The 56397-nt window shown below is 58.9% G+C and carries 54 protein-coding genes (2 of these 54 running past the window's edge); 39 read left to right on the top strand and 15 right to left on the bottom strand.

Annotation, left to right across the window (positions count from 1 at the left end):
* The 8 genes from fliD to JJQ76_RS05695 all read right to left on the bottom strand — a co-directional run.
* Positions 1-116: the 5' end (the start) of a flagellar filament capping protein FliD gene (gene fliD, locus JJQ76_RS05730; protein ID WP_210395760.1), read on the bottom strand. Its footprint begins 1321 nt before the window's first position; 116 of the gene's 1437 nt are visible here — the first part of the coding sequence; the start codon lies at positions 114-116; the stop codon falls past the left edge of the window.
* A gap of 37 nt (positions 117-153) precedes the next feature.
* Complete coding sequence (locus JJQ76_RS05725) at positions 154-537, bottom strand: flagellar protein FlaG (protein WP_210395759.1); 384 nt, start codon at positions 535-537, stop codon at positions 154-156.
* Positions 538-606: 69 nt separating this feature from the next.
* Positions 607-2046 (bottom strand): flagellin, encoded by a 1440-nt coding sequence (locus JJQ76_RS05720; protein WP_210395758.1) that lies wholly within the window; start codon positions 2044-2046, stop codon positions 607-609.
* A gap of 163 nt (positions 2047-2209) precedes the next feature.
* Positions 2210-4261 carry a motility associated factor glycosyltransferase family protein gene (locus JJQ76_RS05715; RefSeq protein ID WP_210395757.1) on the bottom strand — a complete coding sequence of 684 codons (2052 nt, stop codon included), beginning with the start codon at positions 4259-4261 and terminating at the stop codon, positions 2210-2212.
* Between the two features lie 3 nt (positions 4262-4264).
* Positions 4265-5011 carry an acylneuraminate cytidylyltransferase family protein gene (locus JJQ76_RS05710; RefSeq protein WP_343232485.1) on the bottom strand — a complete coding sequence of 249 codons (747 nt, stop codon included), beginning with the start codon at positions 5009-5011 and terminating at the stop codon, positions 4265-4267.
* Positions 4974-5459, bottom strand: coding sequence for a KdsC family phosphatase (locus tag JJQ76_RS05705; protein ID WP_210395756.1), 486 nt, complete (start codon positions 5457-5459; stop codon positions 4974-4976). The genes JJQ76_RS05710 and JJQ76_RS05705 overlap by 38 nt, the downstream gene beginning before the upstream one ends.
* Positions 5456-6595, bottom strand: a complete 1140-nt coding sequence (locus tag JJQ76_RS05700; protein WP_210395755.1) for a polysaccharide pyruvyl transferase family protein — start codon at positions 6593-6595, stop codon at positions 5456-5458. The genes JJQ76_RS05705 and JJQ76_RS05700 overlap by 4 nt, the downstream gene beginning before the upstream one ends.
* A gap of 26 nt (positions 6596-6621) precedes the next feature.
* Positions 6622-7476, bottom strand: a complete 855-nt coding sequence (locus JJQ76_RS05695) for an N-acetylneuraminate synthase family protein (protein WP_210395754.1) — start codon at positions 7474-7476, stop codon at positions 6622-6624.
* A gap of 242 nt (positions 7477-7718) precedes the next feature.
* Between JJQ76_RS05695 and JJQ76_RS05690 the strand changes: the two genes are divergently transcribed.
* The 4 genes from JJQ76_RS05690 to JJQ76_RS05675 all read left to right on the top strand — a co-directional run bounded on the left by JJQ76_RS05690 (position 7719) and on the right by JJQ76_RS05675 (position 12750).
* Entirely contained in the window at positions 7719-8597 is an 879-nt protein-coding gene (locus JJQ76_RS05690; protein WP_210395753.1) for a class I SAM-dependent methyltransferase, read from the top strand.
* A gap of 92 nt (positions 8598-8689) precedes the next feature.
* Positions 8690-10150 carry a sigma-54 dependent transcriptional regulator gene (locus JJQ76_RS05685; protein WP_210395752.1) on the top strand — a complete coding sequence of 487 codons (1461 nt, stop codon included), beginning with the start codon at positions 8690-8692 and terminating at the stop codon, positions 10148-10150.
* A 1-nt stretch (position 10151) separates the two neighbouring features.
* Positions 10152-11360, top strand: a complete 1209-nt coding sequence (locus tag JJQ76_RS05680; RefSeq protein ID WP_210395751.1) for a sensor histidine kinase — start codon at positions 10152-10154, stop codon at positions 11358-11360.
* Positions 11350-12750, top strand: a complete 1401-nt coding sequence (locus tag JJQ76_RS05675) for a sigma-54-dependent transcriptional regulator (RefSeq protein WP_210395750.1) — start codon at positions 11350-11352, stop codon at positions 12748-12750. The genes JJQ76_RS05680 and JJQ76_RS05675 overlap by 11 nt, the downstream gene beginning before the upstream one ends.
* A gap of 23 nt (positions 12751-12773) precedes the next feature.
* On the opposite strand, the gene JJQ76_RS05670 is transcribed toward JJQ76_RS05675, so the two are convergent.
* The gene (locus JJQ76_RS05670) at positions 12774-13247 is read right to left on the bottom strand and encodes a hypothetical protein (protein WP_210395749.1); all 474 of its coding nucleotides are present in this window, start codon (positions 13245-13247) and stop codon (positions 12774-12776) included.
* Between the two features lie 235 nt (positions 13248-13482).
* Here JJQ76_RS05670 and acs point away from each other — a divergent pair, with 235 nt between their 5' ends.
* Positions 13483-15435, top strand: a complete 1953-nt coding sequence (gene acs, locus JJQ76_RS05665) for an acetate--CoA ligase (RefSeq protein WP_210395748.1) — start codon at positions 13483-13485, stop codon at positions 15433-15435.
* A 116-nt stretch (positions 15436-15551) separates the two neighbouring features.
* Positions 15552-16217 (top strand): response regulator transcription factor, encoded by a 666-nt coding sequence (locus JJQ76_RS05660; protein ID WP_210395747.1) that lies wholly within the window; start codon positions 15552-15554, stop codon positions 16215-16217.
* Between the two features lie 67 nt (positions 16218-16284).
* Here JJQ76_RS05660 and JJQ76_RS05655 read toward each other — a convergent pair whose 3' ends face one another.
* From JJQ76_RS05655 to JJQ76_RS05640, 4 genes are all read right to left on the bottom strand, one after another.
* Complete coding sequence (locus JJQ76_RS05655) at positions 16285-20214, bottom strand: hybrid sensor histidine kinase/response regulator (RefSeq protein WP_210395746.1); 3930 nt, start codon at positions 20212-20214, stop codon at positions 16285-16287.
* Between the two features lie 241 nt (positions 20215-20455).
* A complete protein-coding gene (locus tag JJQ76_RS05650; protein ID WP_210395745.1) occupies positions 20456-20968 on the bottom strand; it encodes a hypothetical protein in 513 nt (170 codons plus the stop codon).
* Between the two features lie 100 nt (positions 20969-21068).
* Entirely contained in the window at positions 21069-22838 is a 1770-nt protein-coding gene (locus JJQ76_RS05645) for a sodium:solute symporter family protein (RefSeq protein ID WP_210395744.1), read from the bottom strand.
* Between the two features lie 6 nt (positions 22839-22844).
* On the bottom strand, positions 22845-23105 hold the full coding sequence (locus tag JJQ76_RS05640) for a DUF4212 domain-containing protein (RefSeq protein WP_210395743.1): 261 nt from the start codon (positions 23103-23105) through the stop codon (positions 22845-22847).
* Between the two features lie 322 nt (positions 23106-23427).
* Between JJQ76_RS05640 and JJQ76_RS05635 the strand changes: the two genes are divergently transcribed.
* The 33 genes from JJQ76_RS05635 (at position 23428) to JJQ76_RS05475 (ending at position 55227) form a co-directional block, all read left to right on the top strand.
* Positions 23428-23688 carry a DUF4212 domain-containing protein gene (locus JJQ76_RS05635; protein ID WP_210395742.1) on the top strand — a complete coding sequence of 87 codons (261 nt, stop codon included), beginning with the start codon at positions 23428-23430 and terminating at the stop codon, positions 23686-23688.
* Between the two features lie 27 nt (positions 23689-23715).
* Entirely contained in the window at positions 23716-25518 is a 1803-nt protein-coding gene (locus JJQ76_RS05630; protein ID WP_210395741.1) for a sodium:solute symporter family protein, read from the top strand.
* A gap of 122 nt (positions 25519-25640) precedes the next feature.
* Positions 25641-27464, top strand: coding sequence for a putative nucleotidyltransferase substrate binding domain-containing protein (locus JJQ76_RS05625; RefSeq protein WP_210395740.1), 1824 nt, complete (start codon positions 25641-25643; stop codon positions 27462-27464).
* 3 nt (positions 27465-27467) lie between these two features.
* Entirely contained in the window at positions 27468-28085 is a 618-nt protein-coding gene (locus JJQ76_RS05620; protein WP_210395739.1) for a 3'-5' exonuclease, read from the top strand.
* A 167-nt stretch (positions 28086-28252) separates the two neighbouring features.
* A complete protein-coding gene (gene fliE, locus JJQ76_RS05615) occupies positions 28253-28591 on the top strand; it encodes a flagellar hook-basal body complex protein FliE (RefSeq protein ID WP_210395738.1) in 339 nt (112 codons plus the stop codon).
* Between the two features lie 16 nt (positions 28592-28607).
* On the top strand, positions 28608-30281 hold the full coding sequence (fliF, locus tag JJQ76_RS05610; RefSeq protein WP_210395737.1) for a flagellar basal-body MS-ring/collar protein FliF: 1674 nt from the start codon (positions 28608-28610) through the stop codon (positions 30279-30281).
* Positions 30271-31281 carry a flagellar motor switch protein FliG gene (fliG, locus tag JJQ76_RS05605; RefSeq protein ID WP_210395736.1) on the top strand — a complete coding sequence of 337 codons (1011 nt, stop codon included), beginning with the start codon at positions 30271-30273 and terminating at the stop codon, positions 31279-31281. Before fliF ends, fliG begins: the two co-directional genes overlap by 11 nt.
* Positions 31282-31290: 9 nt before the next feature.
* Positions 31291-32061: a flagellar assembly protein FliH gene (locus JJQ76_RS17885; RefSeq protein WP_210395735.1), complete on the top strand. Its 771-nt coding sequence runs from the start codon at positions 31291-31293 to the stop codon at positions 32059-32061.
* Positions 32042-33418: a flagellar protein export ATPase FliI gene (gene fliI / locus JJQ76_RS05595; RefSeq protein ID WP_210395734.1), complete on the top strand. Its 1377-nt coding sequence runs from the start codon at positions 32042-32044 to the stop codon at positions 33416-33418. The genes JJQ76_RS17885 and fliI overlap by 20 nt, the downstream gene beginning before the upstream one ends.
* Positions 33415-33855, top strand: coding sequence for a flagellar export protein FliJ (gene fliJ, locus JJQ76_RS05590; RefSeq protein WP_210395733.1), 441 nt, complete (start codon positions 33415-33417; stop codon positions 33853-33855). The genes fliI and fliJ overlap by 4 nt, the downstream gene beginning before the upstream one ends.
* A 63-nt stretch (positions 33856-33918) precedes the next feature.
* Positions 33919-35673: a flagellar hook-length control protein FliK gene (locus JJQ76_RS05585; protein WP_210395732.1), complete on the top strand. Its 1755-nt coding sequence runs from the start codon at positions 33919-33921 to the stop codon at positions 35671-35673.
* A 103-nt stretch (positions 35674-35776) separates the two neighbouring features.
* Positions 35777-36298, top strand: a complete 522-nt coding sequence (locus tag JJQ76_RS05580) for a flagellar basal body-associated FliL family protein (protein WP_210395731.1) — start codon at positions 35777-35779, stop codon at positions 36296-36298.
* A gap of 16 nt (positions 36299-36314) precedes the next feature.
* The gene (gene fliM, locus JJQ76_RS05575) at positions 36315-37292 is read left to right on the top strand and encodes a flagellar motor switch protein FliM (RefSeq protein WP_210395730.1); all 978 of its coding nucleotides are present in this window, start codon (positions 36315-36317) and stop codon (positions 37290-37292) included.
* Between the two features lie 27 nt (positions 37293-37319).
* Positions 37320-37781: a flagellar motor switch protein FliN gene (gene fliN / locus JJQ76_RS05570; RefSeq protein ID WP_210395729.1), complete on the top strand. Its 462-nt coding sequence runs from the start codon at positions 37320-37322 to the stop codon at positions 37779-37781.
* 1 nt (position 37782) lies between these two features.
* On the top strand, positions 37783-38205 hold the full coding sequence (fliO, locus tag JJQ76_RS05565) for a flagellar biosynthetic protein FliO (protein ID WP_210395728.1): 423 nt from the start codon (positions 37783-37785) through the stop codon (positions 38203-38205).
* Positions 38202-38942: a flagellar type III secretion system pore protein FliP gene (gene fliP, locus JJQ76_RS05560; protein ID WP_425515223.1), complete on the top strand. Its 741-nt coding sequence runs from the start codon at positions 38202-38204 to the stop codon at positions 38940-38942. Before fliO ends, fliP begins: the two co-directional genes overlap by 4 nt.
* Positions 38943-38961: 19 nt before the next feature.
* Positions 38962-39231 carry a flagellar biosynthesis protein FliQ gene (gene fliQ / locus JJQ76_RS05555; protein WP_210395979.1) on the top strand — a complete coding sequence of 90 codons (270 nt, stop codon included), beginning with the start codon at positions 38962-38964 and terminating at the stop codon, positions 39229-39231.
* Between the two features lie 7 nt (positions 39232-39238).
* Complete coding sequence (gene fliR, locus JJQ76_RS05550; RefSeq protein ID WP_210395727.1) at positions 39239-40018, top strand: flagellar biosynthetic protein FliR; 780 nt, start codon at positions 39239-39241, stop codon at positions 40016-40018.
* Between the two features lie 4 nt (positions 40019-40022).
* Positions 40023-41159 (top strand): flagellar biosynthesis protein FlhB, encoded by a 1137-nt coding sequence (gene flhB, locus JJQ76_RS05545; RefSeq protein ID WP_210395726.1) that lies wholly within the window; start codon positions 40023-40025, stop codon positions 41157-41159.
* Between the two features lie 144 nt (positions 41160-41303).
* Positions 41304-43373 (top strand): flagellar biosynthesis protein FlhA, encoded by a 2070-nt coding sequence (flhA, locus tag JJQ76_RS05540; protein WP_210395725.1) that lies wholly within the window; start codon positions 41304-41306, stop codon positions 43371-43373.
* 40 nt (positions 43374-43413) lie between these two features.
* Entirely contained in the window at positions 43414-44874 is a 1461-nt protein-coding gene (gene flhF, locus JJQ76_RS05535; RefSeq protein ID WP_210395724.1) for a flagellar biosynthesis GTPase FlhF, read from the top strand.
* Positions 44875-44883: 9 nt separating this feature from the next.
* A complete protein-coding gene (locus tag JJQ76_RS05530) occupies positions 44884-45708 on the top strand; it encodes a MinD/ParA family protein (protein WP_210395723.1) in 825 nt (274 codons plus the stop codon).
* An 18-nt stretch (positions 45709-45726) separates the two neighbouring features.
* Complete coding sequence (locus tag JJQ76_RS05525; RefSeq protein ID WP_210395722.1) at positions 45727-46446, top strand: RNA polymerase sigma factor FliA; 720 nt, start codon at positions 45727-45729, stop codon at positions 46444-46446.
* 87 nt (positions 46447-46533) lie between these two features.
* Positions 46534-46905 carry a chemotaxis response regulator CheY gene (gene cheY, locus JJQ76_RS05520; protein ID WP_210395721.1) on the top strand — a complete coding sequence of 124 codons (372 nt, stop codon included), beginning with the start codon at positions 46534-46536 and terminating at the stop codon, positions 46903-46905.
* Positions 46906-46915: 10 nt separating this feature from the next.
* Positions 46916-47743, top strand: a complete 828-nt coding sequence (locus JJQ76_RS05515; RefSeq protein ID WP_210395720.1) for a protein phosphatase CheZ — start codon at positions 46916-46918, stop codon at positions 47741-47743.
* Positions 47744-47755: 12 nt separating this feature from the next.
* Positions 47756-49849 (top strand): chemotaxis protein CheA, encoded by a 2094-nt coding sequence (locus tag JJQ76_RS05510; protein ID WP_210395719.1) that lies wholly within the window; start codon positions 47756-47758, stop codon positions 49847-49849.
* A 28-nt stretch (positions 49850-49877) separates the two neighbouring features.
* Positions 49878-51014, top strand: a complete 1137-nt coding sequence (locus JJQ76_RS05505) for a protein-glutamate methylesterase/protein-glutamine glutaminase (protein ID WP_210395718.1) — start codon at positions 49878-49880, stop codon at positions 51012-51014.
* Positions 51014-51754, top strand: coding sequence for a flagellar motor protein (locus tag JJQ76_RS05500; protein WP_210395717.1), 741 nt, complete (start codon positions 51014-51016; stop codon positions 51752-51754). Before JJQ76_RS05505 ends, JJQ76_RS05500 begins: the two co-directional genes overlap by 1 nt.
* Before the next feature lie 12 nt (positions 51755-51766).
* Positions 51767-52672 (top strand): flagellar motor protein MotD, encoded by a 906-nt coding sequence (gene motD / locus JJQ76_RS05495; RefSeq protein WP_210395716.1) that lies wholly within the window; start codon positions 51767-51769, stop codon positions 52670-52672.
* An 18-nt stretch (positions 52673-52690) separates the two neighbouring features.
* Entirely contained in the window at positions 52691-53494 is an 804-nt protein-coding gene (locus JJQ76_RS05490; protein WP_210395715.1) for a ParA family protein, read from the top strand.
* 10 nt (positions 53495-53504) lie between these two features.
* Positions 53505-54260, top strand: a complete 756-nt coding sequence (locus JJQ76_RS05485; protein WP_210395714.1) for a chemotaxis protein CheW — start codon at positions 53505-53507, stop codon at positions 54258-54260.
* Positions 54261-54316: 56 nt separating this feature from the next.
* A complete protein-coding gene (locus JJQ76_RS05480) occupies positions 54317-54796 on the top strand; it encodes a chemotaxis protein CheW (protein WP_210395713.1) in 480 nt (159 codons plus the stop codon).
* Between the two features lie 11 nt (positions 54797-54807).
* A complete protein-coding gene (locus tag JJQ76_RS05475; RefSeq protein ID WP_210395712.1) occupies positions 54808-55227 on the top strand; it encodes a DUF2802 domain-containing protein in 420 nt (139 codons plus the stop codon).
* Here the strand turns inward: JJQ76_RS05475 and JJQ76_RS05470 are convergent.
* Both JJQ76_RS05470 and fliK read right to left on the bottom strand, forming a co-directional pair.
* Positions 55198-55482: an EscU/YscU/HrcU family type III secretion system export apparatus switch protein gene (locus JJQ76_RS05470; RefSeq protein ID WP_210395711.1), complete on the bottom strand. Its 285-nt coding sequence runs from the start codon at positions 55480-55482 to the stop codon at positions 55198-55200. The genes JJQ76_RS05475 and JJQ76_RS05470 overlap by 30 nt on opposite strands.
* A protein-coding gene (gene fliK, locus JJQ76_RS05465; protein ID WP_210395710.1) for a flagellar hook-length control protein FliK crosses the window boundary here: on the bottom strand, positions 55482-56397 show its end. It continues 1046 nt past the right edge of the window; 916 of the gene's 1962 nt are visible here — the last part of the coding sequence; the start codon falls outside the window, past its right edge; its stop codon occupies positions 55482-55484. Before fliK ends, JJQ76_RS05470 begins: the two co-directional genes overlap by 1 nt.

The following is a 56397-nucleotide window of genomic DNA, read 5'->3' as shown; positions in this document are numbered from 1 at the left end:
TCGCGGCGGTCGATGTTGGCCGTTCTGGGCGCGCCCTCGGCATTGACGATGGCGGATACGATGGAGCCGATATCCAACCCTGAACCGATGCCTGGAGTGGAAATTCCGCCAGCCATATCAACCTCCTAGAAAATCTGAGCCGATTGTATCGGGTTAGACCTTCTCTTTAAATAACAGGTTGTTCATATCCTGTATGTGTCGGCTGAGTGCAAGAAACTCCTCCGACGGGATTTTACGTACCAGTTCGCCGGAGCCTTTTTCGGTCACGGTGATTACGGTATGTCCGGTTGGGTCGTCGACGCTGAAATTAAGGTTGCGGCTCATCTGAGCGGCAAACTCGTTGATCTGGTCGACCAGGCGTTCCATGCGCTCTTGGGAAATCTCCTGTGTCTCCTGGGTCTGTTCGACCCGGCGCTGGATATCAGCACGTGTTGACGGAGCAGAGCTGCTGCCTTGCACTTCCGGTGTGGCAGCGGGGGTGGAACGTGGTGAAGGCGTCGACCCAGAGTTTGAAGGGATTGTGATATCAGAACTCATGGCAAACCTCCGAGGGCTTAAGCTGCGAAAGGCCGGCGATTGCCGGCCTCCCGCGTCAGCCGGTTAGGCTTATTGTAGCAGTGACAGTACTGACTGCGGCAGCTGGTTGGCTTGCGCCAGCATCGCAGTACCCGCCTGCTGCAGAATCTGGTTCCGAGTCAGCTCGGCAGTTTCTGCGGCGAAGTCCGCATCCTGGATCCGAGACCGCGCAGCGGACACGTTCTCAGAGATGTTGGACAGGTTGGCGATGGTGGAGTCCAGACGGTTCTGGATCGCACCCAGGTTACCCCGCTCACTGTCTACCTTGGTCAGTGCCGCATCGATGATGGACAGTGCGTTAGTCGCGCCCGCAGCGGTGCTGATGTCGATAGACGACACGCCGGAGTTGGCGGTGACTGTGGCCGGAGTGTTGCCAGCGCTGAGGCCGGCAGCAGTCAGGCCTGCCGCGGTACCGGAGATGGTGATGCCGCCAGAGCTGGTTGAACTCAGATCCACGCTGGAGCGGGTGGTTGCGGTGCTGTCGCCGAGACCCAGCTGAGTGGCTGCAGTAATGTCGATGTTGCGGCCATCTGCAGCGGTTAGAGTGTAAGCACCGGTTGATGCAGTAGTGACTGTGGCAACAACGCCTGTGAGATCACTTACTGCGTTGACCGCTGCAGCATAGGCGTTACCGTTTTCCGCTGCCGAAGTGGAGTTTACAGTGACATTGATCGCAACGCCGTTGATGGTGGTGCTGATCTGCACAGCTGCGGTTGTTGCGGTAACGGCCGTGCCGGTAACAGTGGTGGCATTAACAGTAGCAGTTACGCCTGTGTCGCCGGAGATCGCATTTATCGCATTAGCGATGGCGATACCGCTCGCGTTACCTCCAGCAGATGATACCCCGTCAGATACCGGTGCCGCGACGGCGAAGCCGTTGATCTGCAAACCACCAGCTAGCAAAGCAGTACCACCTACAGCACTGCCGGTCACAGAGGACTGGAAGCTGGACGATGAGCCAACACCCAGAGCAGCAGCTTTCATGCTGGAGATGGAGAAGGCGATGGTTTCACCCGCGTTGGCACCGATCTGGAACGCCTGGCTATTGAAGGTGCCGTCCAGCACGTTAACACCGTTAAAGGTGGTTGAAGTGGCTGACCGGTCGATCTCGGCTACCAGCTGGGTTACCTCTGCGTTCAGAGCGGCACGATCGCTGGCCGAGTTCGAAGAGTTAGCCGCCTGAACCGCCAGCTCACGAATACGCTGCAGGTTATTGGTGGTTTCCTGCATCGCGCCTTCTGCTACCTGTGCAACAGAGATACCGTCGTTGGCGTTACGCACTGCCTGGTTCAGGCCGCGAATCTGGGTGGTCATCCGGTTGGAGATCGCCAGACCAGCCGCGTCATCCTTTGCGCTGTTGATTCGCAGACCAGAGGACAGGCGCTGCAGAGAGGTCTGCAGGGCGCTTTGGGACTTGCCCAGGTTGCGCTGCGCGTTAAGGGAAGCAACGTTTGTGTTGATAACAGCCATTTTAAGCTCCTTTGCCGCCTGGTTAGTACTGCACGCGGCGTCTTTCTAATGATTCGGCTAACTCGAATGAGCGTTGCTGCTCACTCCTGTTGATCTGTTTAACGGCGGCTCTGATCGGAGCTTTAGGCTTTTTTGAAGATTTTTTGTGGCGTCTGCTATTGCCTCAGGAGTCGGCACCAGGGGCCAGTTCTATGCCGCGAATACGATCATCCGGTTCCAGCAGATCGAGGGATATATTGGCCAAGCTGTGTTCCAGAAAGGGCCGATAGAGAGATACGCCAGCGCGATAGTTCTCTAGCCCCTGCACTTCAGTCTCTGAGTGTTGCAGCAACATCATCAGCAGCAACGAAAAGTACTCCACGCTGCCGTGAAGCATCAGGTAGTTGATGTCCTGTTGATCGAGACTGTTGAGCAGTGCTTGCTGGTCGGCCAGTTGGTCCAGTGCCCCGGTGTAGCTGGCGGGCTCTTTGCTGAACAATCCAATCAGACCTTCAAGCAGTATCCGACTATCGTTAAGCTGCGCGAGCAGGGTCTCTGGCTTGGGGGTTCTCCCGGGCGGTAGCGGCGAAAAGTTTTGAAGCAGCTTCTTGACCAGCGTGTCTTTATCCAGCTTCTTCTTCAGCTTGGCCTCGCTAAATCGGGTCGTTTTTGCACCCTCGATGCGAACCCCATCACTAAGGTTGTAGTAACGGTGGTTGGGCGATGCAGCGATCAGGCGTTCGGCGTAGATCTTACTGGTTATCCAAGCACTGGTGGTTCTGACCTGAGGCCGGAAGTTGCCATCGACAACAATAGCGTTGTCGTCCGCCGCTTGAGTCAGCTGTGAAAAGTGCTGCTGAAAATTGGCCCCTTGAGGATCAAACAGTTTACCCGCGCCGGCGTGGTGTGCGTCATCTTCGCCAAAGCCGAGGTCCAATCCGACCAGATAGATATTTTGAAAACCCATCAGGGTAGTAAATGAGATGCCGGCATTACCCACCGTTGGGTTTGAGTAGTTAGGCAGGTACATAATTTCGTCAGCGTCTCTCAGGTGGTGCAAATAGTAGCTGCTGCCCATATCCTGGGGTTTGAAGAACATGCCTTTACGGGGGAACTTGGCAAAGGTTTCGCTATGGACCGTGTTCAGCGCCAAGATCGCAACACCACGGCGTTGTGACTCGGTGGTGAGCTTTTCAAGCCATTCCGAGGTGCTTTTCAGACGCTCGCTCTCAAAATGTAGATCGGGCTTGACCCCCATGCTGACTAGACTTTCAAAGGCGGTGCCGCAGGAGCAGATCAGCGCCTTGTCTTGATTGGCGAGCAGAAACTCGCGCGCACTGTCGAGCGAGGGGCCGTTGGCGGCGACGATAACGGGGACTTTCTGGAGTTTGCGCAGGATCTCAGGCTTTGGATGGAAGATTGGCACCCCATCTTTAAGGTTGTTGTAAGTGTGTGCGAGGCTGATGCCCTCATCTTCAAAGAAGCCCAGCCGGCCAAGGTTGATGCGCATATCTTCCGCGATGCGCGCCATCCGCTCACGAATCTGTTCACTGTCTAGATGAGGGAATACCAGCGGGCTGGCGGTATTGTAAAAGCCGATTCCCTGGCAGAACTGCTTGACGTGGCGCAGGGTTTCTTCCGTTGATTCGCCTACGATCAGGCACAGGTCGCGACCTTGCTCGCCGAAATACTGGTAGATCGCCCTCCAATCGATCGCCGCAAAGGAAGCGTAGAAATGGTCCTCTGAGGGCTCGATGATGCACAGGTACTGGATCTCCAGCTTCTCTAGTAGAGCCGGAACCTGGTAGCCCAACCCCAGGCCCTGCATCAGCACGAAGGGCTCGCGTGTGCGCAGAGGGCGACGCTGTTGTTGTTGGGCCTGGTGTACCAGGTCGATTATCCGATTAGTCTGGTAGATGTGGGTGTTCTCACCCCACAGTGTCTCTGAAATCCGGTCAACGTTAACCGTCATCAGCTGCGGTGAGGCGAGAAAGTCGTCCACTGACTGCCTACAGAATGCCTCCGGAGGTGAGGGGTAGATCCTCCCCTGACTCGCAATATCGACCAGATGCAGTGCGTCTTCTTCTGGCACGTATTGCAGCTGCGTTTGGGTCGGGTGATAGTTGGCGTACCGCTCATAAATGGCTGGCGCGAATTCCTTAAAAAAAGCCAGATTTTGATTGAAACGCTGGTTGATCTCTTGGACGCGTTGTTGAGCGGTCTGGGGTTCTGCCATGGCTTACAGGTCCTGCAGTTTGTCGGTGTTGGCCGCGAGGATGCGTGCCAGAGCTAAGTCGGCCGGGGTGTTGATATCGAGGGATGAGGCCCAACTCATCAGCAGCGGTCGTGCGCCGGGGGTGTGAAACGACTGCTGTTCGAGAAGTTTGGCTGACGATGCGGCGTAAAATGCCCCGTTGACCCGGTAAAGGGGTTTGCCATCCTGGCGTTGCAGTTGCAAGTCGGGGAAGTCGTCGATGGGACGCAGACGGTTCGCTTCGATCCAGCGCAGGCTGATGATGGGTACCTTGGCGTCGGTGACGCCGATCACCGGTGTCGTGGTCTCCTGCTGGTGCAGGGTTAGTCCGGCATCGATATCTGACGCAGTGCGGAACGGGCTGGTCGGCAACAGCATGCAGCAGCGTTCGGGCAAGTTGGTTTCGTTGCTTTTTAGCCAGCGCAGCATGTGCAGAACAGCGTGGATCGAATGAGTATCGTCGTCCGCGAACTTGGCCGGCCGCAGGGTGGGAACCTCGGCGCCGGCGTCGCGTGCAACCGCCGCAATCGCGGGGTCGTCGGTGGAGACGATGACCCGGTCAACCTGCTGGCTGGCCAGTGCGGCCTCGACGGTCCAGCGCAGCAGTGGCTTGCCAGCCAGGTCGGTGATGTTTTTTTGCGGGATGGCCTTGGACCCGCCGCGGGCCGGGATGATGGCTACGCAGGACATGGCTTTAGTCGTGGCCTCGTAGAAGCAGGTCAGCCAGTTCACGAATCGCCCCGTGACCACCGGGCTTGCTTAATATCAGGTCGGCTATGGCGAGTACGTCCGGATGTGAATCGGCCACGCAGACGCCGACTCCTGCTGCTTTCAAGCAGCCGATGTCGTTAACGTCGTTGCCCATGAAAAGCGCATGTTCCGGTGCGATTCCCAGTTCGTTCAGCCAGTTGAGAAAAACCTGCGGTTTGTCGGTAATGCCGCCGTGGTGTGGCAGCTGCAGCTTGGCGCAGCGCGCGCTCACCACGGGGTTGGTTTCCAGCGAGATCACCGTCATCGGCATTCCCGCATGGCGCAGGTTGGCGATGCCAAGGCCATCACCCCGGTGGCACCAGACCGCTTCGACGCCGTTCTGGTCCACCAGTACGCGGTTGTCGGTAAAAACGCCGTCAAAGTCGAACGCGATCGCGTGGATAGGATGGTTCAGCAGCGTCAGGGTCATGCGTCGATCAGGCCGAGAGCGCGTTTGATAAAGTCGTCGGTGATGTCGCTGAACTGACCCTTGCGCTCGCGGATATGAGTCTGGATCTCGGTTCGGTTGGCCAAACAGCGGCTGATGGTGCCATGCATCTGGTCGGCGCTATCGCTCAGGTCGCATTGGGTAGTGTCGATCATGTAGTCGCTTAAGCCGCACTCGTTCAGGAAGAAACGGTTCTTGTTGTGGCTGCCAAACCCGATGATCGGCGTGCCGACCCCGAAGGGGATGATGTTGGCGTGGCCGCGCATACCAATGACGCAGTCCATCTGGCGGTAGATGTCGGCCAGGAATCCGGCCTGTACCGCAGAGGGCGGATAGATCTGGGCGCAGATCTCTTCAATGTTGACGATGCGATCGCCGAGCCGTTCCTTAAACAGGGGGTAGACTTCGGCGTCAATGTTTTCTTGCAGGTGGGGCACGAAGGCGACCAAGCCATCGGGCTGTTCGTCGATCACCCGGTTGAGGGCGTCGCAGAGCGAGTCGATCACGCTCTGGCGGTGCGCTTCCCAGGGCTCAGGGAAACGGTAAAACGGCCGGTCGCCGGCCCAGTTCAGGCCGATCAGGGGGTGTTTGCCGCTGAATTCCGGTACTGTCAGCTTGGCGGGCGTGACGAACATCCCGGGGTCGGGTACCACCTCGATTGCATCCGCGTCCAGACCAAATCCTGCCAGGGCTTCGCGGCTGCCCTGATTGCGTACCGAGAAAATGGCGGCGGCCTGTTGCACGCGGCGCAGGCTCTCGCCCATCTGTGGCTTGAAACCGCGGTCGTCGTAGTAGAACTTATTAAAGCCGATGCCGTACACCACGATCGGGACTTTGATCTTGTCGATGTCCTCGGTGCGGATGTTGAACTGCCAGCCAGAATGGCTGTTGTCTTCAGGGCGGTGGAAAACCATGCCGCCGCCGCCCAGTAGCAGCATGTCGGCGTCGCGGTTGATCAGTTCGATCAGGTCCGGGTGAAACCAGGTTTGCTGGCAGTGAATCGGTACGAATTCGAGGCCGTTCTGGGCGTGTTTCTGAAACTCGGCCATTACTCCGTTCTGGAGCGCCAAGTCGCCGTAATTACGGCTCCAGCCGCCGACATGGAAAATACGTTTCATGCTGTTTGCGCTCGTCCTGATTCGGTTTAGATCGTGTGCTTGCGGCGAAGCTTGTCGGCGATCGGCTTTTCCTGCTCCAGGAAACGGATGGTGCCGTCGCCTTTGGCCACTTCGAAGTCGCGAATATCACGAACCAGGCGGCGTAGGCCTTGCGGCTCCAGCGAGGCCGCGTGGTCCGATCCCCACATAGTCCGTCTCAGGGTGATGTGGCGTTCAACGGATTGGGCACCCAGCGCCACTGACAGCACCGACGGGGCAACCCCCGCCTCGTGGCCGGAGTAGCCGATGGGGATCTGCGGGAAGGCCTCTTTCAAGGTGCGGATTCCCAGCAGGTTCAGCTCGTTCATCTCCGAGGGATAGGTGGAGGTGCAGTGGTAGAGCATGGCTATTTCGCCGCCGGCGGCGTCGATGGTGTTGACGATGCGGTCGATCATTGGCAGGTCGCACATGCCGGTTGAGATCAGCAACGGTTTACCAGCCTGGCAGCAGTGCTGCAGCAGCGCTTTATCGGTAACGCTTGCCGACGCCAGCTTGAGATAGGGGGTGTTGAACTGGGATAGAAAGTCGACCGACTGCTCATCCCAGGGTGAGGCAAACCAGTCGATGCCCTGGTCGCTGCAGTAGCGGTCGATCTCGGCGTACTCCTCGTAGCCGAATTCCAGTGCTCTTTTAAGGTCGCCGTTGGTGGTGCCGAAGGGCGACTCCCGTTCTTTACTCAGTTCCTGCGCGGTGTACACCACGTCAACGGTACGCTTTTGGAATTTTACCGCATCGCAGCCTGCGCTCTTGGCGAGATCAATCAGTTGTTTCGCTATATCAATATCGCCGTTATGGTTTATGCCGATCTCTGCGACAATGTAACAAGCGCGGGGGTCTATCATCATCAATTCCTTTAAATTGTTGCCAGGGTTGTTTCCCGGCTGGGTGAAGCTATAACGGGTATCGGCTGCTCTGCAGGTTTCTTTTGGCTGATTTCAATTGATGCTGCGCGGGTCAAACCCGATGCCGATGGGGCGAGCGCGCCGCGGCAATGTATCATGGGGTTGCGTGAAAAGTGAATTGGGGCGCTGCATGGGGCAGCGCTCGGACTGTTCGAATGTTGGTTGAGGGGGCGGTAAGGGGTATGTCAGGTGGGATCAAGTCACTGTTGTTGAAAACAGGAAGCTCAACGGCTGCGAGCTTGCGCTCCTACTACCCGCGGGTGCGAGATCGTGACGATATCGAAGTACTCCGCTGTGACCGCTCTGGTGCCATTGTGCTAAGGCGGGAAGATCACATCAATCCGGCTTACTACGCTAACAAAACCGAGGGGGTATGGGGTCAGACTGAGCGCATGAAGGCGCTTGCTGTTGGCCGCAACGACACGGAGCGGCGAGCCGAAGCCTTTAGGTCGTTGATTTCCGGTAAGCGGTGGCTGGATGTGGGGACCGGCTCGGGCGGGATTCTCGATGCGCTGTCCCCCTGTGCGGGCAGTGTCGTCGCGGTTGAGCCGCAGGATTCTAAACGAGCGTATCTGGTGCGCTGTGGATACGAGGTTTATGCCTCGGTGGAAGATGTGCCGGACCTGCAGCTTGAGGTGGTGTCGCTGTTCCATGTGTTCGAGCACCTGACCGATCCCGTTGGTTTGTTGGATCAGTTGCGTGCCAAGATGGAGCTTGGTTCGCACCTCGTTATCGAAGTACCTCATGCCCGTGACGCGCTGCTATCCACATACGATTGTGAGGCCTTTCGGGCCTTTACGCTCTGGAGTGAACATCTGATTCTGCATACGCGCCAGACTCTAAAAGCGTTTATCGAAAGCTCTGGGTTCTCGCTGGAGCGGATAGAGGGCGTTCAGCGTTACCCGCTAGCAAATCATCTGTATTGGCTATCCAACGGCAAGCCCGGGGGGCAGGCAGTGTGGCCTGAGCTGGTCGATGAAGAGCTTAATGCGGCCTATGCGAGAATCCTTTGTTCGAATGATGCTTCTGATACTCTGGTCGCTATTGCGACTGCGGTTTGAAACGTGTCAATTAATTGACCTGCTGCTTGTTCTGACAATATTTCCTGCTACTATGGCGATTAAAGCGTCAAAAAATTGTAAGCAGGTGCACAATGACTACGCAGGGACAGGTGCTGTTAATCGACGACAACGTTGATCGCCGTGCCGTAGTGGCCTCGTTATTTCACTTTCTCGGCTATGACTGTATCAGTCAGGACTTTGTCGGCTGGTTTCGTGAGGGGCAGAACGACGCTTTTTTGACGACCCAGTCGATGCTGGTGGTGCTGGGTAACAGCGAGCTGCCTATCTCACTCGAGAAGCTGCTGGGCGATTTTCAGGCGGCGGACCCCAATGTGCCCTTGATTACCCTGGACGACTGGCGTGAGTTGCCGGCCCTTGGTACGCAGCTGCGTGGCATGGTGATCGGGCAGCTGACGTTGCCGATCGATCAGGCGGAGCTGCTGGCGTTGATTCATCAGGCGCAGGTGTATCGGCAGCAGCGCGAAAGTGCTAACGGGCAGCTGAAGCTGTGGCAGGACCATAGCCGACTGTTCAGTCATCTGGTAGGTTCCAGTGAGCCGATGCGGCAGGTGCGGGCGATGATGGCGCAGGTGGCTGATCGTGACGTCAGTGTGCTGATTACCGGTGAGTCGGGCACCGGTAAAGAGGTGGTTGCACGCAATCTGCACGATAACTCCACCCGTGCTGGCAATCCCTTTGTGCCGGTCAACTGTGGTGCGATCCCCGCCGAGCTGCTGGAAAGTGAGCTGTTCGGCCATGAAAAGGGCGCTTTTACCGGCGCAATTTCGGCCCGCACCGGGCGCTTCGAACTGGCTCACGGCGGCACCCTGTTCCTTGACGAAATCGGCGATATGCCGCTCACCATGCAGGTCAAGCTGCTGCGAGTGTTGCAGGAGCGCTGTTTCGAACGGGTCGGGGGTAACCGTACCGTCGATGTGGACGTGCGGATCATCGCCGCGACCCATAAAAACCTCGAAGAGATGATTGCGGCCGGCACCTTCCGTGAGGATCTTTACTACCGCCTGAACGTGTTTCCCATCGAAATGCCGGCGCTGCGTGACCGGCTAGAAGATCTGCCGGCGCTGCTCAGCGAGCTGGTCAATCGGGCGGAGAAAAGCGGGCTGGGCAAAGTGCAGTTTCACCCGGCGGCGCTGGCGTCGCTGATGCGCCATGACTGGCAGGGCAATGTGCGTGAGCTGGCCAATTTGGTCGAACGGCTGGCGATTCTCTATCCCGGTGCGGTGATCGGTCCGGATGAGTTGCCGGCCAAGTTCCGCTATCTGCAGGATGATGAGCTGCCCGCTTATCTCAAGGAGTCTGCGGTAGTTGCCGCACCGGTGGTGGGCAGTGATCTGTTTGCGCCCGCCGCCACCCCCGGTTTGCCGGTCGACGGGATGGACCTCAAAGGTTATCTGGCAGAGCTGGAACAGTCGCTGATCGAACAGTCTCTGGATGCAGCGGACAACGTGGTGGCGCGTGCAGCCGAGCTGTTGCAGATACGGCGTACCACGCTGGTGGAAAAAATGCGCAAGTTCGGCATTCAACGGAAGTGATATGAGCCGCGACGACCTTCCTGACCTCTCCGGGCCGCCGTCGGCCGACATGACCCCGCAGCAGCTGCAGGCGGCGTTCGAGCAGTTCAACGCCCTGTCGGAACAGCTGGCCGCGACTTATAACGAGCTTGAGCTGCAGGTGGAGTCGCTGCAAGCCCAGCTTGAAGCGATGGATGCGCGCCGCGAGCAGGAGGTGGCCGAGAAGGAGCAGGCCAGCCGCCGTTTGCAGGGGTTGCTCAAACTGCTGCCCGCCGGTGTGGTGGTACTCGACAACCGCGGCCGGGTGCAGGAGTGCAACCCGGCCGCGGAAGAGCTGCTGGGCCGTCCGTTGCGGGGCGAGGCCTGGCTGCAGGTGATTCAGCGGGCGTTTGCGCCGCGCGCCGACGATGGCCACGAGGTGTCGCTGCGCGATGGTCGTCGGGTCAGTCTGGCGACACGCTCGCTGGAAGGTGAGCCGGGCCAGGTGATGCTGATTACCGACCAGACCCATACTCGTGAACTGCAGGCCAAGGTGTCCCACTACCAGCGCCTCTCAGCGATGGGCAAGATGATGGCTTCGTTGGCGCATCAGATACGCACACCCTTATCGGCGGCGATGCTCTACAGTGCACACCTGACCAAGCCGGATTTGACCACGGAGCAGCGGGTGCGGTTTGCCGCCAAGGTTAAGGGGCGGCTGAGTTCGCTGGAGCAGCAGGTGCGTGACATGCTGATCTTTGCTCGCGGCGAAACCAAACTAACCGACCTGATCACCACCCAGCAACTGTTCGCGGCCATTGAAGATGCCCTGGACGTGCCGCTGGCCAATGCTGACGCCGATTGCGACTGCGTCAATCAGGCCCCTGATGTCTGGGTGCAGTGCAACCGTGAAGCCCTGGTCGGCGCGCTGATGAATCTGGTCAATAACGCGCTGGAGGCCGGTGCCGAGTCGCTGGTGGTGCGCGCGACCCTGATCGATGACAGTCAGCTGGCGCTGGTGGTTGCCGATCAGGGGCCGGGGCTCAGTGCCGAACAGCTGGCGCAGGCGCAGGAGCCGTTCTACACCACCAAGTCCCAAGGCACGGGGTTGGGGCTGGCGGTAGCCCAAGTCGTGGCGCGGGCCCATCTGGGCGAGTTCTACATGACGTCTGAATCGGGGCGGGGAACTGAAGCCGGTTTCCGTTTGCCTTACCGTTCGCCACAGAACGCGGAGAGTAATGATGACAACTGAAAGTCAGACCGCCAAGGGGCGGGTGCTGGTGGTAGAAGATGACGCCGAGCTGCGTGAAGCCTTGTGTGACACGCTGGAGCTGGCAGGCTACGAGTATCGCCAGGCGGACTCCGGCGAGGCTGCACTGGCGCTGCTGGAGGAGCAGCCGGTGGAGATGGTGGTCAGCGACGTCAACATGGGCGGCATGGACGGACACGCGCTGTTGGCCCAGCTGCAGCAGCGTTATCCGGCGCTGCCGGTGTTGTTGATCACCGCCTACGGACAGGTGGATCGGGCGGTCGATGCCATTCGCAATGGCGCGGTGGACTATCTGCTCAAGCCGTTTGAACCGGAACAGCTGCTGCAGATCGTGGCGCGTTATGTGGACAGCGCGCTGCAGCGTGGCGATGGCGACGAACCGGTGGCGGAAGAGCCCTCCAGTCAGCAGCTGCTGCAACTGGCCCGGCGGGTGGCAGAAACCGATTCCACGGTGCTGATTCTGGGCGAAAGCGGCACCGGTAAAGAGGTGCTGGCGCAGTATATTCACCGCCACTCCGCGCGTGCCGACAAGCCGTTTGTGGCGATCAACTGCGCCGCAATTCCGGAGAATATGCTCGAAGCGACCCTGTTCGGGCATGAGAAGGGTTCCTTCACCGGCGCCTATGCCAGCGCGCCGGGCAAGTTCGAGCAGGCTAACGGCGGCACCCTGTTGCTGGATGAGATCTCGGAGATGGATATCGGCCTGCAGGCCAAGCTGCTGCGAGTGTTGCAGGAGCAAGAGGTCGAACGCATTGGTGGTCGTCGGGTGATCAAGCTCGACGTGCGGGTGTTGGCGACCACCAACCGGGACCTGGCCCAGTGCGTCGCCGAAGGGCGGTTCCGCGAGGATCTCTATTACCGCCTGAATATCTTTCCGCTGCAGTGGTTGCCGCTGCGCGAGCGCCCGGCGGATCTGGTGCCGCTGGCCAAGCGCTTGCTGGCCCACCATGCGCGCAAGATGAACCGGGGCACGGTGGAGTTGGACCCGGCAGCGGCCCAGCTGCTGTTGCAACATAACTGGCCGGGCAACGTGCGCGAGCTGGAAAACGCGGTGCAGCGGGCGTTGATTCTGCAGCAGGGGAACCTGGTCAAGGCGCAGGATTTGTGCATTCAGCCGAGCCGGGTGCAGCAGTCGGTCAATTTGGGTGGTCTCGTGTTACCGGAGGCGCCGGCAGCGCCGGCTACCGCGCCGCAGCTGGGGGACGATCTGCGCCAGCATGAGTTTCAGCTGATTATCGAGGCGCTGCGCGGGACCGGCGGCAGCCGCAAAGATGCGGCAGAAAAACTGGGCATCAGCCCGCGGACCCTGCGCTACAAGCTGGCGCAGATGCGTGAGAGCGGGCTGGATCTGGACGCGTTGCTGAAGGGCTGATATCAGCCTGTGAAGGTCAAAGTCTATTGCAGCCGGGCATAGACTTCGAGCCACAGCCGAACTTGGCCTTCGGCCGTGTAAGGGTCGAGGTCCAGCAGTAGTCTGCTTTCCTGCAGCAGTGCTTCCACTTCGTCCGGCGAGTGATCAACCAGCAGCTCCTGCAGGGGACGCAATGGCAGGTCATTGTCACCCTCGACGGTGGCGTAGAGTTTTTCCAGCCCGCGCTCGGCGGTGTAGTAGCCGGGGGCGTAGAGCGGTTCCTGTTCACGATCCAGTTGCAGTTCTTCCAGCACCGCTTTGGCGCTGTGGCCCTGTTGGTAGAGGTGGTCGGTATCGATATCCAGATAGCGATCATCCGTTTCCTCGAGCCACTCATCTTCGGGCTGAATCAACGTGCTTTTTATACTACCTTCGGGCAGACTCCAGGCGATGGCCAAAGGAAACGCGTCATCGCTGTCGCCACTCATCTCAAAAGCAATAATCAGGGGATAGGTCACAAGGAGGAGTCCATTGGGTGGATTTTGACTATTCTCATTCATTGGTCTTAAGGCCCAGCCGCAGCATGCGGCCTGCGTCGCCGCGTAGACCAATGTCTAATTTAGGGCGGTTCCGGCGTTTCGGTATAACCCTAAAACCTTTGCCACCCAGAATAAGAGCGGCCTGCGACGCTGCCAATGGCAAACATAATAATCACAAGTACTGTTACCAGAAAGGACTAAAAAGGGCATCACGATGAGCGAAACAAAGGTCTACCCCGTCAACCCCGATTTTGCCAAGCAGGCGTGGGTCGACAACGACAAGTACCTGGCCATGTATGAGCAGTCGGTCAAGGACCCCGAGGGATTCTGGGGTGAGCACGGCAAGCGTATCGATTGGATCAAGCCGTTTACCAAGGTAAAAAACACCTCTTTCGACCCCCATAATGTTGATATCCGCTGGTTTGAAGATGGCACCCTGAACGCTTCTGTCAGCTGTCTCGACCGTCACCTTGAAACCCGCGGCGACCAGGTTGCCATCATCTGGGAAGGCGACGACCCCAGCGAAGACGCACACATCACCTACCGCGAGTTGCACGAGCGGGTGTGCAAGTTTGCCAACGCGCTGAAAGCGCAGGGCGCCAAGAAAGGCGACGTTATCACCCTGTATCTGCCGATGATTCCGGAAGCGGCGGTTGCGATGCTGGCTTGCGCTCGTATCGGTGCGGTTCACTCTATCGTTTTCGGTGGCTTCTCTCCCGACGCGCTGGCAGCGCGGATCGAAGGCGGTAGCTCCAACATCGTAATCACCTCGGATGAAAGCCTGCGCGGTGGTAAAGCGGTTCCGCTGAAAGCCAACGTTGACAAGGCGCTGGAAAATCCTGGCACTGCGTGCTGTCAGAAAGTGATTGTCGTCAAGCGCACTGGCGGCGATGTGGCCTGGAAAGATGGTCGCGATGTGTACTTCGACGAGATCGTCGCTGACGCCAGCCCGGTTTGCGAGCCGGAAGAGATGAACGCCGAAGATCCGCTGTTCATTCTTTACACCTCTGGCTCTACCGGTCAGCCCAAGGGTCTGAAACACACCACCGGCGGTTACATGGTGTATGCCTCCATGACTCACCAGTACGCGTTCGACTACAAGGACGGCGACATCTACTGGTGCACCGCGGACGTGGGTTGGGTTACCGGTCACAGCTACATCGTTTACGGGCCGCTGGCCAACGGTGCCACCTCACTGATGTTTGAAGGTGTGCCGAGCTACCCGGACATGTCCCGCTTCGGCCGCGTGATCGAAAAGCACAAAGTTAACCAGTTCTACACTGCGCCGACTGCAATTCGTGCGTTGATGCAGCAGGGCGATGACGTACTCGGCGATTCCGACCTTTCTACCCTGCGCGTGCTGGGTTCGGTCGGCGAGCCGATCAACCCGGAAGCCTGGGAGTGGTACAACCGCGTCATGGGTGGCGGCAAGTGCCCCATCGTTGATACCTGGTGGCAGACCGAAACCGGCGGCATGATGATCCTGCCGCTGCCGGGTGCCACGGCGGCCAAGCCCGGTTCTGCAACCCGTCCGTTCTTCGGCGTGCAGCCGGCACTGGTGGACAGCGAGGGCAACATCCTCGAAGGCGCGACCGACGGCAACCTGGTCATCACCGACAGCTGGCCGGGTCAGGGTCGCTCTATCTGGGGTGATCACGAGCGTTTCGTGCAGACCTACTTCACCACTTTCAAGGGCTACTACACCACCGGTGACGGTGCTCGTCGTGACGAAGATGGCTACTACTGGATCACCGGTCGCGTTGATGACGTGATCAACGTCTCCGGCCACCGGATGGGTACTGCCGAGGTTGAATCGGCTCTGGTTGCTCACCCGAAGGTTGCTGAAGCCGCGGTGGTGGGCTATCCCCATGACCTGAAGGGTCAGGGTATCTACGTATACGTTACCGTTCAGGCGGGTGTTGAGCCCTCCGACGAGCTGCTGAAAGAGCTGCGTGCTTGGGTGCGTCAGGAGATCGGCCCGATTGCGACTCCCGACCTGATTCAGTTTGCGCCGGGTCTGCCAAAGACCCGCTCCGGCAAGATCATGCGTCGTATCCTTCGTAAGGTAGCCGAAGACGATTTCGGTGCCTTGGGTGATACCTCTACCCTCGCCGATCCGAGTGTGGTTGATGACCTGATCGAGAATCGTTGCAACCGTAAGGGCTAAGCCGCTTACAAGGTTCTGTAACTTCTTTGAAAACTCCCCATTGTTCTTTAAACTATGGGGAGTTTTTTTGTGGGTGCCCGATCCGGGTGGCTCCAAAATGGATAGGGAGATAACGGATGCAGCTAGCCCAGAAGATCATCATCGCCGATGATCATCCGCTGTTCAGAGCGGCCTTGCAGCAAGCGGTCGCCAAGGCGGTTCCCGGGGTTGAGGTGATCGAAGCCGATTCCTTAACCGCTTTACAGGAAACCGTGGTACAGCATGGCGATGCCGATCTGGTGCTGCTGGACCTGCATATGCCGGGTACCAACGGTTTTACCGGTCTGGTTTACTTGCGCGGCCAGAATCCGGGCATGCCGGTGGTAGTGGTGTCCGGCAGTGAAGAGCCGCGGGTTATGCGGCGAGCGATCGACTATGGTGCCTCCGGCTTTATCCCCAAGTCTTCGCCGCTGGAGGTGATCTCTGACGCTATCGTAGCGGTGTTGGAGGGTGAGGTCTGGTTGCCGCAGGAGGTTGCTGAAGGCGCTGACGAGGTGACCGAAGGCGACGCCGAGTTTGCCGCCAAGCTGGGGTCGCTCACGCCGCAGCAGTTCCGTGTGTTGATGATGCTGACCGAGGGGTTGCTGAATAAGCAGATCGCGTACGAGCTCAACGTCAGTGAAGCCACCATCAAAGCGCACGTTACCGCGATTCTGCGCAAACTGGGCGTGCATTCCCGCACTCAGGCGGTGATCGAAGCCAGCCGTCTGGGAGTGGAGCCACCCAAGACCGAAATGGGCTAAACGTCCTGACGGAAAAAGATAAGGAGCCAGTCGGCTCCTTTTTTTGTGCCTGACGTGTGAGTGCTGTTCAGCGCTGCCCCAGCAGCGTGGTCATCAGTGCACGCAGGGCGGCGGGCCGCATCGGCTTGTGCAGCAGATGGGCGCCAAAGTCGCGGACCTCTTCTTGCACTTCGTCGGTGCGGTCGGCGGTGATCACAATCGCTGGCACCGGTTGGTCCCAGTGTTGAGACAGCGCCTGCAACGCCATGACCCCGGTCTGGGTTTCGCCCAAGTGATAATCCGCCAGGATGATGTCGGGGCGGTAGTGGCCATCCTGAACCTGTTGCAGCGCGTCGCCTTCACTGAGTGCCGTACGCACCTCGCAGGACCATCCCTGTAGCAGCGCCGCCATCCCTTCGAGGATGTTGGGCTCGTTGTCGATACAGAGCACTTTGACGCCGCTCAGGTTGCTGCTGCGACGCGAGCCGCCGGCAGCGCGTTGGGGCTGGGCCACCTGTTGCGGATCGCCGAGCGCCAGTTCGACGCTGAATACGGTGCCCTTGCCGGGCCAGGAGCGAACCTGGAGGCGGTGGCTCAGCATCTTGGCGATACGCTCGGTGATCGCCAGACCCAGGCCCAGCCCTTTGACTTGGGAATGCTTGGGATTGTCGATACGGCGGAACTCTTCAAACACCTCCTTCAGTTTGCCCTCGGGAATGCCGACCCCGGTATCCCATACCTCTATGCGCAGCTTACTGCCGACTCGGCGGCAGCCCAGCAACAAGCGGCCGCTCTGGGTGTAGCGGATGGCGTTGGAGAGAAAGTTCTGCAGTACTCGGCGCAGCAGCTGCTGGTCGCTCTGTACCACCTGCTTGCAGTGCACGCAGCGGAAGGCGAGGCCCTTCTCCTGGGCCATGACGCCAAACTCGGCTTTCAGGGTGTTGAACAGGGGGTCGAGGGTAAAGTGGGTAACGTTAGGCTCCAGCGCGCCGGCATCCAGCTTGGAGATGTCCAGCAAGGTCACCAGCAGCTCTTCCGCGGCTTTAAGGGAGCCATCAAGGTTGGTGACCAGCTGTGCCGTAGCGTCGTTGTGGCTCTGCTGCGCCAGCGCTGAGGCAAACAGGCGTGAGGCATTCAGCGGCTGTAACAGGTCGTGACTGGCGGCGGCGAGGAAGCGGGTTTTGCCGAGGTTGGCAGCATCGGCCTCGGATTTCGCCTGGCGCAGTTCGTCCTCAATCAGGGCACGGATGGTGTTCTCTTTGCGCAGTTCCTTGTTGATGGCCGAGATCGCCTGGGTGCGCTCATGGACCCGCTGCTCCAGATTTTCGTTGGTTTCCTGCAGCGCCAGCTCTGCTTTGCGGCGTTCAGTGATGTCCTGATAAAGGGTGAAATAACCCAGCACATCGCCGTACTCACCGATGTGGGGGATGTAGGTAACGTCCGCATAGCGTATTTCCCCGGTTGTGGTCGGGAGCCGGGTCTCAAAGCGCTGGCGCTCGCCCTTGAGCACGTTGGCGATAAAGGGGGTGCGGTGATCGTAATCGCTCTCTTTGAGTACCTTGTAGCAGGGCGTGCCCGAGATGGCGTGACGATCGCGAATGCCAAATACTTCGGCGTAGGCTTTATTAACGAACAGGTAACGCCGCTCCTTGTCGAGATAGGCGATCAGTACCGGTACGTTGTCGGTGTACAGGCGGATGCTTTGTTCGCTCTCGCGCAGCGCCTCTTCCGTGCGTTTGTGTTCGGTGATGTCCATGTAGGTGTTGACGTAGCCGCCACCCGGCATCGGATTGCCCTGAACCTCCAGTACAGTGCCGTCCTGACGGTAGCGGATATAGGAATGAGCCTTGCCCGACTGCAGCATGCTCAGTCGCTGGCCGACATGGTGCTCGATCTCGCCGGGACCGTATTCGCCCATCTCGGCGTTATAGCGGAACACCTCCGCGGCAGGGCGGCCGACACAGATCAACCCTTCGGGGTAGTCGAATAGCTCCAGATAGCGCCGGTTCCAGGCCACCAGTCGCAGCTGCTGGTCGACTACGCTGATTCCCTGGTTAATATTTTCGATGGTTGACTGCAGCAGTGAGCGGTTGAACTTCAGTACTTGGGTGGCTTCATCAACGATGGTCACCACGTCACCCAGCTGCATGTCGCGGCCGCGCAGGGTCGAGGCGATCAGGATGCGTGCTGAAGAGGCACCGATGACACCGGCCAGCAACCGTTCGGTAAAGTCGATCAGTTCGTGGGATGCCTTGTCCCCGCTAAGCGGCGGATCCTCACCACGCTGCAGGGCAAAGCCGGTAAAGGCGTGGCTGGCTTTGCTGACGCCGATAAAACGTTCCGCCAGCAGCTGCAGGTCGCCGACGGTGGTATTACCACTGAGGGCATGGGCCGGTTCGGCGGTGTCGACCACCTGATCGACGTAAGTGCTGGCCTGAATGCGGTCGATCAGGCGCGGCGCCGAATAGCGTGAGAACAGGAAAAAGAAGAAGCAGTTGAGCAGCAGACTCCAGAAGGTGCCGTGGGTCAGCGAATCATTAAACTGAATACCGAACAGGGCTGTGGGTTGTAGCCACTCGGATTGCCACAGCTGGTCCTGCAATGCTTGGGGAACCAGGCCGGCAGCGGCCATGGTGGGCATCACCAGGGTATAGAGCCACACCAGAAAACCGGCGCTGATGCCGACCAATGCGCCCTGGCGGTTGCCTTGCTTCCACAGCACCGCGGCCAGCAGGGCCGGCGCAAACTGGGCCACGGCAACGAAGGCCAGCAGACCGAAGGATGCCAGGCTGCCGGATTCACCGAAGATACGGTAGTAGAAGTACGCCAGCAGCATCAGGTTGATGATGGTCAGGCGGCGTATTTTCAGGAGTAGCGAGCCCAGGTCTTTCAGCCGGGTGATGCGGGCACGGGTCCAGCCGATCCGCATCAGCAGCGGAATGACGATATCGTTGCAGACCATGGTGCTGAGGGTGATGGTGGCGACGATCACCATGCTGGTGGCCGCGGACAGGCCGCCGATAAAGGCGATCACCGCCAGCCGGCTTTCGCCATTGGCCAGCGGCAGGCTGAGTACGAAGCTGTCCGCATCGACGCTGCCGTCCGGGAAGGTCAGCATGCCGGCGGTGGCAATCGGTAGTACGAACAGACTGGCGAGCAGCAGATAGAGCGGAAAGATCCAACGCGCCACCCGCAGATCACCAATGTCGGCATTTTCGACCACCGCTACATGAAACTGGCGTGGCAGGCAGATAATCGCCAGCGCCGCTAGCAAGGTTTCAGTGATAAAGCTGTTCTGGGTCAGATCCTTGCGGAAATTCTCGTTGTTGGCGAGTTCTTGTGCGGCTTTGGTAAACAGATCGTCGAAGCCGTCGAATACGCCAAAGGTAACGAACAGCCCGACCGCGATAAAGGCTGCCAGCTTGACTATCGATTCAAACGCCACCGCCAGTACGATCCCTTCATGGTGCTCGGTGGCATCGATGTGGCGGGTGCCGAACAGAATCGAAAACAGCGCCATCAGCAGGGCGACGAATAGCGCGGTATCGCTGCCGTTGGCGGCCTCTCCGGCGGCGTTGGTGAGGGCGTTGTAGCTGATCGCCACCGCTTTTAACTGCAACGCGATGTAGGGCACGATGCCGAGTACGGCGATGATGGTGACCAGAATTGCCAGCCCCTGGCTCTTGCCGTAACGGGAGGCGATGAAGTCGGAAATGGTGGTGATGTTCTGCTTCTTGCTCACCAGAATAATCTTGGTGAACACCGGCCATAAGACGATAAAGGTGATGATGGGGCCAAGGTAGGTGGCCAGAAACTCCCAGCCGCTGGTGGAGGCGCGGCCAACGGCGCCATAAAAGGTCCAGGAGGTCGCGTATACCGCAAGGGAGAGGCTGTATACCACCGGCCGGGCACGCGAATTCAGCAGGTCTTTGGCGTGGTTGTCACCGTAGTAGGCAATGGCGAACAGAATGCCCACGTAGGTGAGCGAGATCAGGATGATGAACCAGCCTTCCAGCATAGCGATCCCCGGGGGTCAGTGTTGTCCGAGTTGGGTTGCCGGGTTGGTGGTGACCGAAGACGATCCGGTGGTGATCAGCCCTGCATGGCGGGGAGCCGAACACGGAGGCTCTAAAATCGGTGTTTTATCCTGAGATGTCTTTAATCATCACCCACTTAGCCTGCGTACAATAGCAGCCGCACGCGGTGAATAAAATGGGTCGTCAGCTCGGTGGGGACGACCCGTATTCGGTGGGTCGTGGTTATACGCCGTTGCAAACCCGGGTTCGCAGGGGGTCGGCTTCTGCCAGCTCTTTCAGTGAGCTCAGGTCCGGTTTGCGTTCCTCGGTGAGTTTCAGCATCTGGCCGTTGCTGCAGTTGAGCAGGTGGGGCGCCGCGATGACGTTGTCTGCATGGCTGCGCTCGAACTGATAGAGCACGAATTCGGCCACCAGGTCGTCTTGTACCTGTGTCACCTTGAAGCTGCTCGAATCCAGTACGGTGAAGCCGGTGGTCAGCGGGTAGAGATAGCTCCAGGGGCGCCAGATCATCTGGCCTTGCTGGGTTGCGATCACCTCCGACTCGGGGGGAAGTTGGGCCTGTTTGTGCTCATACCAGGTGTACTCCGAGTAGATCTGGTAGCTCAGCATGCCGATACCGGCAAAAACGGGCACGATCCACTTGGGGAGCTTTTTGCGTGACAGTGAGCGCAGGGTGAGGCCGATACCGGCGGCACCGATACCTGCAAACACGAGGGCAACCAAATTCCAAATCATAATACCTGTTCCTGAAAAAAGTCGGGCTTCCCTAAGGAAGCCCGATTCGGTTCAACCTTTATGGACCGACAGGCTGCCGGTCCTCAGGCTGTATTGTGACTTAGTGGGCTACTGCGTCGCCAGCCCCTTTGGGGTAACGAACGCTTTCGACCAGGTCTTGAATCTCCTGCGGAGTTTCTTCGGTCACGCTGGATACGCCGAATGCGACAGCGAAGTTAACCAGTGCGCCGATGGCACCGAAGGACAGCGGGTTGATACCCATGATCCAGTTAGCCGCGTTGTCAGGCAGGTTGGCAGTGCCCGGAATGAAGAACCAGCCCTTGTACATGAAGATGTACACGAGGGTTACGATCAGACCAGCCAGCATACCGAATACCGCGCCTTTGTCGTTGACCTTCTTGGAGAAGATGCCGTACATCAGCGCCGGGAAGATAGAAGCGGCGGCGATACCGAACGCCAGTGCTACTACCTGTGCCGCGAATCCGGGCGGGTTCATACCGAGGTAGGTTGCCACCACAATCGATACTGCCATGGTGATACGCGCCACCATCAGTTCGCCCTTATCGCTCAGATCCGGATTGATACTACCCTTGACCAAGTCGTGTGCGATGGACGACGAGATCGCCAGCAACAGACCTGCAGCAGTCGACAGTGCGGCCGCCAGACCACCCGCCGCGATCAGACCGATAACCCAGCCCGGCAGTTGCGCGATCTCGGGGTTAGCCAGTACCAGGATGTCACGGTTGTAGGTGAACTCGTTGCCTTTCCAGCCATTCTGCTCAGCCAGCGCCTTGCCTGCTTCAGACTTGTCGTTGTAAGTCTGGATCAGGCCGTCGCCGTTCTTGTCTTCGTACTTTAGCAGACCGGTAACTTCCCAGTTCTTCATCCACTCGGGACGCTCTGCATGAGAGATCGGCTGGGTGTAGTCGCCAGTCGGGTAGATGGTGGTGTAGATGTTCAGGCGCGCCATGGCCGCTACAGCCGGAGCAGTAGTGTAAAGCAGAGCGATGAACACCAGTGCCCAACCAGCAGACCAACGAGCGTCAGCTACCTTCGGTACGGTGAAGAAACGGATGATTACGTGCGGCAGACCTGCAGTACCGATCATCAGGGTCAAGGTGAACAGAACCATGTTCAGCTTGTTGTCGATGTCAGCAGTATGAGCTGTGAAGCCCAGATCGGTAACAACCTGATCCAGTTTGCCCAGCAGGGTCATGCCAGAACCAGCGTGATCGCCGAACAGGCCGAAGGCCGGCAGCGGGTTGCCAGTCAGCTCCAGAGAGATGAACACGGCAGGAATGGTGTAAGCCACGATCAGTACGCAGTACTGCGCCACCTGGGTGTAGGTGATGCCCTTCATGCCGCCGAGTACGGCGTAGAAGAATACAACGATAGACGCGATGATCAGGCCGGTATCCTTGTCAACTTCCAGGAAGCGGGAGAAGGCGATACCTGCACCAGCCATCTGACCGATTACGTAGGTTACCGAGGCAACGATCAAACAGGCAACAGCCACCATGCGGGCGGTTTTGCTGTAAAAACGATCGCCGATGAACTCCGGCACGGTGAACTTACCGAACTTACGCAGGTAAGGTGCCAGCAGCATCGCCAGCAATACGTAACCGCCGGTCCAACCCATCAGGAAGCTGGAGCCGTAGTAACCCGTGGCGGCGATCAGACCAGCCATAGAGATAAAGGAAGCCGCAGACATCCAGTCTGCTGCGGTAGCCATGCCGTTCATGACCGGTGGTACACCACCGCCCGCGACATAGAATTCCTTGGTTGAGCCTGCGCGTGCCCAGATTGCGATGCCGAAGTAGAGCGCGAAGGACGCGCCAACAAACAGCAGGTTGATAGTAAACTGACTCATGCTGTCTTACTCCTGGAGACCAAGTTCTTCGTCTAGCTTGTTCATCTTCCATGAATAGAAGAAAACCAAACCGATGAAAGAGAAGATGGAACCCTGCTGGGCGAACCAGAAGCCAAGGTCAGAACCGCCGACGGCGATGCCTGACAGCATGGGGCGAAGGAGGATGCCGAAGCCGAAAGATACCAGAGTCCAGACCACCAGACTCCCGAGGATCAGGCGAAGGTTCGCTGACCAGTACTTTTCGGCAGTTGCTTTATCAATTGCCATAAGTGCTCTCCAATTTTTTTTGTAATTAGGAGTTGGGAAGTAACCGAGGGTAATAGTGCAAAAATAATTGCCAGATTGGATCCCCGACTTTCGTATGACATTGCTCTAACACTGTTTTTCTAGCGTGTCGGGAGGGCTGCTTGCGGGGTGCGGAAGCGCCGAAAGTCGCTGGTTCGCCGCGATTTTTGAGTTTTTCTTCAGGCTCGTCGCCGACGGGCGGGGTGATACCAAAGTCGGGGGTTTGTTTGCCGGGGCACTTTGGTAGATTCGAGCAGTCGCTGTGCCGCTTTATCGGATAACAACAATTAAAAAGGAAGGGGTCATGAGCATTTCACGCGAAAGCGCTGATGCGTACTGGAAAGAGAATGTGCGCATCATTCTCTCTTATCTGGTGGTTTGGTTCGTTGTTTCTTATGGCTGTGGAATTCTGTTCGTCGAGCAATTGAATTCGATACCGTTCTTCGGTTTTGAGCTGGGGTTCTGGTTTGCCCAGCAGGGTTCTATCTTTGTGTTTTGCGGTCTGATCGTGGCGTATGCCATCAGCATGAACAACCTCGACGAAAAATACGACGTGCACGAATAACAATAACAGTTCAGGGCAGCGCTGCTTATGGATAGCCAAGATATCCTTAACTTTACCTTTATCGGGGCATCGTTTGCGCTCTATATCGGTATCGCGATCTGGGCGCGGGCCGGATCAACCAAAGAGTTTTATATTGCCGGTGGCGGCGTGCCACCGATCGCCAATGGCATGGCGACCGCTGCTGACTGGATGTCGGCCGCTTCATTTATTTCACTGGCGGGTATTATCTCGTTTATCGGTCGTGACGGTGCGGCTTACCTGATGGGCTGGACCGGTGGCTATGTCATGTTGGCGATGTTGCTGGCGCCTTACCTGCGCAAGTTCGGCAAGTTTACCGTGCCGGATTTTGTTGGTGACCGCTATTACTCCAACTTTGCCCGCGTGATCGCGGTGCTATGCACCATCATCATCTCGTTTACCTATGTGGCTGGCCAGATGCGTGGCGTGGGGATTGTGTTCTCCCGCTTTCTGGGTGTGGGTATCGACCAGGGGGTAGTGATCGGCATGGCGATTGTCTTCGTGTACGCGGTGCTGGGCGGAATGAAAGGTATTACCTACACCCAGGTGGCGCAGTACTGCGTGCTGATCATGGCGTTTACCGTGCCGGCGGTGTTTCTCTCTTTTCAGGTTACGGGGCATATTCTGCCGCAGACGGGTCTTGGGGCGACACTGGAGAGCGGTCAATCTATTCTGGCCACCATTGACCAGCTGTCGACCGAACTCGGGTTTCGTGAATACACTGCGGGCGGCAAGAGTACGCTGGATATGTTCTTTTTGACCGCCGCGTTGATGTGCGGCACAGCAGGGCTGCCGCACGTGATCGTGCGCTTCTTTACCGTGCCGCGGGTCAAGGATGCCCGTTCCTCTGCCGGCTGGGCGTTGATGTTTATTGCCATTCTCTATACCTCGGTGCCGGGGGTGGCCGCCTTTGGCAAATACAACCTGATTACCACCGTTAATGGCGATGATGGTCGCGGCGTGGCCTATGCAACCATGCCCGGGTGGTTCAAGAACTGGGAAAACTCCGGTCTGATCGGCTGGGCCGACCACAACGGTGATGGCCGGGTGCAGTATGCCGCGGGTGCCGCGTTTCAGGGAAAGCCGGAGTTTGACGGCGAGAATCGCAACACCGACGGTTCGCGCGTGACACTGAATCCCTCAGATGGGCAGTTCGACGCGTCGAAGCAGCCCTTTGCCAACGAGCTCTATGTCGATCGCGACATTATGGTACTGGCCAATCCGGAAATTGCCAATCTGCCGGGCTGGGTCATCGCGCTGGTGGCCGCCGGAGCGGTGGCGGCTGCGCTGTCAACCGCTGCGGGCTTGCTGTTGGTGATCTCGACCGCAGTGTCCCATGATCTGATGAAAAAGTGCGTCAACCCTCAGATTACCGATAAGCAGGAGTTGATGTACGCGCGTCTGGCGGCGATCGTGGCGATCTTCGTGGCGGGCTATTTCGGGATCAATCCTCCGGGCTTTGTTGCTATTGTGGTGGCGCTGGCCTTTGGCTTGGCGGCGTCGTCGTTCTTCCCGGCTATTATTCTGGGGATCTTCTCGCGGCGCATGAACAGGGAAGGCGCGGTTGCCGGCATGGTAGTCGGCATCGGTTCGACCCTGGCGTATATCATCTACTTCAAGTTCATGGGCGGTACCAGGGATGAGCTGTTTATGGGAATCTCGCCCGAGGGCTTTGGTACTGTGGGGATGCTGCTTAACTTTGCCACCGCGTTTGTGGTGGCCGCGGTGACGCCTCCGCCCCCCGCCGAGATACAGGAGATCGTACACGACATCCGCATACCGCGTGGCGCGGGGGTTGCTCAGGCGCACTAAACGAGCGTGATCGCGGAGATGCAGGGCGCGCCAGCAATAATGCTTGGCGTGCCTTTTCTTTGTAACGGATATTGGCCTGTGGCGGGCTAATGCTACCGCCATAACTTTTCGAGACTGGGACGATGCCTACAGAATTTAACGAATCCAACCTGCCCTTCAGCCTGCTGGAGCCTGACGAGCTCAAGCTGCTCAGGGGGAACCTCGATCTTGGTTACTATCAGCAGGGTGAATATCTGATTACGGCTGGCGAGGCGCCAGAGGGGTTGTTCATTATCCTCAAGGGTCGGGTGCGTGAAACCGAATCGCTCGACGACGGTGCGCAGCAGGAGCACGTGTTTGTGCACTATGGCAGTGAGGACTACTTTGGTGCCTGGTCGGCGCTCAAGGGTAAGGCGATGCACAATTTTATCGCTGAAGAGGAGACTATCGCCCATATTTTGCCGACCAAAGTCCTGTTGGAACTGGTCTACAGCAACCCGCGCTTTGGTGATTACTTCAGTCGTACCCTGGCGGCCAAAACCGAGATTCACGAGCAGCAGGGCGAAGAACAGGGGATGGCGGAGTTTATGCTCGCGCAGGTCGATGGCGAGTGTATGCGTGATCCGCTGATCGTGCTCGAGGGCGCGACGCTCAAAGAGACCACTGCGATGATGCGTGAGAAGCACGCCGACTGCGTGCTGGTGCGCAAAGGGGCGCGCTACGGCATCGTCACCGGTACCGACCTGCTCAACGCGGTGGTGCTGAAAGAGCTGTCGCTGGATACGCCTGTCAGCGATATTGCCAGTTATCGCTTGATCACCGTGGAGGCGGGCGACTACCTGTTCAATGCGCTGACGCTGATGACCTTACAGCATATTGAGCGGGTGGTGGTGATGAAAGATCACCAGTTGCTCGGCATTATCGAGCTGACCGATGTGCTCAGTTACTTCTCCAGTCATTCTCATGTGATCGGGTTGCGTATTCAGCGTGCCCAGACCATTGAGGATCTCTCCCGTGCCGCTCACGGTCTGAATGACCTGATTAGATCGCTTGCGGCGCACGGTGTGAAAGCGCGCTTTGCCATGGATCTGGTGGCGGCGATGAATGAGCGGGTGATGGCCAAGCTGTTTACCTTGCTGGTACCCGAAGACATTCTGCCGCACGTCTGTCTGGTGGTCATGGGCAGTGAAGGGCGCGGCGAGCAGATCATGAAGACCGACCAGGATAACGCCGTCATCATGCGTGACGGCCTCGACTGGCCGGGGCGTGAGGCGGTGTTAAAGCGCTTTACTGAGACCTTGATCGAATTTGGTTACCCGGAGTGCCCGGGTAATATCATGGTTTCCAACCCCTACTGGGTGCAGCACCTCAGCGATTGGTCGCAGCGGATGAGCGACTGGGCCGGCAGTGCCGATGGCGAGACCATGATGAATCTTGCCATTGCGGTAGATGCCAAGCCGGTTGCCGGTAATCCGGCGCTGTTCAAGGCTGCGCGTAACTGGTTCTTGCGTCAGATGCATGACAACCAGGTGTTCTTCTCGCACTTCTCGCGCGCGGCGCTGGAGTTTGATACGCCGTTGACCTTCTTCGGCAGCATCAAGAAGCGGGAGCAGGGTATCGATATCAAGAAGGGCGGGATCTTCCCCATTGTGCACGGAATTCGCACCATGGCGTTGCAGCACCGGGTGCTGGAGACCAATACCTTCAAGCGTATCGATGTGTTGCGCGACCAGGGCGTGCTGAAAAAACAGCAGGCAGGGGACCTGGTCGAGGCGCTGTCAATTTTCGTCCAGATTCGCTTGCAGCAGCAGTTGGCGCGAATTGATGATGAGGCCTTCAGTGAGGCGCCCAATCTGATTTTGCCGGAACGACTAGACCGGTTGGATAAGGACTTGCTGCGTGAGGCACTGCACGTGGTGAAGGAGTTCAAGAAACATCTGAGTATGCGTTACCACTTGGAGAGATAATTTATGCTTCGCGCTATCAAGGTACTTCGAGAGCGAAAGCAGCATCGTGATGGCCCCTACGGGTATCTGTTCGAGCCCTACCGCGGCGACGAGGTGGTGTCACTCGATTGTGAGACTACCAGTCTGGACGTGAAGCAGGCGGAGATCCTGTCTATTGGTGCGGTACGCATCAAAGGTAGTCGCGTGCTGACGAGTGAGCGGCTGGATATCAAGCTGAAACCACCCAAAACCCTGACCGGCGATTCGATCAAGATCCACAAGATACGAGCTATGGATCTGTCCGAGGGGATCGAAATGGATGAGGCGCTGGAACAGGTGTTGGCGTTTATCGGTAACCGGCCGATGCTGGGGTACTACGTCAACTTTGATCGGCAGATGCTGGACAAGTATCTGCGTCCGCGGCATGGCTTCGGGTTGCCGAACAAGATGATTGAGCTCTCGCATGTCTATCACGACCGGATCAAGAGCCAATCTCTGGGGGGGGACGTCGATCTGCGTTTTGATACCATCGCCAGTAAGCTGAATCTGCCGATGCTGCAGCGACATACCGCGCTGGGTGATGCTATAACCGTCGCGCTGATGTATGTGCGGTTGAAGTACGGTAAGGCGCCAAAAGCCTGACTCGTTTGGGCGGGCTGTTCTGGCCCGCTTCTTGCTAAATTCCTCTATAGCCTCCGAAAGCGTGCGCAAGTGCCGTAAATTTGTCGCTTTGGGTGGTGTCTATAACGTATTTACGTATAATCTGACGAATAATTGACGTTAGTGGCGGTTTTTGACGAGGTGTTCCGATGACGGATCGAGTCGACATTCAGAATGTGTTGAGCCAGATGCGTGCGCTACAGGCTCAGGCCTCCGGGGCGGTGCGCCCGATGGCCGGGCCTGAGGCGGCAGAGGGTCCGTCAGGCGGCAGTTTTGGTGATCTACTGAAGACCGCAATCGACAAAGTGAGCGAGACGCAGAATGAAGCCAAAAATTTGTCACTAGCGTTGGAGCGTGGCGATCCAAACGTGGATTTGCCGCAGGTGATGATCGGTCTGCAGAAGGCGAGTGTGTCTTTTCAGGCCATGGTCCAGGTTCGTAACCGTCTGGTGGCGGCTTACGAAGATATTTCCAAGATGCCGATCTGACGGAGTCGGGTAATCCATGGCTGAAAACGTTCCTGCAACAACGCGTGACGCCGGTCTCTCCGGCTCGCTGGGTATGGCTGCGGGGTTTAATAATCTGGGGTTGTTTCGCCAGATCGGCTTGATGGTCGGTCTGGCAGCGAGCGTGGCCATAGGCTTCGCGGTTGTGCTGTGGTCTCAGGAGCCTGACTATCGCCCGCTACTTAATGACCTCAATACGCTGGATGCCACCGAGATCGTCGATGCGTTGACCCAGAATCAGATTCCCTATCGCATCGATACCAATAGCGGTGCGCTGCTGGTGCCGGCGGAGCATCTGCACAAGGCAAGGTTGCGTCTGGCGGCGGATGGTCTGAGCGGCCGCAATACCGTGGGTTTTGAGCTGCTGGATCAGGAGCAGGCGCTGGGGACCAGCCAGTTCATGGAGAGTACGCGCTACCGGCGCGGCCTGGAGGGTGAGCTTGCCCGTACCATTGCCAGTATGTTGGCGGTGAAAAGCGCGCGGGTTCATCTGGCCATTCCCAAGCAGTCGGTGTTTGTGCGCGACGCACGCAAGCCAACCGCGTCGGTATTTCTTGAGCTTTACGCCGGGCGTTCGCTGGAGCGGGCGCAGGTCGCATCTATTGCCAATCTGGTGGCGACCAGCATCTCGGAGCTTAACCCCAAAGATGTCACCATTGTTGACCAGAAGGGGCGGCTGCTAAACAGTCAGGATGTTGACGATGAAGTGTCCATGGCGGCCAAGCAGCTGGATTATATCCGCAAGGTCGAGGAGCGGCTGGCGGCGCGGGTGCGGGGCATTCTCGAGCCGGTGGTGGGGTCCGGGCGCTTCCGTGCGGAGGTTTCTGCCGATCTTGATTTTACCGCGGTCGAACAGACCGATGAGCTCTACAATCCGGATCTGCCGTCGCTTCGCAGTGAACAGACTTTGACCGAGCGGCGCGCAGGCGCCGAGGGTGCCGGTGGTGTGCCCGGCGCGCTGTCTAACCAGCCTCCGGGAGCTGTGCAGGTGCCTGAGGTGGCGGCTGGCGTGGATGGTGTCGCCGGTGCGGGTGCTGCCGCGGCGACCAGCCGTACCCAAGCAACGCGTAACTTTGAGCTCGACCGGACCATCAGTTATACCCGCCATCAGCAGGGGCGGGTAAGACGTCTCACTGTGGCGGTGGCGGTGGATGATCTGGTCAGCCGTGATCCTGATACCGGGGACGCCACGCGCCGTCCCTGGAACGATAATGACCTGCAGCGGTTGACCCTGTTGGTGCGGGACGCCGTGGGCTATTCCGCTGCCCGTGGTGACAGTGTTAACGTTATCAATACGCCGTTTGCATCGCCGGACCCGCTGGAACCGATGCCCGAACCGCCGCTGTGGGAGCAGGGCTGGTTTTGGGATCTGATGAAGAAAGTCGGGGCCGGAACCTTCCTGCTGGTGTTGGTGTTCGGTGTGCTCCGTCCGATCATGAAGAACCTGTCGTCTGCGAATGCTGGCGGCAGTGGTGGCGGAGGCTTTGGCACCGAGCTGGAAGGTATTGAAGAAAGCGAACTGCCTGCGCCGATGGAGTCCAGTGCAGATATGTTGCCAACCCCCAACGAGAGCTACGAGCGTCAGGTAGACGCGGTGCGCAGTCTGGTGGCGGAAGATCCGGGCCGGGTGGCGCAAGTGGTTAAACAGTGGATAGCAGCCGATGAGCAGTGATCCCAATCGTAAATTGTCGCCGCTGGAGCGCTCGGCCATCCTGCTGATGTCGCTGGGCGAGACCGATGCCGCCGAAGTGATGAAGCATATGGGGCCGCGCGAAGTCCAGCGCATCGGCACCGCCATGTCACAGCTCGCCAATATCCAGCAGGATCAGGTCGAGATGGTGATGGCGGACTTTCTCAATACCGTCAGCAACCAGACGGGGCTGGGTGTCGGCGCCGACAATTACATCCGTTCGGTGCTGACCCAGGCGCTGGGTGACGAAAAAGCCGGCAGCGTTATCAATCGTATCCTGGAGGGTGGCAACACCAAGGGCCTGGATACCCTCAAGTGGATGGATCCGCGTCAAGTTGCGGACGTGATTCGTTACGAGCACCCGCAGATTCAGGCGATTGTGATCTCCTATCTGGAATCGGATCAGGCGGCCGAAGTGCTGGCGTTTTTCGACGAGAAAGTGCGGCTGGATATCCTGATGCGGGTGTCGGCGCTGGATACGGTACAGCCGAGTGCGCTGCAGGAGTTGAACGATATTCTCGAGCGACAGTTTGCCGGCAACACGACCTCCAACACGACCACCATGGGCGGAGTGAAGGTGGTGGCCAACATCATGAACTACTTCGATAGCAGTATCGAAGCGAACATGATGGAGGCGATTCGTGAGGTGGACGAAGATCTGAGTGGTGAAATTCAGGACCTGATGTTCGTCTTTGCCAATCTGGTGGATGTCGATGATCGTGGCATTCAGGTGATCCTGCGCGAAATCTCCACCGACGTACTGGTGGTGGCGCTCAAGGGGGCTGATACGGCGCTGCAGGAAAAAGTCTTCAAAAATATGTCCAAAAGAGCCGCTGAACTGTTGCGCGATGACCTTGAAGCGTCGCCGCCGGTACGGGTCAGCGATGTCGAAAACGCCCAGAAAGAGATCCTCACCGTGGCCCGCCGCCTCGCCGACGAAGGCGAGATTATGCTGGGCGGTGGTGGCGAAGAGATGCTTTAAGAGGTGTCCGTGACCCGCAAACCCGTGACTGGAGGCCGGATTCCGGCCGGCGACCTGCCTGCGTTCAAGCGCTGGGCGTTGCCGCGGGTTGAGGGCGGGCATGTGGTTTCCTCGCCGTTTCAGGAGAAGCGCCGTCGCGAGGCGGCCGCCGAGGTTGAGGAGCTTGATCTCAGCGGATTAACGGTGGAAGCGCTGCAAAAGCTGCGTGACGAGGCGCGTCAGGAAGGTTTGGCCCAGGGGCGCGAAGAGGGGCTTCAGCAGGGGTTGGAAGAGGGGCGGGCTGCGGGGCGCGAGTCCGGTCATCAGGCGGCTTACAGCGAAGCCCAGGCCGAGATTGATGACCTCAAGGCGCGTCTTGCTTCGCTGGCGTCCCAGTTGCAATCGCCCCTGGCCCGGCAGCATGAGGCGCTGGAAGCACAGATGCTGCAACTGGTGGCGGATATTGCTCAGGCGGTTATCGGCGGAGAGCTGGCCACGCGCCCCGAACTGATGCGTGAAGCAGTGCAGCGGGCGTTGGATGTGTTGCCGCAAGAGGGTGCGTTGAGTTTCAGCGTCCACCCCGATGACGAGTCCTTACTGCTGGAGCTTAGAGAGCGGGAGGGTGCTGCCTGGGAAGTGCGCACCGATGCTGCGATGGCGCGCGGTGGGTTGATCGCCCGGGGTGCCAATAGCTATCTCGATTATCAACTGGATAAGCGCTTGGCCGCAGTGTTGGCTCAGCTGCGCCAGGATCGCGACGAAACGGCGGCGGTAAAGGGCGATGACCCGGACGATAGCTGAGCGGTTGGCGCTCTATGGCCGGCGCTCGCTGGTGTCACCCAAGCCGGTCGCTGAAGGTCGTATTACCCGGTTGGTGGGGCTGACTCTGGAAGCGCGCGGTTGTCGCGCGGCAGTCGGCAGTTACTGCCGTATCGATCTGTCCGCCGAGCTGTCGGTTGAGGCGGAGGTGGTCGGGTTTGGCCAGGACTGTATCTATCTGATGCCCATCACCCCGGTGGAGGGGCTTTATCCCGGCGCACGCGTGGTGCCGCTCGGAGCGGGCAGCCGCGTGCCGGTGGGGCCCGAGTTGCTGGGTCGGGTGCTCAATGGCGCGGGGCAGCCCATTGACGGGCGCGGGCCGCTTGGTACTACTGCCGAAGTGAATCTGGCCGGGCCGATGATCAACCCGCTGGCGCGTCAGCCGATAGAGAAGACCCTTGATGTGGGGGTGCGCGCCATCAATGCTTTGCTGACCGTTGGCCGCGGTCAGCGGATGGGGCTGTTTGCCGGCTCCGGCGTGGGTAAGTCGGTGTTGTTGGGAATGATGACCCGTTTTACCGAAGCCGAGGTGATCGTGGTCGGACTGATCGGCGAACGGGGGCGAGAGGTCAAGGAGTTTATTGACCATAACCTGGGCCCGGAAGGCATGGCGCGGGCGGTGGTGGTGGCGTCACCGGCGGATGATTCCCCGCTCATGCGTTTGCGGGCCTCCGAGCTGGCGTCCCGGATTGCGGAGTACTATCGGGAGCAGGGCAAGAATGTGTTGCTACTGATGGACTCTCTGACCCGCTATGCCCAGGCGCAGCGCGAAATCGCGTTGGCGGTGGGCGAGCCCCCCGCAACTAAGGGTTATCCGCCGTCAGTGTTTGCGCGCTTGCCCAAGCTGGTGGAGCGGGCAGGCAACGGCGCCAGTGGTGAGGGCTCGATTACCGCCTTCTACACCGTGTTGACCGAGGGCGACGACCAGCAGGACCCGGTCGCTGATGCGGCGCGAGCGATTCTTGATGGCCATGTGGTGCTGTCGCGGCAGTTGGCCGAAGAGGGGCACTATCCGGCGATCGATATCGAGGCTTCTATCAGTCGGGCGATGCCGCAGGTTGTATCGCCACAGCATTTGAACCTGGCTCAGCGTTTCAAGCAGATCTACTCCCGTTATCACCAGAATCGCGATTTGATCAGCGTCGGTGCCTATGCGCGCGGCTCCGATGCGGATATCGATCTGGCGATTGAGCGGATGCCGCACTTTCGTACCTTTCTGCAGCAAGGGCTGAACGACAGTCAGCCCTTTGCGCCCAGCTTTCAGGCTCTCCATCAGGTGCTGTCGCCGCCGCCCCCGCCTCCGGCCAATAGCGCCAGTCCCGGAGTGGCCAGGCAATGAAGCGTTCAAAGCGGCTGGGAACCGTATTGCAGATAGCGGAACAGCGCAAGCATGAAGCGGAGCAGGCTCTCGGCAATGCCCAGCAGCGGCTTGAACAGGAGCGTCTCAAGTTACAGCAGCTGCAGGACTATCTGGCCGAATACCAGCAATCGCAGCTTGCGCGGGGACAGCAGGGCGTTTCTATCGAAGTGTTGCGGCGGATGCAGCTGTTCAAAGATCGCCTGCAGGTGGCTATTGATCAGCAGCGTCAGCAGATTGTGGTGGCGGAGTTTAATTTGCAGCAGGCTCGTCATAGCTGGCAGGCCGCACACGGTCGCCACCGGGCGATTGGTGCGCTGCGGGAACGGGTGGCGGATCAGGAGCAGCGTCAGGCTGACAAGCAGCTGCAAACGATGATTGATGAGATGGCCGCGGCCCGGCGCCATTATCAGCGTTAGCGGGATAGCGCGAGCTGGCCTTGATTTTGCAATTTCTGTGTCGGAGAACACAGGAGTGTGCGTATGTCGGTTATACAAACTGGTGCGGTGAGCATGTCGCCAGCGCCCGCTGCAGCTGTCGCGGAAGGCGCCACCGGCGGTATCGATCAGCTGTTTGCCCAGTTGCTGCAGCAGGTCCAGGCGCAGCTTCAGGGGCAGATGGCGGGTGGCGGTAAATTGCCCCTGGACGGTGAATTGTTGCCGCCGGAGATTCCGGTGGCGGATGTTCGCGCGGAGATTGAAGCGCAGCTGCGCGGTGCAGATGTGCTCTCGTCCGAGCTGGATCCGGAGGCGCTGGACCGGTTGATTGATCGAACGCTGGCGGAGCTGGAGCGTCGCGCTGACCGCGGCGATACAGAGGACGGGGTGCCTTTTGTGGTGGCGCGTCCCGAGACTGCAGAGGGCGATGCGCTTCCCGGCGCTGAGGTTGCAGCGCTGAGCGATGCGGCGTTGCAGTCGGATCCGGATGCGCGTTCTTCCAGTGTCGAGTCAGCTCCCAAGCCTCAACCCGGGGGGGCTGAGGTTGCGACGGTGGCCGCGCTTGGTGATGAAGAGCGCGCGGATACTTCCGCGACGGGTCGCTCCCGGGAGCTTGCCGATGAAGTGGCAGCCTCTACGGTGAGCCGTGACGCGCGTGCGGCAGATAGAGCTGCGGTTGCAAGCCCTGAGCCATCGTCCGTTGACAGCCGTTCGGCTGCCGCCACTGGGGTTGGCTATGGCGCAGAGCGCGGTGACAGCGTGGCTGCATCGCGGTTAGTTGATAGTGGCGACCCGGCGCCGGCGGCTTCCGTGCCGCTTGATTCTGATGGTCCCGATGAGTCGGCCTCCCCGCGGTTGGCTGACCAGCCGGTGACGAAAGCGACCACTGAGGCTGCCACTCCGGTGGTCGCTCCGGTAGCTGCAGTGGTCTCAGCGGGAGCGCGCGCCGACGGCGGTGCTGAGCCGCGACGCAGCAGTCGTGAGCGCGACTCAGGCGCGGTTCGCAGTGAAGCTGCCGCCGAGTTGAAGGCAGAGCTTAAACCGGAACTTAAGCCGGAACTTAAGCAAGAGTTGCGGGCGCAACCCAGAGAGGTCGCGTCCTCCGCGGCGAACGCTAGCGGGGAGCCCTATGGGCGTTCGAACGAGGAGGGTGCAGTTCGGCCTGAGCTGATTGTGCGCCGCTCCGGTGGAGACATGATGGCGGCTCCCGCGGGCGAGTCGACTAACCGCACTGATAATTCGCTGTCCTCTGCCTTTAGCGCGCTGTTAGGTGCAATCCCGTCACGGGCGGAGGCGCCGCCGGTCACGCCGCCGTCGCTGGCTCAGTTGCAGAGTCTGTATCAGGCGGCTCCCGGTAACCCGCCGACCTGGGCGCTGCCGCAGCGCTTCGGTTCTCAGGAGTGGTCGCCGGCTGCGTCCCAGCGAATCACCTGGATGGCGAATCAGGGGATCGGGAGTGCGGAGCTGCGGCTTGATCCGCCGGAACTCGGCTCGCTCCATGTTCGTCTGACCCTGAATCAGGATCAGGCCAGCTTGAGCTTCACCAGTCCCCATGCCCAGGTGCGCGAAGTGTTGGAGCAGCAGATGCCAAGGCTGCGTGAGATGCTGGCGGAGCACGGCATCGATCTGCAGCGCGGCGATGTGTCGGATCAGCGTGCCGGGCAAGATGCCCAGCGTCGCGGCGAGGAGGGGCGGACCGGAGCCTTTGGTGACGCGTCAGCTACCGCCGACGATAGTCAGGAGCTGCTGCCGGCCGGAGCGCCACAGCGTTTGCTTTCGCTGGTGGATGCCTACGCCTGAATCAATGCTGCGGCCTTGAATTATGATATAGTCGGGCCCAGTTTTGAGAGCGTCGGCGAAGGGGAAACCAACCTTGCGCCAAGGTGTTAGGATCTGAAGGAAAATGGCTGAAGAACAGGAAGAACTGGAATCGCCGGCTAAGGGTGGCTCCAATAAGCTGGTAATTATTCTGGTGGTGGTGATCGTCGTTCTGCTGGGAGCGGTGGCGGCTGGCGCTGCGTGGTATTTCCTCAGTAGCGATGATGAGGCTGTGGCCGAGCAGGCGGAGGACTCTACGGGCAAGCGCAAAGAGGCGATCTATATCAAATTGCGTACCTTGGGGGGCAAGCCGTCGTTTATCGCCAACTTTTACGAGCCGACCGGGCGGCAGCGTTTCATGCAGGTATACGCTGAAGCGCTGACGCGTGATCCCAGTGTGCAGCCGGATCTGGAGAAGCATATGCCGCTGGTGGTGCATTCGCTGAGTACCTTGTTCTCTAATCAGAGTTTCACCGAGATGCAGACTACCGAGGGCAAGGAGCGTCTGCGTCAGGAGGCAACCCGCAAAGTGCAGGAGATACTGCAGCAGGAAACGGGGCGTCCCGGAATCGAGGCGGTCTACTTTACTAACTTCGTGATGCAATAGCGGAGCTACCGAGACCATGAGTGTCCAGGATCTGCTTTCTCAAGATGAAATCGATGCGTTGTTGCATGGCGTCGATGATGGTGCGATCGACACTGAAGAGGAAGATCTTGACCCGGATGCGGCGCGCGCCTATGACCTGACCAGTCAGGAGCGGATCGTGCGCGGGCGCATGCCCACGCTGGAGATGATCAACGAGCGCTTTGCTCGCTACACCCGCATTAGTTTGTTCAATATTCTGCGTCGCAGCGCTGATGTGTCGGTCGGCGGTATTCAGATTCTCAAGTTCGGTGAATACGTCCACACCCTCTATGTGCCCACCAGTCTCAATCTGGTGAAGGTGCGACCGCTCAGGGGCACCAGCCTGTTTATCATGGATGCCAAGCTGGTATTCAAGCTGGTGGATAACTTCTTCGGTGGCGATGGTCGGCATGCCAAGATCGAGGGACGAGAATTTACCCCAACCGAAATCCGTATCGTGCAGATGCTGTTGGCGCAGATTTTTGTTGATCTGCGCGAGGCTTGGGCGCCGGTGCTGAAGGTGGACTTTGAGTATGTTAACTCGGAAGTTAACCCAGCCATGGCAAACATCGTCAGCCCCAGTGAGGTGGTCGTGGTCAGCACCTTCCATATCGAGCTCGACGGTGGCGGCGGTGATCTGCATGTCACCATGCCGTACTCGATGCTGGAGCCGATACGTGAAATGCTCGACGCGGGCGTTCAGAGTGATGTCGACGAACAGGATGATCGCTGGGTCAATGCGCTGCGGGCCGATATTATGGATGCGCGGGTGCAGTTGGACATGACGGTGGCCAAGCGCCAGATTTCACTGCGGGATATTCTGGAGATGGAGGCCGGTGATGTGATTCCGGTGGAGATTCCTGATGCGCTGACGCTAAGGGCCAATGGTATTCCGATTCTTAAGTGCAAATTGGGCGTATCGCGCCAGAATCTGGCGGTTAAAGTGCTTGATCGCATCAAGCGGCAGGAAAATTAGGCGGCTACAGGCTGAGAGAAAGAGCGAATGAGCGACGACAATAAGACCCCCGAAGACGAACAGGCGATGGCCGACGAGTGGGCCGCCGCGCTGGAAGAGCAGACCACAACTGATGCTGCGGCCGTAGAGGATGACTGGGCTGCGGCGATGGCCGAGCAGGGTGTCGAAGAGGATGCCGAGCCGGTGGAGCTGGACCAGTTGCAGGATGAGAGCTCGGGACCGGTCTCAAATCCGGATCTGGATGTCATACTTGATATCCCGGTGTCGATCTCGATGGAGGTCGGCAGCACCGAAATTGCGATCCGTAATCTGTTGCAGTTGAGCCAGGGCTCGGTTATCGAGCTGGATCGCATGGCGGGTGAGCCGCTGGATATCAAAGTCAACGGTACGTTGATCGCGCATGGAGAGGTGGTGGTGGTCAACGAGCGTTTTGGGATTCGATTGACCGACGTCGTCAGTCCGTCAGAACGTATTCGTAAGCTGCGCTAGCATGCGGCAGCATCTCTTACCGGCTCTGTTGCTGTTGCTGCCTGTTGCCTCGCAGGCTGCAACCAGTGGGGCCGCGTCTTCTGTTAGTCCGGTCAGCTCCGGCTCTATCATTCAGGTGCTGTTGGCGTTGCTGCTGGTAGTGGCCGCCATCTTCGTGCTGGCCTGGTTGATGCGTCGGATGCAGGCTGGTGCCGGCTTTGCGACCAAGGGGATGAAGGTGGTGGCGATGCTGCCCCTTAGTACCCGCGAGCGCGTGGTGCTGGTCGACATCGGCGGGCAGCAGTTGCTGCTCGGCGTCGCTCCGGGGCGGGTCAGCTTGCTGCAGCGTTTTGATGAGCCGGTACTGGATACGGCCAGCCCGGGTGGTGGGGAGTTTCGTGAGCGCCTGAAACAGGCGCTGCGGTCCGGGAGTGGGCGCGGATGATGCTACGCTGGTTGCCGTTCTTGCTGTTGTTGCTGCCGGCGCTGGGCTGGGCCGAGCCGTCCGGTATACCGGCGGTGACGGTGACCACCGATGACGCGGGTAATCCCAGTTACTCGGTGACCCTGCAGATCCTCATCCTGATGACGATGCTGACGTTCCTGCCAGCCATCGTCATGATGATGACCTCCTTCACCCGCATCGTCATTGTATTCGCTATCCTGCGTCAGGCGCTGGGCCTGCAGCAGACGCCTTCGAACCAGATACTGGTGGGGCTGGCGCTGTTCCTGAGCTTTTTTATTATGACTCCGGTGCTGGACCGGGTGAACGCTGAGGCGGTGCAGCCCTACCTCAATGAAGAGCTGGACGCGTTACAGGCCGTCGAGCGAGCAGCTCAGCCTTTTCGCAGCTTCATGCTGGCGCAAACCCGTGAGGACGACATAGCGCTCTTCGTGCGTATCTCAGGTAGCGGGCCGATAGCCTCGCCAGAGGAGTTGCCGTTCGGTATTCTGGTGCCGGCCTTTGTTACCAGTGAGCTGAAAACCGCGTTTCAGATCGGCTTTATGCTGTTTATCCCCTTCCTAATAATCGACCTGGTGGTAGCGTCGGTGTTGATGGCGATGGGGATGATGATGTTGTCGCCGATAATTATTTCGTTGCCGTTCAAGATCATGCTGTTTGTGCTGGTGGATGGCTGGGCGATGGTGATTGGTACGCTGGCCGCAAGTTTCGGTACTTAGAGCCGGGGAGGGCATTGTGATGACACCCGAAGTGGTGCTTGATCTGTTTCGGGATGCCTTTTGGCTGGTGATCCTGATCGTGGCGGTACTGATCACTCCCAGTCTGGTGGTGGGCTTGATTATCGCGGTGTTTCAGGCTGCCACCCAGATTAACGAACAGACCCTCAGTTTTCTGCCGCGCCTGTTGATGACCTTGGCAACGGTAATGGTCGCTGGTTCCTGGATTCTGACCAAACTGACCGATTATTTTAACTTCCTGTTCACCAATATTCCGCTGTTGATCGGGTGATCTCATCATGCTGGCGCTGAGCGTACCCGAGCTGGTGGAGTGGATGTTCCGCTTTCTCTGGCCGCTGTTCCGGATCGGTGCTTTTGTGATGGTGGTACCGATGATCGGTACCCAGCTGGTCCCGGTGCGTATCCGGCTCGGCTTCGCCGTTGCGCTGACGCTGCTGGTGATGCCGTTGCTGCCGGAGGTGCCGACGCCGGAAGGGCTGTCGCCGCAGCTGGCGCTGATCGTCGGTCAGCAGCTACTGATCGGTTTTGCGCTGGGTTTTATGGTGCAGGTCTTTTTTCAGGTGTTCACTCTGGGTGGGCAGCTGATCTCCTCGCAGATGGGTCTTGGTTTTGCCTCCATCTCTGACCCCACCAACGGGGTTTCGGTGGTGGTACTGTCGCAGTTCTATCTGATGCTGACCATGCTGCTGTTTCTGTCCATGAATGGGCATCTGGTGCTGGTAGCGGTGATCGTTGACAGCTTCACTATCCTGCCTCTGACCGAGGGGGGGATTGCCGGCGAGTCGCTGTGGCGCTTGGTTGCGAGTGGCAGTTGGATGTTTGCCGGTGCGCTGGTGCTGGCGCTGCCGGCAGTGATCTCGCTGTTAGTGGTGAACTTTGCCTTTGGTATCATGACCAAGGCGGCTCCGCAGCTGAACATCTTTGCTATCGGTTTTCCGTTTACCATGCTGTTTGGTCTGTTTATTACCTGGGTGGCGCTGTCAGATTTCGTTGGTCAGTATCACCGTATCGCTACCGAGGCGCTGGATATGGTCGGCGCCCTGTTGATCAGGAGTTAGTAGCGTGGCTGAGCAGGAGACGGGACAGGAGAAAACCGAAGAGCCCACGGCGAAACGACTACGCGACGCCCGGGAGAAGGGCGATATTGCACGCTCTAAAGAGCTCAATACGACGGTGTTGCTGCTGGTGGCGGCGGCCTGCTTTTTGACTCTCGGTAGTCATGTGGGTACAGGGCTGGCGGCCCTGATGGAATTTAATTTCACCCTTTCGCGACAGGATATCTTCGACCCTCAGAAGATGTTTATGCATCTGGGCCACTCGGTGGGCGAGATGGGATGGCGGCTGGGTTTTCTGTTTCTGTTGCTGGTCATTGCGGCGCTGGCGGGTCCCATTGCTCTGGGAGGGTGGAACTTCAGCGCCAAGGCGATGGCGCCCAAGTTCAGTCGCCTCAATCCGCTGGAAGGGATTAAGCGGATGTTTTCCCTCAAGGCGCTGGTTGAGCTGTTCAAGGGGTTGGCCAAGTTTCTGGTGGTGGGCGCTCTCTCGGTTGTGGTGCTGGTGATGCAGGAGAAAGCGTTGCTAGGCCTTGCCAACCAGGATGTGATCACGGCGATGCGGCATGGGGTCGAGATCCTGGCCTGGGCATTCCTGTTGATGGCCTCGACCATGATTTTGATTACCGCAGTGGATGTGCCTTATCAGCTTTATGACTATCAGAAAAAGCTGCGCATGACCCTGCAAGAGGTTAAAGACGAGATGAAGAACACCGAGGGTAAGCCCGAGGTGAAAGGGCGAATTCGCCAGCTGCAACATGAAATCGCCCAGCGACGGATGATGAGCGAGGTGCCGCAGGCGGATGTGGTCATTACTAACCCCGAGCACTACGCAGTGGCGCTGCGCTATCGGGATCAGGAACAGTCCGCGCCGGTGGTAGTCGCCAAAGGGGTGGATCAGGTTGCGCTCAAGATCCGGGAGATAGCCGCCGAGCATGATGTTCCGGTGGTCACCGCACCGCCCCTGGCGCGGGCTATTTACTTTAATGCCGAGCTCGAGCAGGAGATTCCCGAGGGGCTTTATGTGGCGGTGGCGCAGATACTGGCCTACGTCTATCAGCTGCGTGAATACCAGCGCCGGCGAGGTCCGAAGCCTGGCGACCTGGGTGATCTTCCTATTCCGGACGACCTCCGTCGAGACGATTAGTGTCAAAAAAAGAACGTTCTGGAACGCTTTTTGCGTTATCAATCCTTTAGATGCTTTTTTGTCATTAATTTGACGCTTCGGCTGTAGCAGGTCGTTAGCGCTCGATCGGGGATAGGTGTGGATCGTTCGGCCTTGGTAGGCAATATGCGTAGTCTGTCGCAGGGGAATCTGGGGATTCCGCTGCTGCTGCTCATCGTGTTGGCGATGGTTACGCTGCCGATGCCGCCGTTTCTGCTCGACGTATTCTTTACCTTCAATATCGCCCTGTCGCTGGTCGTGCTGCTGGTGGCAGTCTATACCCTGCGCCCGCTCGAGTTTGCCGTTTTCCCCACCATTTTGTTGATCGCTACCTTGCTACGGCTGGCGCTTAATGTTGCGTCAACTCGCGTGGTGTTGCTCTACGGGCACGAGGGTGGCGATGCGGCGGGTAAGGTAATCGAGGCCTTTGGCGAGGTGGTGATTGGCGGCAATTATGTCGTGGGTCTGGTGGTGTTTGCCATTCTCGTCATCATCAACTTTGTGGTTGTAACCAAGGGTGCGGGCCGTATCTCTGAAGTAAGCGCTCGCTTTACCTTGGATGCCATGCCTGGCAAGCAGATGGCGATCGATGCGGATCTCAATGCAGGCCTGATTGGGCAGGATGAGGCCAAGGCCCGGCGTCAGGATGTTACGCAGGAAGCGGATTTCTACGGCTCAATGGATGGTGCCAGCAAGTTTGTGCGTGGCGATGCGGTGGCTGGCATCCTGATCCTGGTGATCAACATTCTGGGCGGTCTGGGTATCGGTATGGCCCAGCATGATCTCAGTTTCGATATGGCTGTGCGCAATTACTCGTTGCTGACCATTGGTGATGGTCTGGTGGCGCAGATTCCCTCGCTGTTGCTCTCCACGGCCGCCGCCATCATGGTCACCCGGGTTAATACCAGCTCGGATATGGGCGGGCAGATTCTCCATCAGATGTTCGCCACCCCCCGTGCGCTCAGTGTTGCGGCCGGAATCCTGATTATCATGGGGTTGGTGCCGGGAATGCCTCACGTGGCCTTCCTGGGGTTGGGGGGAATTGCTGCTGGCGGTGCTTACCTGATTGCTCGCAAGAATCGTGTGGCAGAGTTGAAGGCGTCGCAGCTGGAGCAGGCTGAAGAGGCGGCGCCGGAGCCTGAGGTGGAGCACAAGGAACTGGGTTGGGATGATGTGGCACCGGTTGACATGATCGGGCTGGAGGTGGGCTATCGTCTTATTCCTTTGGTGGATCGTGCCCAGGGTGGTCAGCTGCTGGGGCGGATTCGCGGGGTGCGCAAAAAGCTGTCACAGGATCTCGGCTTTCTGGTGCCGTCGGTGCATATCCGGGATAACCTGGACCTGGTGCCCGGCGGTTATCGCATTACCCTGCAGGGGGTGACGGTGGGCGAGGCTGAAGTGTATCCGGATCGCGAGTTGGCGATCAATCCGGGGCAGGTGTTCGGTACGCTAAAGGGGATCGAAACCAAAGATCCGGCGTTTGGGTTGGATGCGATCTGGATCGAGGCGGGGCAGAAGGATCATGCTCAGACGCTGGGATACACCGTGGTGGATGCCGGTACGGTGGTGGCGACCCATCTGAATCAGGTGATGTCCCAGAATGCGCAGGAGTTGTTGGGGCATGAAGAGGTTCAGCAGTTGCTGGAACTGCTGGGTAAATCGTCGCCGAAGCTGGTGGAGGAGTTGAACAATAAGCTCTCGGTCAGCGTGCTGTTGAAAGTGCTGCAGAACCTGCTGCGGGAGCAGGTGCCGGTGCGAGATCTGCGAACAATCGCCGAGAATTTGACGGATGCGGCATCGGTTAGTCAAGATGTTGGCGCTTTGACGGCTTCGGTGCGGGTGGCGCTGGCGCGGCTGATTGTACAGGAGATCAATGGTGGCGAGCCGGAGCTGCCGGTTATTACTGTCGATCCCCAGCTGGAACAGTTGTTGCTTAAGTCTTTCCAGCAAAGTGGAGCCGAAGAGGGCCTGGCGCTGGAGCCGGGAATGGCGGAGCGTTTGCAGCAGTCGTTGAATCAGGCGGCCGAGCGCCAGGAGGCTGCGGGCAAGCCGGCAGTGCTGCTGGTGGCAGCGCCGATCCGGCCGTTGATGGCGCGGTTTGTACGTTATGGTACGCAGCCGGTCCACGTGCTCTCCTATCAGGAGATTCCGGAGAATAAACAGGTCACGATCGTGGCTACCGTGGGTGGAAACTAATGGCAAGGAGTGAATCGATGGCTCAGATGGGAGAGATGGCGTGAAGGTCAGGCGCTTCTTTGCTCCGGATATGAGTCAGGCGATGCGTCTGGTGCGTGACGAGGTTGGTCCAGATGCCGTTATCCTCTCCAATAATCGTGTCGCCGGCGGTGTTGAGGTTGTGGTGGCGCTTGAATATGACGCGCCCAAGTCGCGGGACTCTTTGTCTCGTCCTGTCTCCAGGCGGCCGGAAACCCTGAAGCAGGCGGGGGAACAGGAGCGTAAACAGCGGCAGCTAAGCGCCTTGATGGGCGGTGCCGCCTCGCGGCCAGCACGCTTGGATGCGGAGATGGGGCGTGCGCGGGGGCAGTTGGCTGAGCGCCAGGCGCGTGCCCAGAGTGGTGAGGTCACGCTGCTGCAGCCAAAAGGGAAAAACCGGCAGATCAGTCTGGATGATGATGCCTGGGACGAGGTGCTGGCGCATCTTCAGCGCCGCGGGCAGCGCGACGCAGATAAGCCTGCGGTGAGTGCGGCGCCACCGGCTGCAGTGGCGGCTGCCACTGAGCGCGATCGTGAATTACAGGCGATGCGCGCCGAGATCGATGATCTGAAGGGGTTGTTGCGCGCGCAGTTGGCTCAGTCCCAAGCGCCGGCCGCAGTGGCGCCGGCCAAGCCGACAATATCGGATGTGAGTCCGTTGCAGCGGCGGTTGCTCGACCGCTTTGCCAGAGTGGGGCTGCGCGAGACTCTGGCGCGTCGTCTGGTTCAGGGTGTTGAAGAGGGGATTGATGCTGCTCGGGCCTGGAAGATCGCGCTGGCCCGGCTCGCCGATGCGGTGCCTGCGGTGGGTGAGGATCTGGTGGATCGGGGCGGCATTGTTGCCTTCGTGGGGGCGACGGGCGTTGGCAAGACGACGACTATCGGCAAGCTCGCGGCGCGCTACGTGCTAAAGCATGGTAGTTCCGGTATTGCGTTGGTGACTACCGACTCCCACCGCATTGCTGCCCATGAACAGTTGCGTACTTTTGGTCGCATTCTGGATATTCCGGTGCGGGTGGTCGATGAGAACCGTCCTCTGGATGAAGCGCTCGACAGCTTGCGCGACAAACGGCTGGTGTTGGTAGACACCGCGGGCATGGGCGGTAACGACGCCCAGCGTGCCGAGCAGTTGGCGATGTTGGCCGATAGCCGGCACCGGATCAAAAAACTGTTGGTGTTGCCGAGCACGGCGCAGTACCAGGTGCTCCGCTCTGCCTACGGCTACGTCAAGGAGCTGGGGCTCAATGGGGTTGTATTGAGCAAGATGGACGAGGCGGTCAGTCTCGGCGAAGTTCTGAGTACGGTGGTCGAATGCCGCTTGCCGCTGGCCTATCTGGCTGATGGGCAGAAGATTCCCGACAATATCGATGTTGCCCGAGCGACAGCGTTGGTCAGTCGCGCGGTGGTGATGGCTGAAAAGCAAACCGCGGTGGCAGAGCCGGTTGCTGATGGCGTGATTCCGCGCATCAGTGACGCGGTCTAAGGCGCGCTGATGAGTATCCCGCACCCTGTTCAGGTTATCGCCGTCACCGGTGGCAAGGGTGGGGTCGGCAAAACCAACGTGTCGGTCAATCTCAGCGTGTCTCTGGCGCAGGCGGGCCGGCGGGTGGTGTTGATGGACGCTGATCTCGGGTTGGCTAATGTTGATGTGCTGCTGGGGTTGCGTCCGGTCTATAACGTTTCTCATCTGTTGGCGGGCGAGTGTCGTCTAAGCGATATCATGATCGATGCCCCGGGCGGTATTCGTATCGTTCCTGCGTCGTCCGGAACCCAGTCGCTGGTTAGCCTGAGCGCGCATGAGCACGCGGAGCTGGTGCATGCTTTCAGTGAGGTCGAGGATGATATCGATGTGCTGGTGGTGGATACCGCCGCGGGTATCTCCGAGTCGGTGGTGAGCTTCGTTCGTGCGGCGCAGGAGGTGTTGGTGGTGGTGTGTGACGAGCCAACGTCGATTACCGATGCCTATGCGCTGATCAAGTTGCTCAACCGCGATTGCGGCATGAACCGCTTCCGGGTTCTGGCTAATATGGTCAGAAGCGAGCAGGAAGGCCGAAATATGTACGCAAAGTTGACCACGGTCACAGACCGCTTCCTCGATGTTACGCTTCAATATGTAGGATCAATACCTTATGATGAGTCGGTCAGGAAAGCGGTAAAACAGCAGCAGCCGGTCTGCAAGGCGTTTCCCCGCAGCGCGGCGGCCCAGGCGTTTGGTAAGCTTGCTCAGAAGGTGCTCGGTTGGCCGGTTATGTCGGCTCCGCGAGGGCATCTGGAGTTTTTTGTAGAGCGGCTGGTGCGAATGCCAAACCAGCGCTGACGCGGTTTAAGGGTGTTCATGTACAGCCAGTTAGAATCGGATTCGCAGGCAGATATCGTTGAGCGTTATGCGCCGCTGGTAAAGCGGATTGCGCATCACCTGCTTGCGCGGCTGCCCTCGAGTGTGGTGCTCGAAGATCTGATTCAGTCCGGGATGGTCGGCCTGCTGGAAGCTGCGCGTAAGTATGATGCCTCCAAGGGTGCCAGCTTTGAAACCTATGCCGGCATTCGCATTCGTGGCGCCATTATCGACGAAGTACGGCGTGGCGACTGGACTCCCCGTTCGGTGCATCGCAACGGTCGCCGAATCTCCGATTGTATTCAGGCTGTTGAGGCGCGTACGGGACGCGACGCGCAGGATGCTGATGTGGCCCGGGAGATGGGGGTCAGCCTGGATGAATATCATAGCCTGTTGCGCGATAGCGCCAGCAGCCGGTTGTTCAGCATCGACGAGGTGCGTGAAGGGCGCGACAGTACCCTGGTTGATGAATTGGCGGGTGATGTTCCGGATCCCTTTGCGGAACATCAGCAGGATGCGTTTCAAACGGCGTTGGCTGATGCAATCAGTCGGCTACCGGAGCGCGAGCGCCTGGTGTTCGCGCTTTATTACGACGAAGAATTGAATTTAAAGGAGATTGGCCAGGTGCTCGGTGTAAGCGAGTCGCGGGTCAGTCAGATACACAGTCAGGCGGCGCTGCGCCTGCGTGGGCGCTTAGCAAGTTGGAGTAGCGCCATCTAATATGTACGAAATGCTCTCGTCAGGGTTCTGATACTGAGCGGGATAATCGCATAGCTGGGCATGACGGAGGTCGCCTTGGACAAAAACATGAAGATCCTCATCGTCGACGATTTTTCGACCATGAGACGGATTATCAAGAATCTTCTTCGGGACCTTGGCTTCAATAATACCGTAGAGGCGGATGACGGTAGCACGGCTTTGCCTGTGCTTAAAAATGGCGGGATCGATTTCCTGGTGACCGACTGGAACATGCCTGGCATGTCGGGTCTGGAGCTGCTGGAGCAGGTTCGGTCGGATCCGGGGCTGGCTAAACTGCCGGTCTTGATGGTGACGGCTGAAGCCAAGCGTGAGCAGATTATCCGCGCCGCGCAGGCCGGGGTTAACGGGTATGTGGTCAAGCCATTTACAGCGGCAGTGTTGAAAGAAAAGATCGAAAAGATATTCGAACGCATCGGCTGAGGAGGCTTATATGTCAGGGCTTGACGAATCAGCCGACCTGCAGAACTTCGAGCAGATGCTTCAGGATCGTGCGCAGGAACTGGTGCAGCTGCTAAATAAGGGCGATTTCGCCGGCGCCATGCAGATACTCGCGCAGTTAAGCGACGCGCGTAACACTATGCTTTACACCGAAGTCGGGCGACTGACCCGAGGGCTGCATGAGGCGATCAAACAGTTCAACATGGATGTGGAGGCAACCGCGGCCTACCAGACATCCCATGAGGACGACGAACCCCACAGTGAAGTCTCGGACGCCAACGAGCGTCTTAATTATGTGCTCACTCTGACCGAAAACGCCGCCAATACCACCATGGATATGGTCGATGCCAGCATGCCTATCGCCGAGGAGCTGGGAGAGCAGGCTCGGCTACTGCGGCAGGACTGGAAACAGCTCGCCGACAAAGAGAGCAGCTTGAGTGAACTCAAGGACCTGGGGCGCACCACTGAGACTTTCTTGCAGGAGATCGAACGTGGGTCCGATATGCTGCACAAAAACTTTACCGAAATCCTGCTGACCCAAGGGTTCCAGGATATTACCGGACAGCTGATCAAGCGGGTTATCGGGCTGGTCAATGATGTGGAGTCAAGCCTGCTGAATCTGGTGGTTGTAGCGGGCAAGGTCGATCGGATTTCGGGTTTCAAGAACGAAGCGGCGACAGAGAAGAATAAAGAGAAAGAACAATCGGCTGACAAGAGCAATGCCCAGGGGGTAGGTCCCCAGGTGCTGGCCAGTGAAGCTGAAGGAGCCGTAGCAGGTCAGGACGAGGTGGATGACCTGCTCTCGAGCCTTGGATTCTGAGGAGCAGAGTGCATGACCCTGGACGTAGATGAAGAGATTCTGCAGGACTTTCTGGTCGAGGCCGGCGAAATCCTTGAGCAGTTATCCGAACAGCTGGTGGATCTGGAACACCGGCCTGAGGATTCCGATCTTCTCAATGCCATCTTTCGCGGCTTTCATACCGTCAAGGGCGGTGCTGGTTTCCTGCAGCTGACCCCCTTGGTCGAGTGTTGCCACTCTGCCGAAAACGTGTTCGATAAACTGCGTAACCACGAGATTCCGGTCACAACCGACCTGATGGATGTCGTTCTGCGCGCGTTGGACAGCGTTAACGAGATGTTTGATAGCGTGCGCGCCGGAGATTATCCGGAGGTCGCCGAACCGGAACTGATTCAGGCGTTGGATGCGTTGACCCGAGGCGAAGCCCCGGCTGCGCCAGCGGCTCCGGAGCCGCCTGCCGAGCCACCGGCGGCTGCCACCGGCGGTGACGCCGATGCCGAGTTTGATCAGATGCTCAGTGCTCTGGGAACCGAAATGCCGGTCGAGCCTGCCGCTGCGGAGGTGCCTGCCGCGAGTGGCGACGATGAAATAACGGATGATGAGTTTGAAGCGCTGCTGGACCAGCTTCATGGTGCCGGCAAACATGGTGGTGTCGTCGAGTCTTCTGCATCGGAGCCGGCGCCCGCCGCTGTTGGTGCAGAGACACCCCCGGCGAGTGGTGATGATGAGCTGATCTCCGAAGATGAATTCGAGAAGCTGCTGGACGAACTGCAGGCCCAGGGAAAAGGCGCCTTTGCTGCGGCAGACGCCGGCAGTGTCGCCGAAACCGAAGCTGCAGCGCCTCCGCCTGCGCCGCAACCCCAATCTGCTGCTGTAGCGCCTGCGCCGGCCGCAGAGACAGCCGTGCCAAAACCTGCTGCGCCGCGCGCGGCGGCGAAGAAAGCGGACAAGCCCGCCGCTGCCGAAACCACGGTGCGGGTGGATACTCAGCGTCTGGACGAGATCATGAATATGGTCGGCGAGCTGGTGCTGGTGCGTAACCGACTGGTGCGGCTCGGTAACAAGGTGGCTGATGAAGAGGTCGGCAAGGCCGTTTCCAGCCTCGATATGGTGACCGCCGACCTGCAGATGTCGGTGATGAAAACCCGCATGCAACCGATCAAGAAGGTGTTTGGGCGTTTTCCTCGGGTGGTGCGTGACCTGGCCAGAACCTTGAAGAAAGAGGTGAATCTGGAGTTGCGCGGAGAAGACACCGATCTGGACAAAAATCTGGTCGAAGCCTTGGCCGACCCGCTGGTTCACTTGGTTCGCAACGCGGTTGACCACGGCGTGGAAGCGCCCGATGTGCGTCTGAGCAGCGGTAAGCCCAGCATGGGCAATGTGGTGCTGTCGGCCGAGCAGGAAGGCGATCATATTCTGCTGGCGATTCAAGATGACGGTGCCGGCATGGACGCCAACAAGCTGCGCCAGTTGGCTGTCGACAAGGGGATGATGGATGAGGACAGCGCCGAGCGACTCTCCGACCACGAAGCCTTTAATTTGATCTTTGCGCCGGGTTTTTCCACCAAGAAAGAGATCTCTGACGTTTCCGGCCGTGGTGTCGGCATGGATGTGGTGAAAACCAAGATCACCCAGCTCAACGGTACCCTCAATATCGACTCAGTCCCCGGGCAGGGCTCTCGTATCGAGATTAAAGTACCCCTGACGCTGGCGATCATGCCGACCCTGATGGTCATGCTGGCGGATCAGGCTTTCGCGCTGCCGCTGGTGAACGTCAATGAGATTTTCCATCTCGACCTGACCCAGACCAACGTGGTTGATGGTCAGGAGGTGGTGGTAGTGCGGGAAAAAGCGCTGCCCCTGTTCCACCTTAAACGCTGGCTGGTTGAAGGGTGTTACGGAGAAGCGTTGCCGGAAAACGGCCATGTTGTGATCGTGACGGTGGGCACCAAGCGGGTAGGCTTTATCGTGGATCAGTTGGTCGGCCAGGAAGAGGTCGTCATCAAACCCTTGGGTAAGATGCTGCAAGGCACGCCTGGTATGGCGGGTGCCACTATCACCGGTGATGGCCGGATCGCGCTTATTCTGGATATTCCCAGTATGCTCAAGCAATACGCGACTCGTTGACGGGGTGCGTTAAGGGACAAGGTGTGACATGCCGGTAAAGGTTTTGGTGGTCGATGATTCGGCGTTCTTCCGTCAGCGGGTCGCGGCGATTCTGAACAGTGATCCCCGTGTTGAGCTGGTGGGCACCGCCGAAAATGGCCGCGTGGCTATCGACAAGACCCGCGAACTGAAGCCTGATGTCATCACCATGGACTATGAAATGCCGGTGATGAATGGGATTGCTGCGCTGGCCGAGATCATGCGCTCCACACCGACGCCGGTGCTGATGTTCTCCTCGCTCACTTACGAGGGAGCCCGCATTACCCTGGAGGCGCTCGATGCCGGAGCGGTCGACTTTCTGCCCAAGAGCTATGAGCAGATGGCGCCCGGCAAAGGCAAGCTGGAGCAGGTCCTGATTGAACGGATTTTGGCCGTCTCCCGCACGCGAATGGGTGGTCTGGCCCGTTCAGCGCCCCCGCCTCCCAGTGCCGCAAAACCGGCAGTGGCACCGTTGTCATCGCGGCAGCCGGCGGCGGCGCCCGCTCCTGCTGCTTCACGCCCGACGCGCAGTGCGCCGCGTCGCGATGGTCCGGCTGCGGGCTCGTTGGCGGGGAGTAAGTGCGGTCTGGTAATTATCGGTACCTCCACTGGAGGGCCGGTGGCGGTACAGAAGATACTGACTCAGTTGCCGTCCTCTTTCCCCAAGCCCATTCTGATCGTTCAGCACATGCCCAAAGCGTTTACCGGAGCCTTTGCCGAACGCCTCAATCAACAGTGCCAGATCAGTGTGCGCGAAGCGCAAGATGGCGACATGCTGCGACCAGGGCTGGCACTGCTGGCTCCCGGCGGGCAGCAGATGCTGGTGGAAGCGAGAGGGGGCGGGCGTGTCCGTATCGTCGACGGTGACGAGCGGCTGAACTACAAACCCAGTGTTGATGTGACCTTTGGGTCGGCGGCCCGAGAGTTGGGCGCTAAAGTGTTGGGTATTGTGCTCACGGGTATGGGGGCTGATGGGCGCGAGGGTGCGCGGATGCTCAAGCGTAACGGTTCGCAGGTCTGGGCGCAGAATGAAGAGAGTTGCGTTATTTTCGGTATGCCGCAAGCCATTATTCAGGCTGAGCTGGCCGATTACATCCTCGATCTCAACGACGTCAGTGCTACGTTGCAAGCGGTGACCGGTAACTGATGGATCGCCTCAGCCTGCTCGGAATTGTTATCGGACTGGCCGCCATTTTTGGCGGCAACATGCTTGAAGGCGGCCATGTCGATACGCTGCTTAACGGGGCTGCCGCGGTCATCGTATTTGGTGGGACCCTTGGTGCTGGCCTGCTCCAAACCTCTCTGGTCGATGTGCAGCGCGGCCTGGAAATCCTGCGCTGGGTGGTTTGGCCACCCCGGGACGATTTTTACGAGGGGATCGATAAGGTCGTTGGATGGAGTGCGCATTCGCGCCGCTTCGGTCTGTTGGGGCTTGAAAAGATGGCCGAAACCGAGCACGACGATTATCTGCGCAAAGGGTTGCAACTGGTTTCTGACGGCGCTGAACTGCAACAGGTGCGTGATATTCTCGAGGTTGAGATGAACGTACGTGAGCAGCGTGACCTGCAGGGAGCGCATTTCTTTGAGGCGATGGGAGGCTATGCGCCGACCATCGGCATCATCGGTGCGGTGCTGGGGCTGATCCATGTGATGACCAATCTCGCGGATCCGTCGACGTTGGGTGCCGGTATCGCCACTGCTTTCGTAGCCACCGTTTACGGTGTCGGCCTCGCCAACCTTATTCTGCTTCCTATCTCCAGCAAGTTGCGCGGTGTGGTGCTGCGTCAGTACCAGTATCGGGAGATGATGCTTGAAGGCTTGCTGGCAGTCGTAGAGGGTCAGAACCCGATGGCTATTCGCAGCCGGCTTGAGGGTTATCTCAAGTGATTAGGTGCAGCCATGGCGCGTCGGCGTAGAAGTCGGGATGAGGTCAGCCACGAGCGCTGGGTAGTATCCTACGCCGACTTCATCACCCTGTTGCTGGCCTTTTTTGTGGTCATGTATTCCATCTCTTCGGTTAATGAAGGCAAGTACCGGGTATTGTCGGAGTCGCTTGCCGGCGTTTTTCGCGGCGCTGAATTCAGTATGGATCCGATTCAGGTGGGCGATGTCCCGCGACCCTTTAATCAGCGTGATATCGGTTTGCTGGGCGAGACCCCCTCGGTGCCGCCGGGTGGGCTGGAGTCTGAGCGGCGCGAACTTCAGCAGATCGGCGACGATGCCAAGAAGCACTTTCAGGAGCTGATCGCTGACGGCAAGCTGACGGTCAGCAGCAACAAATTGTGGGTGGAGATCGAGATCGGCTCAAACCTGCTGTTTCCCAGTGGCAGCGCCACGCCGGTTCAAGCGGCGGATCCGCTCCTGGAAGCGCTGGCAACCTTGCTCGCGCCGTACGATAATCCCGTTCATGTTGAGGGATTTACTGACAACCGGCCGATTGAAAACGGTGCCTTCCCTACTAACTGGGAGCTATCCGCGGCCCGCGCGGCAGCGGTGGTCAGGGTGCTCAGTCATTATGGTGTTGCCCCTGAACGTTTGGCAGCGGTGGGCTACGGAGAGTATCAGCCCAAGGTCAGCAATCGCACCGCGCGGGGCCGCTCGATTAATCGTCGGGTGAAGATTATTGTATCCCGGGATGAGCGGGTGCGGCGGGCACTGAGTAGCTATGGCAGCGGCTATATCAGTGAAGATGCGGTGCAAACTATTCTCAGCGAAAAGGTTGAAGCGGAGCAGGCGGCGCCGGTGGAACGGATCGAGACTGAAGAGGGCGGGGTGTTGTTTACCCGTGGCGCGCCGGAGCAGTGATGGGAGAGGATAACTAGAGTGCGAATCTGGGCGGTGGCGAATCAAAAAGGTGGCGTCGGCAAAACCACATCCGTGGTGACCCTGGCGGGCCTGCTGGCGGATCAGGGCTTCGATGTGCTGGTGCTTGATCTGGATCCGCACGGTTCGCTGACCAGTTACTTCCGTTACGATCCCGATAGCCTGCAACATAGCGCCTACGACCTGTTTCAGAATGATGGCAAGGTTGATGCCGAGCTGCCGGGGCAGTTGCTGCTCAGCACCAGTCACGACCGCATCAGCCTGATCCCCGCATCTACGGCGATGGCCACACTGGAGCGCAAGTCGGTGGGGAGTGATGGTATGGGGCTGGTGATCGCCCGCTCGCTGGCCTGTCTCTGGGATCAGTTTGATTACGTCATTATTGATAGCCCTCCGGTGCTGGGGGTGCTGATGGTCAATGCGCTGGCTGCTTGCGAGCGATTGCTGGTACCGGTGCAGACGGAGTTTCTGGCGATCAAGGGGCTGGAGCGTATGGTTCGCACCCTGACCATGATCAATCGGGCGCGCAAGAACAAGTTGGAATACTATATACTGCCCACCTTTTTTGACCGTCGTACTCAGGCGTCGGTCCAGAGTTTACGGGTCATTCGTCAGACCTACCCGGAGCAGGTTGCGCAGGCCGTGATACCGGTCGATACCAAGTTTCGTAATGCCAGCACCCAGGGGATAGTGCCAACCGCGCTGGACCCCAGTACTCACGGTGTGAGGGGATACAATATGCTGATGCGCTGGTTGATGGAGAAGGAAAAGCAACCAGCCGCTGACACGGCACAGCGGTTGTGAGAACTCTGATATGAGTGCACCGAGTCGTTCCAGTAAACCAACCGCATTGGCGCCTCAGCAGGCAGTTCAGGAGTACCTGAACACCCTGCTGCAGGAAGCGACTTCGCAGGCTATTGAGCAGGAAGTGCCCGTTGAGGCGAAGGTCGAGTCCCCGGTCGAGCGAAAAACTGAAATCAGAGCGCGCCCCGCCGAACCGGTGGTTAAACCGGCGCCGCCGGTGGTAGCGCCTGCACCGGTCTCGCCGCCGGTGGTCGAGACCACGCCGGCCGCGGTAGAACCTGAGGCAGACAGTTGGATTGACGGGCGTCCTCCCTGGGCGCAGCAGCGCTTTGAATGCCTGCTATTCAAGGTGTCAGGGTTGTTGCTGGCGGTGCCGCTGGTGGAGTTGGGCGGGGTGTTGGTCATGGACGAAGAGCTAACGCCGCTGTTCGGCCAGCCGGACTGGTTTATGGGCTTGCTGCCCTCAAAAACCGAGGGTACAGTCAAAGTGATCGATACCGCGCGCTGGGTGATGCCGGAGCGCTATAGCGACGAGTCCCGTGAGGGACTGAAATACGTGGTCATGATGGAAAACAGCGAATGGGGACTGGCGTGCCATGAAGTGGCCGATGCGGTTACCCTTGAGCCCCATCAGGTCAACTGGCGCAGTGATCGCGGTCGTCGCCCCTGGTTGGCGGGCACGGTGATCGAGCATATGTGTGCCATCATGGATGTAGCGGCCTTCGTCAAGTTGCTGGCGGAGCAGAGCCGCAGCCGCACCCGTTAGCGGGAGAGGCGTCGATGAAAATGGTAATACGCGGATAACCTTTGAGGAAAAATGGCATGGATATCAAAGCGGCCGGTGGTGCCGAAGATCCGGTTCTGCAATGGGTAACCTTTCGTCTTGATGACGAAGTGTACGGGATCAACGTGATGCAGGTGCAAGAGGTGCTGCGTTATAGCGAGATCGCACCTGTACCGGGTGCGCCCGCCTACGTGCTTGGTATCATCAACCTGCGCGGCAACGTGGTAACCGTTATCGACACCCGTCAGCGATTTGGCTTGCCGCCCGCCGAGGTGACGGACAACACGCGCGTGGTCATCATTGAAGTCGACGGCCAGGTGGTCGGGATTCTGGTCGATGCGGTGTCGGAAGTGGTTTACCTCAATCAATCTGAAATTGAGAAAGCCCCCAATGTCGGTACTGAAGAGAGCGCCAAGTTTATCCAGGGGGTTTGTCACAAGGACAACCGGCTGCTGATTTTGGTAGAGCTCGACAAGATGATGTCTGACGATGAGTGGTCAGAAATCGCCATGCTGTAACTGGCTGCTTGATGAACCTGAGCGCTGTTGTTTTCCCGCTGTTGTTTGCCCTGTTCGCGGTGATTTCTGTCACTGCGATGCTGTTGGTATGGGGGCTGCGGCGCAAAGTTGCGGAGCAGGAGCGCCGCCATGAGGCGCTCATTAATGTGTTGCGCAACGAAATTCTGGCGATGAACAGCGCGTCGGTCGGAGTGGGTAAACGGGTTCAACAGGTTGAGCGCAAGCTCAATATCACCGCTGAAAAACAGCAGGAGCTCGAAAACCGTGACCCCGGAGCGCTGGCCTACAACCAGGCAGCCAAGCTGATGGAGATGGGGGCCGATGTGGACGATCTGGTCTCCAGTTGTGGCATCGCCCGTCCGGAAGCGGAGCTGATGGCGCTGCTTCATCGCGAAGTGCGCTCAACCCCCTCTCTTGAGTCCGGGCGCTGACTCATCTCCACGCAGGCTGTAGGCAAAGGCGATTACCTCGGCAATCGCTTTAAATAACGATTCCGGTATCTCCTGTCCCAGCTCCAGCAGTGCCAGCGCCTCCACCAATGCCGGATCTTCATGAATCAGAATATTGTGCTCCCGTGCGATGCGCAGGATCTCGTCTGCTATCAGGCCTCGCCCTTTGGCGGATACGAACGGCGGACTCTCTTCGTCGTAGGTGAGAGCGACGGCGATAGGCGGAGGGCTGTTCATCAGGTTTTTACGTCAATCAGTGAGCGGTCGCGCCCGCCGGTGTTTGCAGAAGAGCGTCCTTCCCGGACACCGATAACCCCCACATCAAGGCCCAGAGCCTGCAGACGGGTATGCAGGTCTCCCAAGTGGGGTTGCAGCAGCGAGCGAACGCCCGCCTCGCCTTTCCAGATCACATTGACCTGCTGGTTCTCCAGCGTCAACAGAGCATTGAATGGCGGTAGCCCCTCCATTTGAAACGCCAGCTCTACCTGCCAGCGCCGCTCCTGTTCCGGCACGTCGCGCCCGCCCCCGCTCTGGTCAGTGATCTTGAGCTGAACGTTTTCGTGCTGGCCTTGCTGCCCCTGCACCGGCAGATCGACCACCAGTGATCGCACCGGTTCTGCGTCACTGTCCTTGGCGCCGGCCTGGCCAAGGCTGTGGATCTGGTTGGTGACCACGCGACTGATCGCCCGCTGGGTTAGCTGGTTGAGGCGGTCGCTCAGGGTGGCGGGGAGTTCGCGCCCTTGAGGTTGTGGCTGCTGGAGCTGGTGGGCCAGTTTCAGCAGCAGCGCTTTCTGGTCCTGGGGTAGCGCTTGGGTGTCTCCGCGGGCCAGCTTGCCCTCCATCAGCGTGCCGCCCTGCTGCAGCTGCTGGCGAACGCCTTCCGGGTCAGGCTGCGACGGGTTGGTCAGGGTACGCCCCAGCAGTAAGCTGATAAGGCTCATTAGCAGCGGTTGGGCTTGGCGCAGCGGGGCGCTGGTGCTGACTTGATTCAGCAGACTAAACAACTCTTCGGGTGGTTGCTGGCGGGGGAGATGCTGGCGCAGTGCGCTTTCGACCGCCAGCGCCCGTGGGGCCGGCAGTTGCAGGGTGACCTGGCCGTCAGCACTGCGGCTGATGCGCACTTCTGTTCCGGGTGGAATGGGGCGAGGGGCC

Source organism: Motiliproteus sediminis (genome assembly GCF_017912535.1).
Classification (GTDB): Bacteria; Pseudomonadota; Gammaproteobacteria; order Pseudomonadales; family Balneatricaceae; genus Motiliproteus; species Motiliproteus sediminis.
This window is presented reverse-complemented; position numbering and strand designations above follow the sequence as displayed.

What these genes read in the sequence shown, in the direction of transcription:
- JJQ76_RS05725 (WP_210395759.1), bottom strand. Translation starts at nt 537, where the DNA reads ATGAGTTCTGATATCACAATCCCTTCAAACTCTGGGTCGACGCCTTCA.
- JJQ76_RS05720 (WP_210395758.1), bottom strand. Translation starts at nt 2,046, where the DNA reads ATGGCTGTTATCAACACAAACGTTGCTTCCCTTAACGCGCAGCGCAAC.
- JJQ76_RS05715 (WP_210395757.1), bottom strand. Translation starts at nt 4,261, where the DNA reads ATGGCAGAACCCCAGACCGCTCAACAACGCGTCCAAGAGATCAACCAG.
- JJQ76_RS05705 (WP_210395756.1), bottom strand. Translation starts at nt 5,459, where the DNA reads ATGACCCTGACGCTGCTGAACCATCCTATCCACGCGATCGCGTTCGAC.
- JJQ76_RS05700 (WP_210395755.1), bottom strand. Translation starts at nt 6,595, where the DNA reads ATGAAACGTATTTTCCATGTCGGCGGCTGGAGCCGTAATTACGGCGAC.
- JJQ76_RS05695 (WP_210395754.1), bottom strand. Translation starts at nt 7,476, where the DNA reads ATGATAGACCCCCGCGCTTGTTACATTGTCGCAGAGATCGGCATAAAC.
- JJQ76_RS05690 (WP_210395753.1), top strand. Translation starts at nt 7,719, where the DNA reads ATGTCAGGTGGGATCAAGTCACTGTTGTTGAAAACAGGAAGCTCAACG.
- JJQ76_RS05685 (WP_210395752.1), top strand. Translation starts at nt 8,690, where the DNA reads ATGACTACGCAGGGACAGGTGCTGTTAATCGACGACAACGTTGATCGC.
- JJQ76_RS05680 (WP_210395751.1), top strand. Translation starts at nt 10,152, where the DNA reads ATGAGCCGCGACGACCTTCCTGACCTCTCCGGGCCGCCGTCGGCCGAC.
- JJQ76_RS05675 (WP_210395750.1), top strand. Translation starts at nt 11,350, where the DNA reads ATGACAACTGAAAGTCAGACCGCCAAGGGGCGGGTGCTGGTGGTAGAA.
- acs (WP_210395748.1), top strand. Translation starts at nt 13,483, where the DNA reads ATGAGCGAAACAAAGGTCTACCCCGTCAACCCCGATTTTGCCAAGCAG.
- JJQ76_RS05660 (WP_210395747.1), top strand. Translation starts at nt 15,552, where the DNA reads ATGCAGCTAGCCCAGAAGATCATCATCGCCGATGATCATCCGCTGTTC.
- JJQ76_RS05655 (WP_210395746.1), bottom strand. Translation starts at nt 20,214, where the DNA reads ATGCTGGAAGGCTGGTTCATCATCCTGATCTCGCTCACCTACGTGGGC.
- JJQ76_RS05650 (WP_210395745.1), bottom strand. Translation starts at nt 20,968, where the DNA reads ATGATTTGGAATTTGGTTGCCCTCGTGTTTGCAGGTATCGGTGCCGCC.
- JJQ76_RS05645 (WP_210395744.1), bottom strand. Translation starts at nt 22,838, where the DNA reads ATGAGTCAGTTTACTATCAACCTGCTGTTTGTTGGCGCGTCCTTCGCG.
- JJQ76_RS05640 (WP_210395743.1), bottom strand. Translation starts at nt 23,105, where the DNA reads ATGGCAATTGATAAAGCAACTGCCGAAAAGTACTGGTCAGCGAACCTT.
- JJQ76_RS05635 (WP_210395742.1), top strand. Translation starts at nt 23,428, where the DNA reads ATGAGCATTTCACGCGAAAGCGCTGATGCGTACTGGAAAGAGAATGTG.
- JJQ76_RS05630 (WP_210395741.1), top strand. Translation starts at nt 23,716, where the DNA reads ATGGATAGCCAAGATATCCTTAACTTTACCTTTATCGGGGCATCGTTT.
- JJQ76_RS05625 (WP_210395740.1), top strand. Translation starts at nt 25,641, where the DNA reads ATGCCTACAGAATTTAACGAATCCAACCTGCCCTTCAGCCTGCTGGAG.
- JJQ76_RS05620 (WP_210395739.1), top strand. Translation starts at nt 27,468, where the DNA reads ATGCTTCGCGCTATCAAGGTACTTCGAGAGCGAAAGCAGCATCGTGAT.
- fliE (WP_210395738.1), top strand. Translation starts at nt 28,253, where the DNA reads ATGACGGATCGAGTCGACATTCAGAATGTGTTGAGCCAGATGCGTGCG.
- fliF (WP_210395737.1), top strand. Translation starts at nt 28,608, where the DNA reads ATGGCTGAAAACGTTCCTGCAACAACGCGTGACGCCGGTCTCTCCGGC.
- fliG (WP_210395736.1), top strand. Translation starts at nt 30,271, where the DNA reads ATGAGCAGTGATCCCAATCGTAAATTGTCGCCGCTGGAGCGCTCGGCC.
- fliI (WP_210395734.1), top strand. Translation starts at nt 32,042, where the DNA reads ATGACCCGGACGATAGCTGAGCGGTTGGCGCTCTATGGCCGGCGCTCG.
- fliJ (WP_210395733.1), top strand. Translation starts at nt 33,415, where the DNA reads ATGAAGCGTTCAAAGCGGCTGGGAACCGTATTGCAGATAGCGGAACAG.
- JJQ76_RS05585 (WP_210395732.1), top strand. Translation starts at nt 33,919, where the DNA reads ATGTCGGTTATACAAACTGGTGCGGTGAGCATGTCGCCAGCGCCCGCT.
- JJQ76_RS05580 (WP_210395731.1), top strand. Translation starts at nt 35,777, where the DNA reads ATGGCTGAAGAACAGGAAGAACTGGAATCGCCGGCTAAGGGTGGCTCC.
- fliM (WP_210395730.1), top strand. Translation starts at nt 36,315, where the DNA reads ATGAGTGTCCAGGATCTGCTTTCTCAAGATGAAATCGATGCGTTGTTG.
- fliN (WP_210395729.1), top strand. Translation starts at nt 37,320, where the DNA reads ATGAGCGACGACAATAAGACCCCCGAAGACGAACAGGCGATGGCCGAC.
- fliO (WP_210395728.1), top strand. Translation starts at nt 37,783, where the DNA reads ATGCGGCAGCATCTCTTACCGGCTCTGTTGCTGTTGCTGCCTGTTGCC.
- fliP (WP_425515223.1), top strand. Translation starts at nt 38,202, where the DNA reads ATGATGCTACGCTGGTTGCCGTTCTTGCTGTTGTTGCTGCCGGCGCTG.
- fliQ (WP_210395979.1), top strand. Translation starts at nt 38,962, where the DNA reads ATGACACCCGAAGTGGTGCTTGATCTGTTTCGGGATGCCTTTTGGCTG.
- fliR (WP_210395727.1), top strand. Translation starts at nt 39,239, where the DNA reads ATGCTGGCGCTGAGCGTACCCGAGCTGGTGGAGTGGATGTTCCGCTTT.
- flhA (WP_210395725.1), top strand. Translation starts at nt 41,304, where the DNA reads ATGCGTAGTCTGTCGCAGGGGAATCTGGGGATTCCGCTGCTGCTGCTC.
- JJQ76_RS05530 (WP_210395723.1), top strand. Translation starts at nt 44,884, where the DNA reads ATGAGTATCCCGCACCCTGTTCAGGTTATCGCCGTCACCGGTGGCAAG.
- JJQ76_RS05525 (WP_210395722.1), top strand. Translation starts at nt 45,727, where the DNA reads ATGTACAGCCAGTTAGAATCGGATTCGCAGGCAGATATCGTTGAGCGT.
- cheY (WP_210395721.1), top strand. Translation starts at nt 46,534, where the DNA reads ATGAAGATCCTCATCGTCGACGATTTTTCGACCATGAGACGGATTATC.
- JJQ76_RS05515 (WP_210395720.1), top strand. Translation starts at nt 46,916, where the DNA reads ATGTCAGGGCTTGACGAATCAGCCGACCTGCAGAACTTCGAGCAGATG.
- JJQ76_RS05510 (WP_210395719.1), top strand. Translation starts at nt 47,756, where the DNA reads ATGACCCTGGACGTAGATGAAGAGATTCTGCAGGACTTTCTGGTCGAG.
- JJQ76_RS05505 (WP_210395718.1), top strand. Translation starts at nt 49,878, where the DNA reads ATGCCGGTAAAGGTTTTGGTGGTCGATGATTCGGCGTTCTTCCGTCAG.
- JJQ76_RS05500 (WP_210395717.1), top strand. Translation starts at nt 51,014, where the DNA reads ATGGATCGCCTCAGCCTGCTCGGAATTGTTATCGGACTGGCCGCCATT.
- motD (WP_210395716.1), top strand. Translation starts at nt 51,767, where the DNA reads ATGGCGCGTCGGCGTAGAAGTCGGGATGAGGTCAGCCACGAGCGCTGG.
- JJQ76_RS05485 (WP_210395714.1), top strand. Translation starts at nt 53,505, where the DNA reads ATGAGTGCACCGAGTCGTTCCAGTAAACCAACCGCATTGGCGCCTCAG.
- JJQ76_RS05480 (WP_210395713.1), top strand. Translation starts at nt 54,317, where the DNA reads ATGGATATCAAAGCGGCCGGTGGTGCCGAAGATCCGGTTCTGCAATGG.
- JJQ76_RS05475 (WP_210395712.1), top strand. Translation starts at nt 54,808, where the DNA reads ATGAACCTGAGCGCTGTTGTTTTCCCGCTGTTGTTTGCCCTGTTCGCG.
- JJQ76_RS05470 (WP_210395711.1), bottom strand. Translation starts at nt 55,482, where the DNA reads ATGAACAGCCCTCCGCCTATCGCCGTCGCTCTCACCTACGACGAAGAG.